The organism is Vibrio crassostreae 9ZC13, assembly GCF_000272045.2.
Taxonomy (GTDB): domain Bacteria; phylum Pseudomonadota; class Gammaproteobacteria; order Enterobacterales; family Vibrionaceae; genus Vibrio; species Vibrio crassostreae_C.
In genome coordinates this window covers 230,687-288,357 of sequence record NZ_AJYZ02000019.1, presented here as the reverse complement: position 1 = coordinate 288,357, position 57,671 = coordinate 230,687, and the positions used below count along the sequence as shown (strand labels likewise).

Genomic DNA, 57,671 nt, shown 5'->3' with positions numbered 1-57,671 from the left:
AAATGATCAAAGGGAATGCAAGAGTGAGTATTTTTTTCATGAGCGCCTCAGGTAATTTCGCCCAAAATACGATCGATGAGGCTAGCGTTCAATTGATAAATTTGCGACTCTAACATTCCATAAACTCATGCGAACGAATTATGACCCCATATCCTAGCTTGCCATCATCACATAATGGCTTAAAAGCCTTTGAAGCTGCCGCAAGGCTGATGAACTTTACTCTGGCTGCCGAAGAGCTGCATGTGACACAAAGTGCGATCAGCCGACAGATCAAACAGCTTGAAGATGAGTTAAACGCATCACTGGTTATTCGTAAGCATCGAGCCATAGAATTAACGGTACAAGGTCATGATTTGTATGTCGCTTTGCGAGAAAGCTACGGTAATATCGAAGCTGTTATCGCCTCTTGGAGTGAGCCCAAGCAGAAGCGTATCGTGATCAAAGCGACTCTGAGTTTCGCGACGCGAGTATTGATCTCCAAAGTTCGGGAATTAAACGAGCGTTATCAAGATCATGAGATAGTCATTGTTCCTGTGATTGAGGAAGACGAATCGATTAATAGTAGTGAGTATGATCTACTGATCTTCCACACGCGTTTCAAAAAACGCTATGACAAGGCACCTGACATTACCTTCTTGCGTGAAGAGTTCATGGCGCCGGTTTGCTCTACTAGTTTAACCACCAAAGACACCGACCTTGATTCAATCTTAACCTTGCCAAGGCTGCATCCAACCTTAGATCATCACGACTGGAAAGTGTGGCTGGCCGATGTTGAATTCCCACCAAAGAAACCTGTCAGAAATACCAGCTTCTTGTCTTTAGATATGGCGCTCAGTGCCTGTCTATCCGGTGAAGGGGTTACGGTCACGGATCTGTTGTTAGTTCAACAAGATCTCCAACGAGGCTTCTTGTACTGCCCTAGAAATGCAAAAATCCAACACAGTGCTTGGACTTACTTCATGCACCAGCGTAGTCACACGCCTATCATCAACGACCTTATTGAATGGCTTAGAGAAGAGACAACAAAAGAGATCGAGTTGCTGAAAGTACTCGCACAGCAATATCAATGGTTTGGTGTTATTAGCGATCAACAGTAACGGTAAGCCTTAAGCTTAGATACAAATAAACCGCAGAACTTGCTACGGCTTATGCTTTTTACCAGTGGTGTTCGCTCTAGAGAATAAGCATTAAAGCTTAAACATACGCGCACTGCGTGGTGGTAAATTGAAGGTATGGTAGCGAGAAGAAATGGTTTCTGTCGCGCTGCTTAATACGTCTTTGTATTGAACATTCCAATTAAATTCATGCTGGTAGGTATCAACCGTCACGCCACGGGTTTCGCCACACTTGTTAATACCAACAACGCCTTCTTTGCCACGCTTAAACAACAAAGTACATTGGTCGCTCGAAATCATCGTCATCGATTTACCTTGCATCGCATTGTGGAAGCTCAGCATATTCTTCATATTCGAACTATTCCAAACATTGCCCCAACGACCGTTATCCTTGTCTTCAGAATCCGGTAGGTCATCGCTGTAGATCAACGGCGTACCGCCATCTTTGCCAAGGATGTAAGCGTAAGCAAGCTGCTCGTCTTGTGGATCCATAATTTGGTAACGGAAACCGTCATTGGTTGGAATATCATGTGTGATCGCAAAAGTAATTGAGCGATTGTCATCCAATGCTTGGCCGTACGCTTTTGGATCATGCAATTGGTTCAAGCCACCGTCCATAGAGAATGCAGTTCGAATCGACGCAAACAGCGGGAAATCGTACGCGGAGTGATTAGTATTATTCAGGTACGGCGCTAAGAACGACTCATAGCCGCTGTTCCCTTCTCCACCGCTGGTAATCACCTCGCCAAACACATGCATGTTCGCAGTAATTTCAGACGTGAATACCTGATCGATTTGGTACTGGCTCATGTGTTTTACCGCATCAATACGGAAACCTTTGATCCCCATATCTTTTAGCGCTTTCAGATATAAACGTTGCTGTGAAACCACCCAGTTGTTTGGATCAAGGTCAGGTAAACCTACATCGCCATCGGCACCACACAAACGCCAGTACTGAACGTGACCAGGATCGTTCCAATCTGAAATACAACCTGCGGCATGGAAATCGTTAGCCGAGACAAAACCTTGCGCTAAGCTGCCAAACAGAGTCTGATCAGCATAGTAACTTGAACGGCTCGCATAATCGTTTAGCACTTCAGTGCCTGGGTAATCCAAGTCACTTCGCTTCCAGCTTTCATTCGCCATATGGTTCAACACCACATCGGCATACACATCAACACCCACACCTTTGAGTGCGGCAATCATTGCAGCTAAATCTTGTTTGTTGCCGAGAGGTGAATCAATGGTACGAAGGTCTTGAGGTTGGTAACGCGCCCACCATTGGCTGCCGCTAGACTTCATTGCAGGTGCCACAAGCACCTTCTTATAGCCAGCTTGTGCAATTTGATCGGCGTTGGCCGTTACGTCCGAATACTTCCAATTGAAAGCATGCAAAATAGTGTCAGCATAAGTAGCTGAGCTAAAAGAACAAACGGCAAGTGCGGATATGAGTAGGGTATTGATTGGTTTCATAGAACATATCTCTCATTATAAATTCACAAGAATGATATGAATAAGAACGACAATTAAAACGACGGATAAATCAGAGTTGAATTAGCGTCACCTTCTGTTGATGATGATTTTATAAAACTGAGCTGTCGCCGATCTTATGTGAGATAAAAACGAACAGAACTGAAATGAGAATTAATTGAATCAAGTTGACCAGAACAGGACAAAGACTTTGGTCGGCTCTTCTAAACTACGTTATGATTCCTTTTCCCCTCAACCAATTGATATTTTTATGCCTTCTTTCTCTTTTTCACTGATCCCTGTAGGGGTTCGGTTCATGATCCTTTCTGCTTTTGGATTCGCACTGATGTCAGCTTGTGTGAAATACGTTAGCAATTACGGCATACCTGTATTTGAAATTGTTGCAGCAAGGGCTTTGGTGTCGTTGATCATCAGCTACATCGACGTCAAACGAAAAGGCATTTCGATCTGGGGCAATAACAAACCTCTGTTGTTTGTTCGTGGCGCTGTTGGTACCGCAGCCTTGATGTGTGTTTACTACGCTGTAACCACTCTTCCGTTAGCAGAAGCAACCATTCTGCAATACGTGCATCCCGTATTTACTGCGTTACTTGGCGTACTGTTCCTGAAAGAACGCGTCCAAAAATCGACCATGATATGCATTGTATTCTGCCTAGCGGGATTATCGGTAATGGTACAGCCAAGCATGGACAGCAGCGCGAGCAGCGAGTTGCCGCTATTCAGTATTATGCTGGCGTTGTGTGGCGCGTTTGGTAGCTCAATTGCTTATGTGATTGTAAGAAAGCTTAGCCAAACTGAAGACAGCTCAGTGATCATCTTCTACTTCCCACTGGTCGCCCTGCCAATATCGACCGCCCTGATCTGGAACGACTTTGTGTGGCCTAGCCTTTTCTTAACCATGATGCTGGTTCTAGTCGGGATTTTCACTCAGATCGGCCAATATGGTTTGACCAAAGCAATGCAAACTCAAGCGGCTGGTAAAGCTTCAGCTTACTCATACGTTCAGATCGTATTCTCAGCACTATTAGGTGTTTGGGTGTTCAATGAGATTCCATCAGTTTGGACCTACCTAGGTGGTAGCCTTATTGTGACGGGTGCTCTTATCAATGTGTTTGGCAAACAACTGTTGATGCCGTTTAAAGCTAAGTAGACACCAACTAAAAGAACTCAACATCAGTTAGCCAATCAGCGATTAAATAGATCTAAAAAGGGCATTGCGGATTATTCCACAATGCCCTTTTCTATAAATGCTCTAGCGCGTTTTCATTCAGCTAACCAACTTTAATAAAGCGGCGTATTACGGCTAGCTTGTAGCGTTACGTAGTTTTGGATCGTCACTCAAATACTCAACGAACTCGATTTCAAAACCGGCCGGATCCACAAAGTAGACATTTTTTCGATAAGGTTCTTCGGCACCGGGTTTGGCAATTGGGAAGCCCGCATCAACAAGGCGCTTGGTTACGCTTTCGATATTATTGGTCACATAAGCGAAGTGCGCGAGGCCAACAGAATGCCCAGCCAAATCTCTATTTTCACCTTCACCGTGATCGCTCAACGCGATGTATTGGTACTCGTCGCCAAAATGCAGCCAGTTACGTGGCTTGCCTGACCACTCCCCTTTTCCCTCATCACGTACATACCAATGAGGGAACGCCGCTTTATAGAAAACCAGCATTTCTGGGATGTCTTTTACCACTAAATTTACATGTTCAAGTTGGATCATTCTTCTCTCCTTAAAGTATTCTCGTAAGCAACGTTGCATATCCTAATACCTCAAGTTAAGTTGAGGTAAAGCACTAATTTGCATTTATTTCGAGAACGTCTTTAGAGCCCAAACTGTTCTACTTTGACTACATACAAACCTTAAGTTTAGACGACTTAATCTAATGTGGCTTCCTTGCCTGTGTTCTGTTCTTTGTGCCTTGGTGATCTCGTTGTTCAGAACAGATAACTAAATCGCGACACACATTGGTGTATTTGAAACAGGGTCACGAAACACGCTCGCTTTGAGATCAAACACGTTACTGAGCATAGTTTCGGTCATCACCTCATCAGGCGAGCCTTCTGCTATTAAACACCCTTTTTCCAAAACCACTAGATGGTCGCAGTAACGACTGGCTTGGTTAAGATCATGCAACACAACAACCACCGTTTTTCCTTTGGCATTCATCTGTTGCATCAGGTTCATTAATTCCACCTGGTGAGACATATCAAGGTATGTGGTCGGTTCATCCAACATCACTACGTCCGTATCTTGTGCAATTACCATCGCAATCCATGCTCTTTGACGCTGGCCACCAGACAGTGACTCAACAGGCTTATCAGCAAACTCAAGCACACCTGTATCACGCATAGCTTGTTCGACAATCCTTTGATCGTCCTGCCCTAGCCTCCCCCAATGAGACACATAAGGCGAACGGCCATATTCGACCAACTTTCTTACCGTGATCCCCTCAGGGCTTACCAAGATTTGCGGAAGAAGTGACAACGAACGAGCAAGCGCTTTATCGCCATAGCTTGATAGCGGTTTGTCTTCAAACAACACCTCTCCAGCCACTGGTTTGTTAATTCTGACTAACGTCTTTAACAAGGTAGATTTACCGCACCCGTTAGGTCCTATCAATGCGGTGATTTTTCCCTTAGGGATAGAAACCGACAGGTTCGGTATGATCGTTTGTTTGCCGTACGCGACGGAAAGATTCTGCGTTTTAAGCATGGTTACCAACCTCGATAACGATAGAGAAGAAAGATGAAATAAGGCGCGCCAATCACAGACGTGAGAACGCCTGCTGGCAATTCAATAGGTGGTTGTAGACCTCTGGCCAACCCATCAGCGCTGGTAACCAGAATTGCCCCCACCAGTGCAGATGCTGGGATTAACAATTTATGATTATGCCCAAACAACAAGCGTGCTAAGTGAGGTGCCAATAAACCCACAAAACTGATCGTTCCAGCAACAGAAACGCTAACACTGGCAAGCAATACAGCGGCCAATAACGCGAGAGCTTGAATCTGTTTTGGATTAGTGCCCAATGTGGTCGCACTTTCCTCGCCAAGCCCCATCACATCTAATCGCCACGCCAACCATAATGCCATGGGTAACAACAAGAGCAGCACGCTCCAAATAAACGGGACTTGCTGCCAGTTTCGTCCCCAAAGGCTGCCAGTAAGCCACACCATAGCCGTGTTGATCTCGATCGGGTTGGTAACCAGCAAGAAGTCGATACAACTGGCCAGAAACGCACTCACCGCAATACCAATCAGCGCCAATTTGGCGGGTGTTGGCCTTGACCACCATGCCAATACCGCAATCAGCCCTGCAGCCAATACCCCACCGAACATAGCTACAACAGGAAGCACACTGACTGGCGCATTGGGGAACCAAACTAAACTCGCTGTCGCAGCAAGGCCTGCCCCGGCGCTAATACCCATAAGATCAGGCGATGCTAACGGATTACGTATCACGCCTTGCACTAATACCCCTGAAAGCCCTAACCCTGCGCCCACGCTTATCGCGAGCAACATACGTGGTAGCCGATACTGATGGATAACAAAGTCGTCGCTGGAAAACGCGACCAAATGTTCGATGACTTGAGAAACAGAAAGCGAAGCTGCTCCGACAAACAAACCTGCGGATGCCACTAATATGAGAATTCCTGATAACAAAATTATCTTAGTGTGATGGTGCATTAAGATCTCCTCGTCGCAATCAAAATAAAACAAGGTGTTCCGAGCAAAGCAGTAATAACACCAACGGGTGTTTCAGTCGGGAAAGCAATCGCTCGCGACAGTGCATCTGACCAAGACACTAATGCTGCGCCTGCCAATGCTGAAATAGGAATCAGTAAATGATAATTGTGCCCAACAATAGGTCGAACCAAATGAGGCACTAACAATCCAACAAAGCCAATTGGCCCTGCGATAGCGACGCTTGCTCCGGCAAGCAACACGATCGTCAGTCCACTCACGAGGCGAGTAAACCTGATGTTGCTGCCCAACCCCACTGCAACTTCTTCGCCAAGTGCCAGTAAGTTGAGGTTGCGGGCAAGACTCATTGCCAACACCAAACCAATCACTACAGGCGGCCAAAGCTGTTGCCATTGCTCATCATCCACACTAGACAGTGAGCCAGTAAGCCAATGCAAGACGCTATAAGCCATGTCGTCAGCAAGAATCAGCGCCGCTCGTGTCAGTCCGAGCAATAACGCAGTAATGGCGATACCCGCGAGAACCAAACGTAACGGATGAGAACGTTCGGAGAAAAAACCACCGAGGAGCATAACGGCACCGCCGCTTAGCAATGCACCAAGAACCGCATTAAGGATTGGGTTTAAATCACTAACCACAGGTATGCCTATTGCAGCTAACGCCATAAAACAGGCTGCGCCAGCGTTAATGCCAAGAATCGACGGAGACGCGAGTGGATTGCGCGTCAAACCTTGCATCAATAACCCAGCGACGGCCAAACTCGCACCAATCAATAGCCCAGCACAAGTTCTTGGCGCTCTTAGCGTCGCCAATATTTGATGAGTCATGTTGCTTTCATCAAACGCAAACCAGTAGTGAATCAAGTCACTCAATGTTAAAGAGAAATTAGACCACCCAGTCATAGAGGCCGCGTAACCAGACAGTGCCAAACACGACACTAATGCCGTAAATAATATGACTCGCCACGACAGTATTGGCCAGAATCGCTTACTTTTAGAGAACGACATCGTACTCATGATGGGTCCAAGATCTGCTCAAGATTTTTCGCCATTTGTTCTGCCGCTAACATGCCTCGATTCAATGACCAAAGTGCTGGTGACACTTCTACAACTTGCTGATTTTTAGCAGAGGTTAGTACATTGAATAACGGATTTTTCTGCCAATCATCAACAATATTAGGATGAGAGTAAGCGCCAAGGAGCAACCAATCCGGATTGGTTTTCAACAACAACTCAAAACTGGTTGGTAAATATGCCTTCTCTGTTGGTTTCACAATAGGGCTCGCAATACCTAATGCGGTCAGCACGCCCCCTGCGTAAGATGCAGGGCTATGTAACCACATACCTTTATCCGACACGACAGCGAATTGGACGGTTTGTTTGAGCGAGAAATGACTTTTGAATTCAGCCATGGCGTGTTGATGTTGTTGAATTCGTTGTTCCATTGACGATTGCTTGTCGAGAGCGATGCCAATCTTGAGCGCAGACTCCAAATTCTCTTGATACGTCTCGCCGCGGCTTTTGAGCAGCAGAGTTGGTGCGATGCGTTGTAGATCTTGATAGACAGTACGATGACGCTCTGCATCTGCAATGATCAGGTCAGGCTTTAATACCGCAATGGCTTCTAGGCTAGGCTGAGAACGCATGCCAACTGATTCCCATGGTTGAACCAATTCGCGTACCGCCGGAATCACTCGCGAAGCATCATTGTCATCAGCAACACCAACAGGAGAAACCCCCACCGCAGCTAGCGCATCTACAAATGAGAACTCCAACACCACAATACGTTGCGGAGTAGTCGCTATCTCAAACTGACCCTGCTCATCTTGTATGACCCTGGTTTGTGCTGAACTGGAGAATGAAAACAAGCTTAAAACCAACAAAGCTAAGGTTATCGCTATCCTGCTGAATAAAAACTGCTTATTGAGTGACAGCAGTCCGTTCGACAGCATCAATTGATTCGAAAACAAAAGGCGAGAGTTGTTTTCCATATTTAATTTTCCTTAAACGCTAGAACCGTGAAAGTCGCCAAGAGTATTGGCGACTTTTATTCGTTATTACTTTCAATAAATTACGTATTAGAACTGATAATTCAGATCCAAAGTGTAAGAACGTCCTGGTGCTGGATAACGACCAACCGGGCTGGTATCAATACCGCGGAAGTAATAGTCCTCATCAAACAAGTTGTTCACCGCAAGGTTCATTCGCAGCTTACTGTTTTCATCCTTGTACAAATCCGAACCTAGGTTAAAGTTCCAGACCATGTAGGCAGGCACTTTACCTGTCGCGCCCGTTGCATCTTCGGCACTTGTATTCGCATTGTCAGAGTAAGACTCGCTGAAGTAGTAACCAGACAAAGTCGTATCTACCTTGCTAAAGGCGTAAGTCGCATCCCAGCTAAATTGGTGTTTAGACGTATAAGGGAGTTGATTACCTTTGTTTGCACCCTCTTCCTCTAACGTTGCATCTAAGTAGTTATAGCCAGCGCCCAAACTCAAAGCTTGCATCGCTTGAGGAATATAACGACCAGAGAGCTCAACACCTTGGTGAAGGGTTTTACCAATGTTATCGAAAGTTTGGGTAGCACTTTGCCATTGCAGCTGATCTTCAAAATCAATGCGGTAAAGTGCAATGTTAAAGCTGGTTGAATCTTGGTTGTAGCGAGCACCCAACTCGTAGTTCCACGCTAGCTCACTGCCCTCTTCACCCTTGCCTCGAATGTAAGCAATTTGTGGTGCACGCAAAGATTTCTGTGCATTAGTGTAACCAACCCATTGCTCTGTCAGGTGGTATACCAAAGTTAAGCCCGGCAACCACTCCGTCACTTTGTTGTCTGTGCTTTGTGCTGTACCCAGATCATCAAACGTCATATCAATCGATTCGTAACGAATACCCGGCGTGACTTTCAGTACGTCATTGAACAGGCCGATTTCATTGCTGATGTAACCAGCAAAAGCGTCAGTATCTAAGTGCCAATCACGTGGGGTTGTTGTAGCACCACCAGCAATTGGCGTTTGAGTCAGCTTGTAATCGATATCTTCGTTGACGTAGCGTGCCCCAACAATCACATTTTGCGTTACGCTATTTCCGTCAAAGTACATCGCGAGTTTAGGTTCAACACCATAAACAGCAAATTCACGTGGTGACGTACGAATATCGGTTGATGGTAATGCCGGGTCCGCCCAGTGACCGCCAGCGCTGTTAAAGCCCCATTGGAAGAAACGCTCAGAACGGTGGCCAAACGTCAGTATTTCTAATTCGGCGCTATCTGCAATATTCAAGTCATGTAAATACTTCAGGCTCCAACGCGTTGAAGTGCCTTGATATTCATCGTATGGGCGCTTCGACTGAGTACGATCTTTTTCGTAATCATCTGGCGATAAAGCGCCCGGCATTTGGGTGTCGGCATCATAACGTTGAACGAAAGCTTGTAACTCTTGAGTATCGCTCAGTAACCATTGCAATTTCGCTTGGAAGTTTTTTACATCCGTGTCGGAGTGTTCACGGAAGCTCTCACCTTTTAAGAAGTTCCCCTCGACTTGAAGTGCCAGCGTATCGGTTAACCAACCACCCGTTCGCAGGTAAAAGTCGTTGAGCGGCGTATCGCCACCCTCGAATACAGTAAAGCGATTACTGATTTCCGTTTGCCACTCATGTGGAATAGGCTTGGTCACCAAGTTGATCACACCACCGACGTTGTTTGGTCCGTACTGAACCGCCGCACCGCCTCGCACAATATCAATACGATCAAGCATCGACAGCGTTGCAGGGAAAATTGATTGTCCTGTGTGACCATACGGCGCCAGTGTCAGAGGAACACCATCCATGAGGAATTGAGCGTGCCCACTGCGACTCGCTTTCAAACCACGCACTGAGATGTTAGGCAAAACACCGGTGCCCGTTTCGTCTTGAACCTTAATGCCCGGTACACTTTGGAAGGCAGAGTCAATCGAGAGTGCGCCAGTCTTTTTAATTTGTTCATTAGTCAGAACAGTACGAGCTCCCGGATACTCTTTCACATCCTCAAGTTCTGAATTACCGATCAAGCTGCCCGTCACGACAACCGTTTCCATGGTCGTCGTTTGTGGATCTGACGCGGCAAATGCGCCCATGGAAGTCACTGAAGCGATGGCCATTGCAAGGGCACTTAGACGCAACTTTTGATGTGATTGAGTACAGGGTTTACCATCCAAATTCTGGTAAGGCATGAAAATCTCCTAAATAGGCAAGTTAGGATCAAAGGCCATGTTTACGATTCAGCGCTTTGATCCTATGGGCTAAACGGCCTCAAAATGAAGCCAACTGTTCACTCACTCGTAGTGAACAAATCAATCGTTTTTAGAGTCGAACTAGCTCTTAGAAATGAACGAACTCTTAGAACTGAATTAGCTTTTAAAACTGATAGCCGTAGCTGAGCATAAATTCGGCTGGTGCTCCGTAACCAATCTGGTTAGTACCAGACGTGCCGTTGGTTGCGCCCAGAATGTATTTCTCATTAAGCACGTTGTAAGCATTCGCTTGAACTTTGTGACGACCCGTGGTGTACGCTGCCATCAAGTCAACCGTGGTGTAGTCACCCAGAGCTACCGCTTCATCATTACCCGCGTAACGGTCGCCTACGTATTTCACGCCACCACCTAAACGCCAGTTGTCATCTAACTGATAAGTGCTCCAAAGAGAGAACAAATGATCAGACACATCGTTTGGCTTTTTGCCTGTCTCTTTGTTCTCCGCGTCTAAATAGCTGTAGCCTACAGAAATGTCCCACTGCTCGGTAAACTGACCGCGAGCTTCTAATTCAATACCTTGGTGACGAGCTTCGATCTTGTTAACAACGTCTCCGTCTATATTGGTTTCAGGTTGTTCTTGATCGATTTGGAAGACCGCGGCATTCAGCATCAAAGCGTTATCTAATAGGTAAGCTTTTGCGCCAATTTCTTTTAGATCGGTGTGGAAGAATTCTGCTAATTTAGGGTTGATGTAGATACCTGAGTAAGGCAATTGCCATGAACGAGCTAAGCTTGCGTACACTGACATATCGTTGTTGATTCGGTAGACCAAACCACCGCGGTAGCTCACTTTGTCATCGTCTAGATTCTCTTTTGCTGAGCCCGCTTTTTGCTGTTCCAGCTCCATCGAGTCGTAACGCACATTGCCGATCACTGAAAGATCACCAAAGGTGTAAACGTCTTGAATGTATACACCTGTCGTCGTTGTCGTGTTATCACGGAAAGGTTTGAAACCCGGATCAGGTGTTGGGCCTGCTACAGGGTTGTAGATATCTTTTGGAGGTAAGGTTTTATCACTTGCGAGCGTTAAGTCGATATTGATCTGATTATAATCCGCACCGATCATCATTTGGTTCGAATCGGTTTCCCAAACTAGCTCAGATTGAAGAGTCGTCGTGGTACGAGGATCGTAACCGAAGTTATTTACAGTCTGAGATACTTCATTCCCAGTTACCGTCCCTTGGCGTGTACCCTTTTGCTCAAGCTCGATATGGTTGTATGCTGCGCGGTTTGTCCATGCCCATTCACTGTTCAAAAGCCATTCATAATTAACGCCAACACGAATGCTGTCCGACTCTTGATAGTCATTCGTACCACCGTAAAATGTGCTTTCCGAGACATCGACAGGCTTACCGTTTTTAGATGGAACACCACGATATGGCACCAACTCTTGGTGCGCATATTCTACATCGAGATCAATGGTATGCCCCTCAGCAGGCAATACACGAATGGTCGGTGCGATAAAGAAATCATTAGAGTCGACGTGATCTACATAGGAATCAGACTGTCGACTTTCCACGTTGATACGACCACTAACCTTGTCACTAAGCGCCATCGAGCTGTCAACCTGACCAACAAAAAGATTATTGCTGCCAACACTGCCGTTGACGTGTGTGAAATTATCACCGTTAGCACGCTTGGTGACCAAGTTGATGATACCGCCGGCTGAACCTCGGCCGTAAAGTGCGCCTGCAGGGCCCTTTACCACTTCGACACGCTCGATATTCGCAAGGCTTCGGTACGATTGCAGAGTCCCGTCATCACGCATACCATCACGGTACATGTCGTTGAGTGCATCAAAACCACGAATCACAAATTGGTCTCGGCTTCCCTCACCCAAGGTATTGTTAACCCCTGCGACACCATCAAGTGCATCCACCAAACGTACAGCACCGCGGTCTTCCATTTCCGTCTTTGTGACCACCGATACTGCCTGCGGTACATCCAACCATTCGACATCCGTTTTGGTTCCTGACTGAGGCATGTGCTCCGCGTAACCTTCGTACTGATGACCAATAACTTGTAGGGTTTCATCTACCGTTACTTCTGCAGCCATTACATTCGACACGGTAGCCACTGCGGTTAATGCACCTCCAATAGCCAAAGCGAGAGGGGACAAGGCCAATCTAATGTTCATTTTCTAATTCCGTTTTAGTTTATAAAATAACAATATTGCGAATAAGAACAAATATCATTTATATTTGCAATATATATTTTTTGATCTATATTTGCTTTGCAATATGCAACACCACTAATGATATAAGAATAAATAAAAACAATAAGATAGAAAAATTCTCTTTCTTTTAACCCCGAAAGAGAGCACTTGAAAGCGAGTTGTGAGCAGGCGACAACAACGTTTTGGAAATTAGGAAAGCCCCATGAAATCTACGATAATCATCGTGAGTCACGTCGTGAATGATGCGATCACTCACGGCTTCGTGCCGACAGCAAAAGCGATAGGTCTCCACGTCATTTTGATCACAGACCACAAACTCAACCACTTAAAACTGGCAAATGAAGATGACCGCTTTAATCCCGATGAAATTTTGGAATGCGATGTCTTCAACCCTCTTGAACTCATCGAAATCATCACAGAGCAAGAGCTAGAACCTCATGCTGTTTTCAGTAACAGCGACCACCTACAAACTTCCACCGCAATCTGTGCACAGTTCTTTGGTGTGTCTGCTAAAGATTGGAATGTGACTCTTAAGGCGAAAAACAAATACTTAACTCGTCAGGTTCTCAACGAAAAATCGTTACCTAATACTCAAAGTGTTTTGTTAAGTCGAGAGAGCGCTCCTGTATTCGATTTCGATTTTCCTGTCGTTGCGAAGCCCAAGGAAGGCGTGGCTAGTTTAGACGTGCAGCGCTGCGAGTCTGCAGCTGAGCTGGATAACTATTGCGATACGTTTTGGCAAAAGCACCCTACGACTCCCATTTTGGTTGAGGCGTTTTTACAAGGTCCGCTTATCACTGTCGAAACCATTGGCGACGGGGAAAATTTAGTCGCACTTGGTGGGTTCGATGTAGAACTCTCTGCGCCACCTTACTTCATCGAAACAGCGGCGAGTTGGAATGGTATTAACAGCGTGCACTACCGAAAAGAATGTATACGTCAGCTTCAAACATTTGGGGTGGGGTTTGGTGTCTGTCATAGCGAATTCATCATCACAGATTCGGGGCCGGTACTGGTCGAGATCAACTATCGAAGTATTGGTGATGGCCGGGAATTTTTGCTTGATAACCTCAGTGGCGGGAATTGGTTCAATACCATCTTAAATCTTCACTTGGGTCACAAGCTTGACCCTATATTTCGTATTGATGGCAGTGCCCATGTGCACTATGTAGTGGCGCAACAAAGCGGTTTGATTGAAGGGTCATCAACCTCTTTCATTCACCAAGAGGGCGATATTGTCACTCAACAGCAAGTGCTTAAGAAGGTTGGTGAGACGTTCCAACAAAGTTTCTCCAACAAGGATTACCTAGCGAGAATTTCGGTCGTTTCTCCTTCTGGTCGAACACTAGAACCCGCGCTACAACAGGCAATCTCTCGCTTCAATCTAACAGCAACAAACGAGGTAACAGCATGAATGAAAACGCGTTATACCTCACTCAACGCTTAGTCGATACTTGCTTGCGTGAAGATTTATTCGGATTAGTTTCTCAAAGCCGATTTGAATCTCAGCTCCCGAGTACACTCAAGTTATCTTCTTATCCTCGTAATCAAATTTGGGCTGTTTTTGCGGGTTCAGACTTTACACTCTACTTGCCCGTTACTCCGAGCTATTACATGCAGCGTTGGGTATACGGCCAACCAGATGGCTCGAAAGGTGATGGTTGGTTCATCGAGAGAAATGGTGTCGTTGAAACCCAGCAGCACTATCAAGATTGGATCGAATTATTGAAAGCAAGTGCTCACGAAAGCTCGCATTCGTTATTAGATGGTTATTTGCAAGAACTCGAATGCGCAGAAAAACACAAAGGATTGTGTGATAGCGCCTTCAGTCAGCAATCCGAATCACTCATGCAGCCGATTTCTCAACTAGAACGTTGGGAGAAAAAGCTATTACGTGCCGATCAAATCGCATCCTATCTTGACCACCCTTACTACCCGACAGCACGTGCTAAGTTCGGTTTAAGCGATCACGACCTAGAACAATTCGCGCCAGAATTTGCACAAAGCTTTGAACTTCGTTGGCTCGCAATCGAGAAGTCACTCGTTACATTGACCAGTCCACAACCAGAATGTTGGCCAACGATGGAGCAAGTGGGTCTGCCCGCCGATTTTGCTCTTAGCCATGAGTTATTCCCCGCACACCCATTAACACTAAGAAGTCTTGATGGACTTCCTGATGGTGTCATTGAAGCGCCGGTTGCGTGTCTTGAGGTGACTCCTACCCTGTCAGTGCGCACTGTGGTCGTGAATCAAGCACCACAGACTCACATCAAAGTACCGCTGATCATGCGATCTTTAGGTACTAAAAACATTCGCCTAATCAAACCATCGACGCTCTATGATGGGCATTGGTTTGAACGTTTATTGACGCACTTAGAGCAAACAGATCAAGACTTACGTGGCACGCTTTTCCATTGTAATGAGAAACATGGCGGCCATGTTGGAGACGATAAAACCTTTGCTTACATTGTGCGTGAATACCCGCAGAGCTACTTCCAAGACAAAGCACCGGTGCCTGTGGCTGCGCTTGCCAGCCCAATGCCTGATGAACGTTTATTCTTGGAACACCTCGCTGAACAGTATTATCAGCAAGATACGCTGACTTGGTTTAAAGATTACGTTGATCTGCTTTGCAAAGTGCACCTTACATTGTGGATTCGTTACGGTATCGCTTTGGAGTCCAACCAACAAAACGCCATCATTGCATTCGATGAGCAAGGCAAAATGACCTTATCCATGAAAGACAACGATGCAGCACGTATTTGGCCAGAACGTTTCCAAACGTTTGAACAACAATCGCCTGTAAAATGTGAGCAGCTTTTAGATCAACGCATCACTGTAGACAACGAACTTGCTCTTGGTCAGATGTTTACCACGATTACTTTGCAGTTAGACATTGCCGCGATTGTCGAAGCAATGGCGACGAAAGGAATCGCCACGTCAGCTTATCTGTATGAAGTGGTTGCCAATAGCCTTTCCCAACAGCTTAGCCAGTTGGACAAACAAGGACACAACACCAAGCTCGCAAACGAGATGTTGTTTGAGTCACCCAACCTATACGCTAAATATCTATTGAGCTCAGGTAGCTTGTTGTCTAAAGAGTCATCCGGTGCAAGCGATATCAATAAATTTTATGGCTTGTCAGCACCGAACTTTTTATTGCTAACCAGCGAAGAAGCACAACACGCTTACCTTGAAAACATCAAGCAGAGTGTGAGTTAACGCATCATGACCAAACTCATCTATTGTGTACTTTTAAGCCACTTTATCGCCGCGTTTGCAGCCTTAGGAATGCCGCTGTTTTTGCCAATGGTATTGCCAACACTGGATGCAAACATTACTTCGGACTGGGCGGGGGTACTGTTCATTTTGCCGACCTTTTGCACTGCCGTTGCGGCACGCTTTTGGGGGCAGTTTGCTGATAAATATGGCAGACGTCGCTCTCTATTACGTGCTCAACTCGGGCTTGCAGCAGGCTTCGCGCTGTGTGGCTTAGCCGATAATCTCTCAATGTTTGTGTTTGGTCTTATCATTCAAGGAACCTTTGGTGGCACCATGGCCGCCTCAAACAGCTACTTATCCAGCCAAATCAACGATGCGAAATCACTCGGTAAGTCACTCAATAAAACTCAGCTTTCTGCCCGTCTGGCTCTAATTATTGCTCCGATAGGGCTTGGCTGGAGCTTATCAGAAACAAACCCGCTGAACGCGTATCTGTGGTTGTCCGCTTTGCCGCTATTCGCGCTATTGATCACCTTAACATTACCCATCGATGACTTAGCGAAATCTAAGGGAATTGTAAAAGATCAGGTATCGAATAAAGCTCAAAGCAGCCAAACCAACTCGTTAAATACGCTTTATTGGGTGTTTGGCGCGCAGTTCAGCTTTGCTTTCGCCATGGTCGTCACGTTCCCCTATTTCTCGCCTTATGTGCAGCAATATGGCGTGACAAGCCAAGCGTGGATTGGGTTTTTATATGCCCTCCCACATGGTGTTTATCTGCTCTTTGCAGGAAAAGTCCATCTGTTCTCAGAATGGGTTGATCGCCACCAGTTTGAACGTAATCAAGCGCAGCGTACTTTATGGCTAGGCTTTGGTTTGCTTTCACTCAGTACAGCAATGCATCTCACTCCTTATCAAGAAGTGTTGATTATTGCTCGTATTGTTTTCGGACTTGGCATGGTTTGCTGTTATCACGGCTTGCATCAAGCGTTAGCAAACCAAATTGATCGACGACAAAGCGGCAAAGTATTTTCGCGCTTTGACGCTATGTCTAAATGGGGTGGCGTTGCGGCTGGGTTGAGCGCGTCTTTTATATCAAGCTTGGGCTGGCTTGAGTTTCCTTTCATACTTTCTATGTTGGTCAGTGGCATTGCTGCTATCGCGCTGATCATCCATTCAAAATTTGGACATCAACATGTTACAGACTCAATTATCTCCAAGTGAACATTACGCTGAAGACCAAGCTCTTCAAAATCGTAAAAAAGTACTGCTAAACCGAGAAAAAGCCCAACTCAATACCATCATGGGCGTGGTGAACTGTTACTTGCGTGAATACGCGATACCCAATGAACAGGTTAATTGGCGCTACAGTTCTGCCTCTCTGCCTCAAACTTTGAAAAGAAACTACAACGCTCACCAACGCGTGGCTATTCACCTACCTCACCAAGATCAACCTCAGAAAAATGGTCTGATGGTTTTACCCGTTGAGTACATCAGTAAACTGGGGAAAGTGAAGCTCAGTGATACACCTTGGGCTAAAATGCCCGGCGCAGCTTGGTGCAAATTGGACGCAACGCAAACCCTGACGCTTCTACTCAGTTACCTAAAACAAGTGCTGACGATTCCATTCAATTACGAACTGGTCGAGCAAATGGAAAACAGTTTGTTGATCACCGAACAGTTCCTAAACTCAGACAGCTCACCTCAGCATCACAACGCGTTTATCGCATCAGAGCAATCGTTACTTTGGGGACATACTTTTCATCCAACGCCAAAGAGTCGTTCAGGTGTCAGTATCGATGATCTGCTAGCGTGTTCCCCTGAGGTTGGCGCTAAAGTTCCTCTCTATTGGTTTAAGGTCGACACCACGTTGCTTGATGTCTTGAGTTCAGATGACCGAACCTCACCAACGACCATGCTTGAACAACTTGCACGTGATGAAAACAATTCAGCAGGTACCATGCTTTACCCTTGTCACCCTTGGGAAAGTTACACACTTTTGCAAAACCCAGTGGTCAAAACGGCCATTGAACAAGGCAAAATCATCCCGCTTGGATTAGGTGGTGAAAAACTCTTACCCACTTCATCCGTGCGCACTCTGTACCACCCAGATATGGATTGGTTTGCTAAGTTCTCTATCAATGTACGTTTAACTAACTGCGTACGTAAAAACGCATGGTATGAGCTCGATAGTGCCGTTCAATTAACCTCGATTCTGCATCCCATCAAAGAGAGTGAACAGTTACGTAATCCAGTATTCAAAGTAATGACAGAACCTTACGCAACCACATTGAATCTAGAATCTATGGCTGAACAAGAGCATGCTGATGTTATTAAAGCTCGAGAGTCGTTTGGTATTTTGTATCGAGAGAATTTCACTTTAAGCGAAACCGATATTTTGCAACCAACGTTAGCGGGTGCCCTCTTTGCTTACGATACAGACGGGAACAGTTGCATCGCCACTCAACTCAAACAAAAAGCGCAAACAACACAATCCCAATATGAAAATGTCGCCACGCTGTGGTTTGAGCGCTATCTGCATTGTTTGATTCCGGGCGTCTTTAACTACTACTTCAAACATGGGGTTGCGTTTGAACCGCACTTACAAAATACGTTGATTGGATTTGAAAAAGGCATGCCTTGCTGTGTATGGATTCGAGACTTAGAAGGTACCAAGCTACTACGCGAGTTTTGGCCATCAGAAACACTTCAGCAACTTTCAGAGCGTGCTCGTCAATCGGTGTACTACAGCCGTGAGCAAGGTTGGAACCGTATTGGCTATTGCACCTTCATTAACAATATCAGCGAGGCCATTTTCTTTATCGCTGAGGGTAACTCGGCACTTGAGAATACGTTATGGGGAACTTTAAAAGACGCTATCGTCCGCTGGACGTCTATCAATGGCCAGCAACCCGAACTAATGGCATTGCTTAACGATGGTCATTTTCCAAGCAAAAATAACTTCACAACACGTTTGATGCAAAATGCCGATAAAGAGTCCGGTTACACCCAAGTTGCAGCACCGTGGCCAACTCATTCAAAAGGAGTTCACCATGCTTAATTCTCCTCAACTTTCAGCCTCTATCCATCAAGAAATCCAGCAATTGGCCAAGCAACAAACGCAACCATTATGTGCTTATCTTTATGATCTCGATGCATTGGAGCAGCACATTAAGCAGATGCGCCATGTATTGCCAAAAAGCGTAGAGCTATTTTACGCCGCGAAAGCGAATCCTTCAGAGCCGATATTACGCACTTTAGCCCCTTATGTTGATGGTTTTGAAGCAGCATCAGGCGGAGAGCTTACACACCTCCACCAGCAACAACTCAATAAACCACTGATCTTTGGTGGCCCAGGGAAAATGCCCAGTGAGTTAGAGCAAGCGATTATACTCGATGTTGATGCGATTCATGTAGAGAGCCTCACTGAGTTACAACGCATTGGTTCTTTAACACAAAAGTTGAATCGACCTGCTTCGATCTTCCTGCGTATGAACATAGACATTGGTGACATCACACTTAGCAAATTAGCCATGGGAGGAAAGCCCACCCCGTTTGGCCTAGATGAGAGTGAGTTAAGTAATGCCTTGATGTACCTACGCGATTTCCCCTTAATAAAGCTGAAAGGCTTTCACTTCCATTTGATGTCACATCAACTCGACGTTGATCGCCACCTCGCCTTGATGCAACGCTATTTCCAAGTGGTCAAAGAGTGGAAAAAAACGTTCTCACTCGATGAGTTGATCATCAACCTCGGTGGAGGTATGGGGATCAATTACCAAAACCCTAAACAACATTTTCCTTGGATGGAGTTCTGCGACAAATTGGAGTTCCTGATTTCCAAGGAACATTTACAAGATTGGAAGCTGCGTTTTGAATGTGGCCGCTACATATCTGCACCTTGTGGCTATTACGTAATGGAGGTCTTGGATATTAAACAAAATCTTGGCGAGCATTTTGTGATTGCCCGTGGTGGCACGCATCATTTCCGTACTCCGGCAGCGCAAAGCCATGACCACCCTTTTGCAATCGTGAAAAGTAATCAGCAACCCACGATTTCACATCCGATAAACCATGCCACAGCCACGTTGGTTGGACAGCTTTGTACACCAAAAGATGTTCTGGCACGAAATCAACATATCGAGCAAGTCGATATCGGTGACTATGTGGTGTTCACTCTAGCAGGCGCTTATGCTTGGAACATCTCGCATCAAAACTTCTTAATGCATGAACCTCCAGTGTTTCATTATTTCTAAGCGTCCCGCTGTGCTCGATGATTTCTAACTGATAGTTTGAGTTGAAACTCCATAGAGCCAGCTAAAGACACTAGATATAAAAGGCACTAGATATAAAAGGCACTAGATATAAAAGGCACTCAATAAAAAGACACCAAATAAAAAGGCGTTAGTAAACTCAAGTCTACTAACGCCTTTCTTCTGTTTATCTTAGCCCTTTTGCAAAACAGCTGCAGTGATTTAATAACCGACTCCCCACAGTGATCGTAATGCAGAACCAAACCGTATTTAATTCGAATACAAGCACTTAGCATTTTTCATCGACTGCGCAGCGGGAGTGGTACATGGACAACAGAATCACCATTTTAGAGTTTCTCAGAGTGTTCGATAGCATTCGCTCCTCTGGTAAGCAGTTGGATAGTAAATATCAATTGGGCGAGATGATAGCGTGGCATGATTACGATGGTTACACCTGTTGGTTGAGCTACCGAGACGTTACCGTGACCTTGATGTTCCACGGTTCATTGAAGATCGAATACGACAAAGCGTCGAACTATGAAGACTTCATCAAGCGTTGTTTAGCTATGCTTGAAACTGAACCTTCTTCATAAGTTGTCCATCGCTGTCGAGTAAACAATGCATAGCCTACGGGGAAAGAGTGGAGAAATTCATGAACGGAACCAAATGTAAAACGCGGTTACCCCTTAGGTTAACCACACCTTTATTCCTTCTACTCAGCCTACATTCGTTAAGTCTTAAGGCAGATGCAACAGGGACAAACATGATCGACTTTACACAAGCGAGTGAGCATCAAAACTGGACAGTGACCAACGACGATGTAATGGGCGGCATCTCAACAGGCGAGCTCATTTATCTTGATAATATGAGTCGATTTAGGGGCGAGCTATCGTTAGAAAACAATGGTGGTTTCAGTTCCATAAAGCGCTCCATTGAATCACCTGCCCATAAAATAGATAGTGCAGAGCTGGTATTCGTTGGTGATGGACGCACCTACCAACTGAGGTTCACAACATCGAAGGACGGCAATCGAATTCAATACAAACACGATTTCGATACCATTAAGGGAGTGCGGCTTAACAAGGTGTTCCACTTCAATGATTTTCAAGCTGTGTTCAGAGGTCGGCTACTGAGCGATGCGCCGGAACTTAAGGCACGAGACATCAAACAAATCGGTTTTTTGATTGCGGACAAAGAGCCCTCGCCTTTTGAGCTAGACCTAATACAGCTTCACTTCAGAACATCGAAACCTATCACATCACCAGAAGCTGACTAAACTGACTAAACTGAAAACAAACAAAAGCCCCTGAAACCTTTTGACTAGCAATCAGATATCAGGGGCTTCTTCTATTTAAACCGTCAACAATTCAAAACAACGGCGGATTAAAACATCAGCAATTAGTATTTGATAGCTGTTTTACCAATCGAGGCACTGCTTTCAATACGTTGGTGTGCATCTTTAAGTGTTTCCACACTAAAGCCATTTAGGGTCGAGGTTAGCGTCGATTTAATACGGCCCGCATCAATCAGATTCGCGGCTTGGAATAGGATGTCTTGCTGCTTCTGGATATCTTCGGTGTTAAACAGTGAACGTGTAAACATCAGCTCCCAAACAAAGCCTGCTGATTTGCCTTGCAGCGCTGACAAGTCAATGCCACCATCAAATTCAACAATCGAACTGATCATGCCTTGCGGTGCGATCAATTCAACCATCGCATCCCAGTGCCCTTTTGTGTCTGCAACATTGAAAATGTAGTCGACATGTTGAATGCCTTGCTCTCGCACAGACTCAACAAGGTTACGGTGGTTCACCACATAGTCCGCTCCCATATCTCTTACCCACTGCTCCGTTTCAGGTCTTGAAGCTGTTGCGATAACATTTAGGTTGGTCAGTTGCTTAGCCAGTTGAATCGTAATTGAACCAACGCCGCCCGCTCCACCAATGATCAGGATAGACTTTTTCTCTTCAGGACGAACACGCAGGCGGTCAAATAACGCTTCCCAAGCCGTAAGTGTTGCTAGTGGCATAACGGCTGCAGCTTCATCAGAAAGGCTCTTCGGTGCTTTAGCGGTAATACGGTAGTCCACAGCTTGGAATTCTGCGTTAGCACCCATACGTGTTACGTCACCCGCATAGTACACACGGTCACCGACTTCGAAGCCTTCAACGTCAGCACCTTTACCAACAACTTCACCGACTGCGTCATAGCCCAGCACTTTTGGCTGCTCAAGAGTTTTGTCTTTGGCATTACGAATACGAATTTTTGCGTCAGCAGGGTTGATAGAAGTCGCGCTCACTTTTACTAGCAAGTCATTATTTTTTAGTGCTGGCAGACTCGTTTCAAACTCAAATAAACTGTGTTGCTCTGTAATCGCAAGTGATTGAGTAAATCCGATAGCTTTCATTTTTGATGGTACTGACATTGTGCTTTCTCCTTGAATTAGACGAGTTAATCTTAGTCAATTCTCACTCTAGATAAACCGCCTAATATTTGAATAATTCTCAAATAATTTTTGATAATGGTGTTACCGCTATCTGGGTAATGCAGACATCTAACTGCACTACCACGGCTGAAAGGTTAAATCAGGCCTTTCTCAATCAACCAATCATGTGTCACTTGATCTTGTGTTTTACCTTCACGGCAAACTTTGTAATCCAGCTCTGCGATGATGTCGTTCGAGAAACGTAGGGAATCCAACTTCTGAATCTGTTGTTCGCTGAACAGGTGCTTCTTGTCATCTCTTAAAAGAAGTACCGCTCTATCAACAATTCCGAGCAAGCCTTTAGGCTCTTTGAGTTCACGAATATCGTAACGATAGTGTAAAAACTGAGGTTTCCACAGTGGCACTACCACCCACTCTTTGTTTGCGACCGCACTTTCAAAGGCACTGAAACAATCGTCTTCACTGCCAGGAAAGAACTCGTAGCCGGCATCGCTCAGGCCATAGTCTTTCATCATCTGGATAGAGAAGCGTGTGATGCCAGCGCCGGGGTTGATACCTTGGATGGTCGAGTTCATTTTCTTGACCACTTCGGCTTTTAATAAATCAAAGACTTCAGAAACCGCCGCTTCAGGCACATAGTCTGGCACGCCCCACAAAGCATAAGGTTCATAATGAAGCCCAAGCTCGATAAGCGGTTCAACTTCTTCAACGCCAGCTTTGTAGATACCGTGACTTGATGGCAACCACGCAGAAGAAAGCATATCCACTTGGCCTGTTTTCAGCTTTTCAAAGTTCTCCTGATGTGGAGAGAAAATGCGCTCTACCTCAAAGCCCATGGCTTTCAATACATTGGCAACCAATGATGCGGTCGTACGGTGGAACGACAAATCCGTTACACCCATTATGATTTTCTTAGTCATCTTGTCCCCCTAGATCGTAGGCTTCGTTCATACAGTGTGTACTGCGCTACGTTGTCGATAGGGGAAATGATAGTGAGAAAATTACTAATGAAAAACAGCCTCATATTTGAATTATTATCAAATTAGTTTTGACAATTAAGTGTTTGAAGCTAACTTAGAAGCGATAACTAGAGATAACCCATCTGCAGATTGTGATGGGGAAATATTCCAACGCCATGTTTAGAACATAATTCAATACAGGTAGACAACATGCTTCTTGAAGACTTACAGGTCATTTTGAAAGTGGCAGAATTTCGCAGTATTACTGCAGCAGCCACCAACCTTGATATGCGCACTGCCACCGCAAGCGCTGCCGTCAAACGTGTTGAAGCTGCACTGGGGGCGGAATTATTTGTAAGAACCACGCGCCACCTAAGGCTCTCTTCAGCTGGCGAACGCTATTTACCTGAGTGTGAACAAGCCTTAAAAATGTTGGAGCAAGCGAAACTCAACATGAGAGAAGAGCTTGGTATTGTTGACGGTGAAATTCGCATCGCGCTTTCTTCTGATCTAGGGCGAAACCTAATCACACCCTGGCTTGATGAGTTTTTACTGGAATATCCTAACGCCGCACTACGTACTAGCATCAGCGATAGCAATATCGATTTTTACCGTGATTCTGTTGATATGGCGTTGCGTTATGGCTCCCCGACTGATGCCAACATGTATGGCTTTAAAATCTGCGATGTGCCCAGAATATTATGTGCGGCTCCTGAATATTTGGCTGAAATGGGAACACCAAAACACCCGAGTGACTTAACTCAACACAATGGGTTGCTCTACCAACTTCATGACATATTGCAAGACGAGTGGATATTCAACGATGGCACTCAAGATCATAAAGTGAAACTAAAAGGGAACCGCGCCTCGAACGACGCTGATCTTGTAAGACGTTGGTGTATCGCGGGTAAAGGAGTGGCAATAAAATCTTGTCTAGACATGTCTCCTCATCTGCTTTCAGGCGAAGTTGTTAAAGTCATACATGAGTTTAAACCAACACCTACCGAGCTGTGGTTAGTGTGTCCAAGTCGTCAATCCATCACCCCTACTGTGCGTCTACTGAGAGATTTATTCAGAGAGAAAACCGCTGAGATCCTTTCGCAACTGAGCAAACAAGGCATTACAGAAGGCACAACATCTTAAGGTTTAATGTCGCTTATATAAGAAGCAGAGAGACAAAAAAGGCGTTAGCGAACTTCAATTCGCTAACGCCTTTCATCATTAGAACATCATAGCTGCATGATGAACCTTAATAAGAGTACTTAGTTTAATACTCTTAATACAAAAGCTTAGTTTGACTCGTCTTCAACATCGCAGTCTGCGCAGCACTGAAGAGCAATCTCATGTTCGAAGGTGATGGTGTCTTTACCTTCTTCAAGTAGCTCTGCGATTTCGTCTGCCACTTCTTTTTCATCATCCGCTTCGATTCCGCTTTCTAATTCTTCTTCTGAATAACCAAAGAAGTTAAGCAGTAAATACTCACGCGCTTCATCTTTAGTACAAACCACGTCCGCTGAAAGATCAGGAGTAACCTCGCCTTGTGCAAGTGTTGCTGTCACTTGTGCGATAGCATCGTCTTTCATCGCAGGCGTTAACCAACCAAGATCAGTACTTACTGTCGTTTTTTTACAGTCGAAGCAAGGCAGTTGGTGAAAGTAGTATTGAAAGGTAGTCATAGGTAAATTCTTCTTTAAATGTTGTATAGCGAGATTATGCGCGTTTTGTAGCAAAATACTATCTCAATCACAACCTGAAACCGCTTCGTTCTAAGTATTTTTACCAGTGCCGCGCAAGCTGATGTGATCATTCGATAAAAGCACTGTTTTACCTATGCTTACTCAGCTTTACGCTTGTTTACATTTGTACGGGTAATATATGCCTCATCAAATAATAAGCGTGGTACCTCACAATTGCTTTGGCTCTTGCTTAGTTTCGTCGTTCCAGCTATCAGCTTTGAGTTCACTGCTTACTTAACTACTTAGCTACTTAGCTACTTAGCTCGGATTTGTTTGAAATAGCTTTGTTTTCAATTAACTTACTTGCACTTGGCTTATTTTGAACCACGCTTATTTAAATAACCCCTTCTCGGATACCCAATCAATGATCATCACAAAATATCAAGCCCTTGCCCTTTCATCAGTTGCTTTGCTCGTTACAGGCTGCTCACCATCATCAGATACGCCTTCGGTCAGTAACATCAGTGATTACCAAGGCTCAGCAAGTATTACTCAAGGGTTGGCGACCACCGTTGAATCGAATCTCTTTGAGTGTGCAAACGGACGTAGCCGAGTAGCGGGCGTTGGGGAAATTACGGACTCTGAAGGAAAGGTTTGGACGGTTCCAGCCAAGAACAACTTTGCGACAGGGCCAAAAGCCTTTGATCTTTATGAAGAGTGCTCAAACACTACGCCAAAAAGCCTAGCCGAAGTCGATCAAAGCTCTGTACCGGTAGCTGTTGTGGATCAAGACGGTGAGGAAATAACAGGCTATATTTTTGCCGATAACTATTTCGAACTTTATATCAACGGCAAGTTAATCGCGGTAGATACCGTTCCTTTCACACCGTTTAACTCAAACATCGTCAAATTTAAGGTGAAGAAGCCTTACACGATTGCCGTGAAAGTGATTGATTGGGAAGAAAACCTAGGTCTTGGCAGCGAAGATAACCGCGGAAAGGCATACCACGCTGGTGATGGTGGCTTTATCGCGAGCTTTAGTGACGGAACCGTGACAGGACCAGACTGGCAAGCACAAACCTTTTATACCTCACCGATTTATGACCTGACTTGTTTGAGTGAAGTGGACGGGAAGCGTCTTTCTGAAAGCTGCACCACGGAAGGAACAGACCACGGTCAAGATGCCTACGCCGCTCACTGGGAAACACCAACCAACTGGATGAACCAAGAGTTCGATTCAACATCTTGGCCTCAAGCATCAGTATATTCAGAAGACGATATTGGCGTGAACAATAAAAAAGCGTACATGAACTTTATCGAAAAGTTCAGTGGTGCTGGCGCAAGCTTTATCTGGTCGACAAATGTTGTTCTCGATAATGAAGTGATACTGAGATACGAAGTTAAGTAGCTTTATTCCTTTGTAAGTAAGCCCAGTCACAAGTATGACTGGGCTTACTACTCAAACAACTTGCTTGTGTTTCTAATTCACAGCGAACCTGATCATAATCTTAGGGCGTTTGATTACGACGAAGTTTGCGAAGCCTTGCTTGCTCCACGTGACTTAGCTTTGTAATTGTGTAACCAGCAACAAAACAACCCGATGCACAAACCCCAAAATGCACTGCCGATCCCCAGTAAATTGGTGCCAGAAGCAGTGAATAATAAAGTAAGCAGTGCAGGCTCTCGATAGTGGGTGTCTGCCATCGAAACAGCTAAACAATTCATCAAGGTCGGCATCACCGCTAAGCCAGCAACCGCAATGACAATCTCGGAGGGCACAGCGCTAAACAGCGACACAAATGACATCCCCATCACGCCTGCTAACAAGTAAAACCCGCCCATACAGATCCCCGCTATATAACGTGTCTTTGGATTACTATCCGCATTCGGGCCCATGCAAATAGCGCCCGTAATCGCAGCAAGGTTATACGCAAAGCCACCAAACGGCGCGAAAATCAAACCCGTCACCCCAGTGGTGGTAATGATCTTCGATGAATCGACTTGGTATCCGTTCGCTTTTAGAACCGCAAATCCCGGTAAGTTCTGTGAAGCCATCGTCACTATAAACAGTGGGATACCGACACTGAACAACGAAAAGAACTCAAAATCGGGCGTGATGAACACTGGGGTCGTTAATCCCATAGTCACCTGACTGACATCGAGTTTGCCAAAACCCACACACATGACCAGTGCGATAATGAAAATGCTTGGGATCAGTAAATTTCCTAACCGCGCTTTCGCCAGAATAAATACAGCGAGCATGACCGCTACGACTTGTGCCTCTTCCATTAGCGACGTGAACAAACCCAAACCGAATTGCAATAGAATCCCCGCGAGCATCGCAGAGGCAATCGATGTTGGGATCTGTTTTAGGACTTTCTCAAATATCCCCGCCAATCCAACTAACGTGATCAACATCGAACTGAACAAAAACACGGCCACAGCCTGATTCATTGTCAGCCCTTCAAGAGATGTGATTAACAACGCCGCTCCAGGCGTCGACCACGCTGTAACCACAGGCTTCTTGTAATGAAACGAAAGCAGTATTGTGGTTACGCCCATGCCAATTCCCAACGCCCAAAACCATGACGCCACTTGCTCTTCAGTTGCTCCAGCACTCATTGCCGCTTGGAAAATAATCGCCGCGGCGCTCGCATAACCAATGAAAACAGCGATAAAGCCGGTACTGACGTGAGAAAATTTTAGCTTAGTCATGTTAATCTCTTCCTGCGTGCGTTATAACGTCCATAGACCAAACCTAGCACTGTACGCTATAACGCACAACTTATTTGTAAAAACTTGTAGAGAAAATATGCAAACAGAAATTAAAGTTGGCGTTAACTTGAAACGCCTTCGCCAAGAAAAAGGCTGGAGCTTAGACAAAACAGCGAAAGAAACTGGCGTGAGCAAAGCAATGCTAGGACAAATTGAACGTGGAGAATCCAGCCCGACAGTCGCTAAGCTTTGGCAGATAGCTTCTGGGTTCGAGGTGTCACTTTCGAATTTTATCGCGGCTAGCCCAAACAGTGAACTGACGAGTTTATTCAGAGATGCAAACGAACTAAGACATGAGGAATACAACATTGGCTTTTTCGTCAGTTTGTTGTTTCCTTTTGAGGAAGCACTAGGATTTGAAATATTCGAACTCACCCTAGCACCCGATTACCAGCATGAATCCGCCCCACATAACGCAGGCGTCACTGAGCACATCTTATGCATTTCAGGAGAGATGGCCGTGATGTTTGATGATGAGTGGCATACGTTACGCGCAGGACAAGCCGTTCGCTTCAATGCCAACCAGACCCATGCCTACAAAAATATCGGTGAAGGAAACGCCGTATTTCATAATGTGATTCACTACCCTAATAACAAGCAATAGTGCCGGATTTGGTGCTAACGGATGTTTAGCTCTAACCGGATGTTCAGCGCTAACGAAAGAGCTAGCAGACCACTGGCTGTTACTAACTTAAAGCGACTATACGTTGACGACCATACTGCCATCTTCGGCTTGATAACGAGCCCATAGTTGAGAGAGATTTTCTTTATTAAGCTGTATCTCTTTTTCTTTCAGAAACGTTTCGTTGTGCAGCTTCGAATACGAGCGCTCAGCAAGGTCACAGCTAAATGTAACGATGGTTTTCCCTTTCCCCATTCTAGCCGCAGCGTATAGCGCACCTGCTACGTTTAACGACGAACTGCTTCCTAGAAGAATACCGTCATGTTCCGCAACAAGGCGGGATATCGTCACCAAATCCTGATCGGGCAGCGTGATGGCACGATTGATTTTTGCCTGCCTGAAATTTTCAACCGTTCGCATGATCCCTATGCCTTCCGTGAACGAACTTCCCGTTGATTGATAGTGTCCATTACGTAGAAACGAATAAATGCCGGACCCATTTGGGTCAACTAACCAAGTTTCGAGATTGGGTTGCTGCTCAGATAGATAGTGTGAGTTTCCGGCAATGGTTCCACCCGTCCCCACCACTGAAACTAGAGCATCAATATTCCCCAGTGTTTGCTGCCAGATCTCAGGTCCAGTATTTAAATAGTGCGCTCGATAATTACTGAGATTTTCAAACTGATCTGCCCACCAATAACTCTCATTTTCGACACCAATCCGCTTAGCCGTGTGGTAAAAATGTTCAGGGTTTGCAAAAGGACAAGGGTCGACCAATAACAGTTCAGCATTATAAAGCGAGATCATGCGCTCTTTCTCTTGTGCCTGCCCTTTTGGCATCACCACCAACATTTTGTAACCAAGGGATTTAGCGACCAGAGCAAGTCCTATTCCCGTATTACCAGCAGTACCTTCAACGATTGTCATTCCCGGCTTAAGCTTACCGGCTTCTATTGCATCCATAACCAACTGAAGTGCCGCTCTATCTTTAATCGAACCACCCGGGTTCTGGTGTTCGCACTTAATAAGAATCTCACAACCTGATATCTCTGAAAGACTGTTGATTCTAACAAGATCGGTATCGCCAATCAGTTCACTGAGATTGTTTGCAATATGGGCAGATGACATCGCGACTCCATTTATTTGTTGAGGATAAGTTTGTTCATCGATTGGGTTGTCGATGATCATAAGCGTAGCTCTGGGGTCTGCTTAGTCAAGAAGTGCCGGAATTGAAAAGACTCTCATTTTCCAAATAGCAATTATAATTAGGGGTGACCGATTAGATTGAGGGCAAAAAAATGTTTCTAAAAGAGAAAAACCGGTGACCTCGTTGATGTAACTGAAATGACCAAATTAACCAACTTATTTCAAGACAGTATCGAAGGTCGGTTTCAAGCAGGCGAAGAACAGCAAGACCCTGAGATGTTTAAAAAGTCCGAACTGATGTTTATGTCAGGGGAAGAGTTACCTCGATGCTGGACAGATCCAAACTACCGCTCAGGGACTAAATAACCTTAGCGCTTCCAGAGCACCCGATGAGTCGCAATTTAAGCTCTGTTCTAAAACTGTTTCACGATCGCCTTGTAGGCTATCCCCCTGTTAAAACATTCAGACGCATCTTTACTAGACACAAAAAGCGAGCCACTTGGGCTCGCTTTTGATTGTCTTTTTCTTGCTTAGACTTCAGTTCAGATTACAGAAGTTCTACCGACTGTTGAGCAATCACGAATTCTTCGTTGGTTGGCAAGCTATTATAATCGCACCTATTAACACGGGTTTGGACAGAAGTGTGTCAGCAACTTTACTATCGAGGTGTTGATAAGTGTGTTGATTTCATTGATTATTGCCTCAGTCCATATAGTGATGAAGCGGTTGCTAAAACCTTATTGTATTGATTTTTCCTTGCGTTTAATAATCAATAGTGCCAAAAAAGATACAGCTAATGCCATTATAGAAACGATTGTTCCGATGTTCCCACTTGGTGCAAAGTCCCAATCATTAAAGAAAAATGCGGGTACGATAAAAACTTCCACTGTATATATCCACAAATTATAAATCGTATGAAAGATTATAGCGCTATATATACTCATGTATTTCAGTAGAACTATTGATGCAGTGATACCTAGAGAAAAAGCAACGACAGGGTCTTCATGGCCGTAGGCGAATAAGAGTGACGATAAAATTACGCCTACAAACTTGTTTCTCAAAAGTAAGCATATGCTACTTAGCAAGATAAACCTGAAGAAAAACTCCTCTGATAACGGAGCTAATATAACGGTTTCGAAAAGATAATTTAGTTTCTCGCTTACTTCCAGTTCACCACTAACGAGAAATCCTACGATATAGTCGACTTCTTGTCCCGTGACATATTGCCGGATAAATTCCATATAGAACAACGTGATACAAGCCACGCCAATCGCTAGCACAGTAATTGGGAATACATGATGAGTAAAAGAGGAAACTTGTGGAGTTACTGAAAAGAGGCTATTTTCACTCTTCTTTAAAGTAAGCATCATCACAAACGCCACCACCCAAAAAAGGCCTCGAAGATCATTAAAACCCATGTCGCCCCATAAGTAATATAAGGCAAGTGCCAATATGCTTATGGGTAACGAGGTTTTAAGTCCTACGGTGGGAAAGTTATCCATTTGTACCATATCTAAATTTATTAATTCTTGCATTTAAAGATTACATTTATATCATCCGCCTCACATTAATTTCAATCGTATCGAGATCTTCACGACTAAATAATCTGGTGAAAAACTGGAACAGGATATGTATGGGTTTAACTCTGCCGGATTTTGAGGCACACGCGTTTTAGAGTCATAGCACTGAGGCGTTCTTGTCCCAAAGCATGGCGGCATAACACGTCTCTGGACAGAAATCATTTAGACTATTTACTTAAATCGGGAGTCACCGGATTAGTTCAGGTATCTAAAACTCCAAGGTCTCACCATCAGCAGGAATAAGGACTTTATCTGACAAACCGTTTTTATCAATTGCTTCTTTAAGAATTGGTCGAGTCACTGCACAGTGATTGAGTGCCTCCATATGGTTCGCAACCACCTTATTAGGGGAAAGGCGAATAAACTCCATGACCTCATCAATAGACATCAATAACGGTTGACCAACGTCCATACGAGCACGACCTGCCGCGACTACTGTGATATCAGGTTTCAACTCAGTCAACGCTCGTCTTACATCATCGGTTAGAACTGTATCACCGCTAATGTAAATAGAAGGCTCATTGGGGAGCTCCAAGAAAAATCCAACACCATTAGCCATTACCTTGTGAATCCAACCATGACCGTGTAAAGCAGGAACCGCAGTTAGTTTTCCGCCTAAAAAGTCGATAGTTTGCCAGTCTTCAATTCCCCAATTTACCGTCAAGTCGTATTTTTCTAGGTAAGCCTTATCTTTGGCTGGTGTCGCAACTGGGATATTACGACTTGTTAAAAACGTCTCACCTGCCGGATCTAGGTGATCTCCATGTTGTAATGCCTTGATACCAAGTGTTTGACTGTGAGTAATTAAGGTATGAGTAACCTTGTTTAGTAGCTCATCGGCATTACTTGGCATCTCAACCGTTGGATTTTTCGCGGCCTTAGCCTTAATGACTGAAAACGGAGGCATAGAGCCTTTTTTCCCCAACATAGGATCAATAAGGATAAATTTTTCGCCAGATTCAATGATAAAAGTTGCGCTACGTAGGTGATGGATCTTCATAATACCTCTCTAAATTCACTCATGAGTCATATTCTCTATGTGATTTAGTATGCTATTTTCGGTAATCTTGCCATACTGTCTCGAAAGTCAATATTCGCGCAAATCGAGACAAATATGGAGAAATCAACCGAGTTAGTCAAAATCACTTTGATTGCCTTTGAAGGGATCAGTGCTTTTCATCTCTCTGTACCCTGTATGGTGTTTCAAGATATCTTTTTCGATCAGCCGCCTCGGTTTGACTTGAAAATCTGTAGCGAAAAAAGCTCGCCATTGGAAACAAGCTCAGGATTTGGTGTGGTGATCGATAGAGATTTGAGCGCTATTAAAGAGGCGGATATTGTGATTGTTCCAAGCTGGCCAAATGACCTGCCAGAGCCAAGTGAGCGACTTATAGAGGCGCTAATAGAGCATCATGGGAAAGGTAAGCTACTAGTAGGACTCTGCCTCGGGTCTTATGTACTTGCATGTGCTGGCGTTCTCGATGGAAAACGTGCCACAAGCCATTGGGCGTTTTCCGAACAATTTCAGCAGCAATTTCCTAAGGTGAATTTTGATCCAAACCCTCTATTTATTGAACATGAGACTATCATTACCTCAGCAGGGGTAGCAGCTTCGCTAGATTGCTGTCTCCACATAGTGCGCCGCCTGTGTGGCAGTGTACTTGCGAATGATCTCGCACGTAAGATGGTGACAGCGCCATTTCGAACTGGTGGACAGCAACAGTACATACCTGCACCGATTAGCGTAAAGCCACTCGCAGAAACAAGCATCAGCCTTGTGATTGAGCATGTCGAACAAAACGTCCATCTGCCTCACTCACTAGATGCAGTCGCTGAGCGCTGTGCGATGAGCAAAAGAACCTTCACACGCCAGTTTAAAGCTACCTATGGCTGTACATTTGGTGAATGGTTGCAAAATAAACGCTTGGTGCTTAGCCAACGTCTATTAGAAACCACGAAACTATCGATACCTCAAGTTGCAGAGCAAGCGGGTTTTGGCTCTGACAGTGTATTCAGAAAGCACTTTAAATCGGCTTTTCATGTATCGCCGATTCAGTGGCGCACTACATTCAAGCAATAGTCTTAATTTCATTGAGGGCGATGGGGCTAGATCGTCGCATCTATTACTTTTTGTATCTGAAACCTTGCAAGTTCAATTCTAGGCGTTTTTGGGGCATCACAAGCCAGCCCTAACATCACTAGTTTGAAGCTACAAAATGATTTGCCGAAATCAATAGAATGAGTTTTGACTATCTCGCTATAAGGCCACTTAGCGATGGTCTATCCAACATATAAGATCAAAAAAGCGAGCACTAAGCTCGCTTTTAACTATCTGTTTTTGAAAAAATTACAGCAGTTCAACCGACTGTTGAGCAATCACGAATTCTTCATTGGTTGGGATAACCATTGCTACTGCGTCTAACATTTCAGACTTAGCGATGATCCCTTCAGCACCAAAGCGAGCAGATTCGTTACCTGCTACATCTTCAACGAAACCTAGAATCTTAAGGTTGTTTAAGATCTCACGACGAATTGGTAGAGAGTTCTCACCGATACCACCAGTGAAGATGATACCGTCTAAAGAATCTAGCGTTGCTAGGTAAGAAGCAACGTATTTCGCTACGCGGTAAGTAAACACCTCAAACGCAAGCTTAGCGCCTTCGTGGCCCTCTTCCATTGCTTCTAAGATGCCACGAGCATCGCTCGTAAGACCAGACACGCCAAGGAAGCCAGACTCCTTGTTTAGAGAGTTAAATACTTGCTCTTGTGACCAGCCTTTCTTAAGTAGGTATTCGATGATGCCTGGGTCTAGGTCACCACAACGTGTGCCCATCATTAGGCCTGAAAGTGGTGTGAAGCCCATAGAAGTATCAACACTGTTACCATCTTTAATAGCACATACAGATGCGCCGTTACCTAGGTGAACAGAGATGAAGCTCGATTTTTCGATTGGCTTGTTAACCATCTTCGCAGCTTCACGGCTAACGAAGTAGTGGCTAGTGCCGTGGAAACCGTAGCGACGTACGCCGAAGTCTGTGTATAGCTCTTTTGCGATTGCACCAGTGAATGCACGTTGAGGCATTGTTTGGTGGAAAGCAGTATCAAATACAGCGAACTGAGGTAGAGAAGGGAAAGCTTCAATTGCAGCACGGATACCGATAGCACCTGCTGGGTTATGAAGTGGAGCTAGGTCAGATAGGCTTTCAATTTCGTTCGTTACTTCTTCAGTAATGCGAACCGTTTGAGTGAACTTCTCACCGCCGTGAACGATACGGTGACCGATAGCCACGATATCAGCCGTGAAGCCTAGGTCTTCCATCAGGCCAACCAATTTGCCAATGGCAATTTTGTGGTGGTTATCTTCACCTTGAATGGCAATTTCAGTTTTCTCGCCTTGGAATTTCCAGCTCATACGAGCATCTTCAAGACCAAAACACTCCCCTAGGCCACTTAATACTGCTTCACCAGAAACAGAATCGATTACAGCAAATTTTAGGGATGAACTACCCGAGTTAATAACCAGAACAAACGAATTAGACATTGGATATGGATCCTGTTTCAGTACGAATTGGATGAAGTGTTTACTTCAATTTTAGTTAAGTCCATTATTCAATAATTTTTGAATCTTTCAACTTTTGTTTTGAAAAAATCACTAAATGAACACAATTAAGTTGATCTTGGTCATTAAATTATTTATTTCGAGAGCGGAATTAAAAAATAGTTGAATAAGAAAATTAATGAACAGGTGACGCAAACGAGTGCTCACGTTATTTTTAACTTGATTCAGTTAATTAAAGCGACTCGAACAAATGCAGGTGATCCGCTTGAAAAACAACCACCCTTCCCTTTCGTCTGCTTATCATTACCGATAACTTTTTGCTCGATTTCTCAATTGCTCAGTGTTTGCATCAAAAAGCTCACTGAAGTTGAGAATAGTGATCTGATCTTATTTTGATTGCCTTCGAGCACAACTACGAATAGATGCACTGTAACGACGCTTAGATAGCCTTCACTCTTTGTTTCAGCATCTTGTAGCACGTTCTTTTGGTATAGGCTTAGAACGCGATACAGCTAAGTTTTGGCACTAACATTCGTTCTAGGCGCGATGCTTAGTTTCATGGACGAAGCATAGTTACAGGAACGAAGCTTGATTAAAGTAAGTTATCTACGAATATCGAGCCAACCAAAGCTTAAGTTCAAATAGCAGGCACAAAAAAGCCGAGCATTACGCTCGGCTTTTAAATTCAGTGTCTAGACCTAAAGCGTCTAAGCGACAGGTTGATTAACCTTCGTTGCGCTCTGGACGACGACCACGGTTACCACCGCCATTGCCGTTACCATGGCCACGTTCGCCACGGAAGTTACCACGGTGATCGCCACCACGGTTACGGTCGAAACGACGTTCGCCATCACGTCCGCCAGCAGAGTTACCATCGCGAGCACCATCTCGGTTGCCACGGTATCCACCACGACCGCCTTCACGGTTACCACCTTCGCGGTTGCCGCCTTCACGGTTACCACGGTAGCCGCCACCATCACGACCGCCACGGTTGCCACCACGGTTGCCATCACGACCGCCGCCGCCACGACGAGGCTCACGGAAGTCATTGAAATCAACAACTACAGCGCCAGCTTCTTTTTGACGAATGCGAAGTTTGCTTAGCTTACCAGCAGTTTCAGAGTTCATTGCTTTTGGCAGTTGAACGTAAGTAGAACCTTGGTCTAGCTTGATAGCACCGATAGAACCTTTAGTTAGGCCAAGTTCGTTTGCTAGTGCGCCAACGATGTCTTTAACCTGAACGCCTTGCTCACGGCCAACTTGTAGTTGGTAAGTATCCCAATCTTGAGTATTGAAGTTGCGACCACCACCGTCACGGCCGTTGTCACGATCTTCACGACGCTCTTTGCGACGGTTCTTATCACGCTCAATAGCAGCGATCATCGGGTCTTCGCCAACGTAGAATAGTGGGCTCTTACCTTGCTGACGCTTAAGAAGCATTGCAGCTAGAGTAGCAGCATCAACTTCTAGAGACTCTTGAAGAGTAGAGATAAGACCTGCAAAGTTTTCTAGTGCTTTGCTTTCTTTCTCAGTTTCAAGTTCAGCGCCAAGCTTAGCAACACGTGCAGCAGCAACTTGGTCACGTAGAGGAAGTTGGATTTCTTCCATTTGAGACTTAGTTACACGCTCGATTGTGCGAAGCATGCGAATTTGGTTAGTGCGAACTAGTAGGATCGCTTTACCTTTACGTCCAGCACGGCCAGTACGACCAATACGGTGGATGTAAGATTCAACATCGAATGGGATGTCGTAGTTGAATACGTGAGTGATACGTGGAACATCAAGACCACGAGCTACAACGTCAGTTGCAACTAGGATGTCGATAACACCTTGTTTGATGTGATCAACAGTACGCTCACGTAGAGACTGAGGAATATCACCGTGCAGTGCAGCAGCTTTGAAGCCACGTGCAGATAGCCAATCAGCTAGACGCTCAGTGTCTTGACGAGTACGTACGAATACGATTGACGCGTCAGTTTCTTCGGTTTCTAGAAGACGAGACATTGCTTCGTCTTTTTCTACGCCTTTAACAACCCAGAAGTTCTGCGCTACTTTATCAACTGTGTGGTTAGTACCAGCAACGTCAACTCTAGCCGGGTTACGTAGGTAACGGTCAACAATAGTCTTAACCATTGGAGGCATAGTTGCAGAGAAAAGTACACGTTGTGCAGATTCTGGAGCTTGCTCTAGGATCCAAGTAACGTCATCTACGAAGCCCATTTTCAGCATTTCATCTGCTTCATCAAGAACAAATGTGTGTGCTTCATCTAGGTGTAGACGGTCACGAGTTAGTAAGTCTTTAACACGACCTGGAGTACCAACAACAATGTGAGCACCGCGGCTTAGAGCACGCATTTGGTCAACAATTGAAGCACCACCGTAGATTTCAATAACTTTAAGACCTTTGATATCACGGCCAAGGTTTTTGATTTCCGCAGCAACTTGAATCGCTAGCTCACGAGTAGGAGCCATGATGATTGCTTGTGGTTTGTGTTGGTTCAGGTTGATTTTGTTAAGTAAAGGCAGAGAGAATGCTGCTGTTTTACCAGTACCAGTCTGTGCTTTACCTAGTGCGTCACGGCCTTCAAGAAGAAGAGGAATAGCTGCTGCTTGGATTGGAGTCGGAGAAACGAAACCCATGCTATCAAGAGCTGAAAGAATGTTATCGTTTAGGGCTAATTCATTAAATTGAATTACAGATTCGGACATTGGGATCCCACTATATATAAGTAAACAAAAGGTCCCGGGAGCTCTATCAATTCCAATACTGATCCAATCAGATACTGATTCCATTCAGAGTTACGAAGCAGTAATAAAACACTTCAAGCCATTAGGGACGTCTAAGGGAGGCGGATTATTCCCTAAATGCATAAAAAAATCCAGAAAAAATTGAAATACATCACATATTTTTCGCTTTTACATCAATACTGGTTATCATATCGTCAAAACTTGATGAATATCTCGTCACAGCACCCATCTCCTAGCAAATTGACCTAGTTAAATAAGAGGGCAATTAATTAACGCTCACTTCGCCTTTAAGTAGTAATCAAGCCTCGCAATGATTATAGTGTGCTCAATTGTCCTCGATAGATAAAAGTCAAAATGTTTCAAGATAATCCTCTACTCGCTCAGCTCAAGCAGCAAATCCAAGAAACCCTCCCTAAAAAGGAAGGTACCATCAAAGCCACTGAAAAAGGTTTTGGTTTTCTCGAAGTTGATAGCAAAACAAGCTTCTTTATCCCGCCTCCGTACATGAAGAAATGTGTGCACGGTGACAAGGTGATTGCCATCATTCGCACAGAGAAAGAGCGCGAAGTAGCAGAGCCTGAGGAATTGGTTGAACAAGGTCTTACTCGCTTTATTGCACGAGTTAAGCTTTTCAAAGGCCGATTGAACGTTGTTCCTGATCACCCGCAGCTCAAAAAACTGCAACTTAAAGCGAAAGCAATGAAGGGTCTAAACCCTGAAACGCTTAAAGAAGGTGACTGGGTTGTTGCTCATATCATTCAACACCCGTTAAAAGGTGACAACGGATTCTTGGCTCAAATCTCTGAAAAAATCACAGACGCTGACGACAAGATCGCACCTTGGTGGGTAACGCTGGCACAAAACGATCTACCAAACAGCGAGCCTGAAGGCATCGACAACTGGCTAATCAACGATGACGCCGATCTTGAACGTGTAGACATGACGCACGTCCCTTTTGTGACTATCGATGGCGAAAGCACAAAAGATATGGATGACGCGCTTTACGCGAAGAAAAAAGAGAACGGTGATTTTGAACTGACTATCGCAATTGCTGATCCAACGGCTTACATCTCTCCAGATGATGCGATGGATAAAGTGGCACGCGAGCGCGGTTTCACTATCTACCTTCCTGGTCGCAACATCCCAATGTTGCCTCGTGATCTTGCTGACAACCTATGTTCACTGATCGAGAACGAAGTTCGTCCTGCACTTTGCTGCACAGTAACGGTATCTAAAGATGGCGTTATCGGTGATGACATTAACTTCTTCGCTGCAAACATCAAATCTCATGCTCGTCTTGCTTACGACAACGTATCAGACTGGCTAGAAACAGGTGCATCAGAGAAATGGCAACCATCAGAAGAGATTGCTGCAATTGTTTCTGATCTTCACCAATTTGCTCAAGCACGTTCAGCATGGCGCTCAGCAAACGCTGTTGTGTTCCCAGATCGCCCTGACTACCGCTTTGAACTGAGCGAAGATAACGATGTTGTCGCTATCCACGCTGACATGCGTCGTAGCGCAAACAAGCTGGTTGAAGAATCAATGATCAGCGCGAACATCTGTGCGGGCCGAGTACTAAAAGAGAGCTTCAACCAAGGTGTGTTTAACTGCCATTCTGGTTTCAAGGCTGAGAAAATCTCCGACGTTCTTGAACTGGTAAACCCGCAAGCGGAAACGCCGTTCACTGAAGAGCAAATCATTTCTCTAGAAGGTTTTGCTACTCTACGTCGTTGGTTAGGTTCTTTAGATAACAGCTACTACGACAACCGTATTCGTAAATTCCAAGCGTATAGCGAGATCAGCAATGAGCCTGCACCGCACTACGCGATGGGATTAGATATTTACGCAACTTGGACTTCTCCAATTCGTAAATATGGCGACATGATTAACCACCGTATGCTTAAAGCACACATCTTAGGTAAAGCGCCAATTCAAACACCAGATGAAACTATCGGTGATGAACTTGCCCTGCACCGCCGTCACCACGGCATGGCTGAGCGTAATGTTGGCGATTGGTTGTATGCTCGCACTCTAGCCAATGCTCCAGCAGAAGAAACTCGTTTCCAAGCTGAGATTTTCGATATTAACCGTGCAGGTATGCGTGTACGTTTACTTGAAAATGGTGCTGCTGCATTTATCCCTGGATCTCTCATTCTTAATAATAAAGAAAGAATAGAGTGCAACGGTGATATGGGTACTGTATCTATCGATAAAGAAATGGTATACAAACTGGGAGACGTTTTAGAAGTAGTTCTCTCTGAAGTTAATCAGGAAAACCGTAACTTAGTAGCAAAACCTACTCAAGTATTTGCGGACTTGCCTAGCGAGCCTGAAACGACAAACGAAACCGAAGCTTAAAGGCTTTAACAGCTACAGCTTTCAAGGTTACGGCTTTCAAGGTCAAAAGCTTCAAAGGTTCACTTCTAAAGGCGCTAATTATTAGCGCCTTTTTTGTAAATGTCTCATGCTTAAACAATACTTAAAAAAACAATCAATAAGCAATCAATTTACAACGTCAAAGAAGCTCACTATGTCATCAATCACAGTTACTCAGTTCAGAAACTTCATTCCCAGGAGACGAGAACGTTATCCTGCCTCTAAAAACGGTATCTTTATAGTGTCGAAAGGCAGCATTTCTTTTGTGTTGCCCAATGGTACTCAAGCCTCGTTGCAAGCGGGAGATTTCACCCTTTACAATTCTGGTCAGATTAAAGACATCACGGTTAACACTGAAAATGGCGAATTCAGCGCAACCTGCTTAGATTTTGATTTGGCTATCTTTCAAAAGTTCATTAATCAGTTCAGCGATTTAGAGTCCGCTCGAATCCCAGACAAGTACATTAAGTTCAATCAAACGGATACTGAGCTCTGTCAGTTGAAAGATCTCATCATGTCACTGGCCAACTCTTCTTCTCAGAATGACTACGCACTCACTCAATTAGGCTTAAGTTTGCTGTCTTTGATGGTGGAACAGTACCCAGCTCTATTGGCTATTATTGCTCGAGCTTCAAGGTTAACCGTGACCCAAAGAGTCATTCATTACATCGAGCAAAACATTGAAAACAATATCTCTTTGGATACGCTCGCCAGTTACATGGGAATGTCACCGGCTACGCTTAAACGTCGCTTATCGGCTGAAGATCTGTCGTTCTCAAACTTATTAAAGATAAAACGTATTGCTCATGCAGCCACTCAGCTAAGAACATCGGATAAGTCGATCACTCAAATCGCGTATGAGTCAGGCTTTAAAAGTGCCGCTCACTTCAGCACGGCCTTTAAAACGTATCACGGAAAAACACCAAAAGACTTCCGATCGCTAGTGGCACAAGCACAACTGCAGAGCGTAAAGCCGCAAGTTTAAAGAAACAAAGCGATAGATTGATGTGGACGTCTTAGTTGGGAACTGGTGTAAACCAAGTGGCTTCAATATTAAGCCACTTGGGTGTGGGATGAGATGATTTGGCTTTGGGATTCAGTGGTTGAGTTTTGATACTCATTGATTCAGCTTTGCGAGCAGGCCACCAGCAAACGTGAAAACAGAGTGACTATGACCAGAAGTACGATTTAGGGTCTTTTTCTATTTCCGCCAAAATAGCATCAAGATCCTTCGATTTAGGAAGGTACGGATACGGCCCCCAATTCACAGAGTCGGTTTCGACATCCCCTTCAAGCGGCACCATCACTAACCAACAAGACAGCGACTCATCAAAAGTCACGCAGACGATCTCGTTTGTATAATCACTGTGAGATGAGTCGAGTAGATAATGCGCCTGAGAAAACAGCACACCACCCTCACACTCTTCATATAGGGATTTGCCTAGCTCGACAGGTAAACTTCGATTTCGAGATGTACAGAGCCTCTCGGCCCCAATTAAAAGACGATTCAGCTCGATATGAATGACGGACATAACACCCCTTGTAACTTCATAGAAACTTCTAAGTAGTGAATTCCTCTACTTAGCTTAGGACTCAACAAACATTTTAGCGAACAAGCGTAATCAAAATACCGGCCCTGCTCCCAGAAACGAATCTTGCTTTCGGAAACCCAGAAAGCTACGACTCATCAAGCGAACAGCTATACATCGAGAGTATGGAATTTCACAAAAGTGTCATATAACCGACCTATCATATGCGACAAATGTTATTAACTAGGAGTTGTTTATGTTACGAGTCGCGCTTGCCTCTCTTTTATCCTTAGCCCTGTCTTCTCATGCTGCTTTAGCACAAGAAACCACTATTTCGGGCTCCACTTCAGTATCACGAGTGATGGATGTATTAGCTGAGGAGTACAACAAGACTCACCCTGATAACTATATTGCGGTTCAGGGCATTGGTTCTACAGCAGGTATTACCATGGTTAATAAAGGTGTCTCTGACATCGGTATGAGCTCGCGTTATTTAACCGACCGCGAACAAGACGAGAAGTTGAAGGTATTTCCAATTGCCTTTGACGGCCTAGCTGTAGTAACTAACCGCTCAAACGCTGTAAGCAACGTTACACGTGAGCAGCTGTTCGATATCTACAAAGGCAAAATCACGAACTGGAAAGCTGTGGGTGGCGCAGATCAGCCTATCGCAGTTGTCACTCGCGAAGCGTCTTCTGGCTCACGCTATAGCTTCGAAAGCTTGCTTGGTTTAACGAAGATCATTAATGACCGTCTAGTGTCTGACATCAACCCAAATAACTTGGTTGTAAACAGCAACAGCATGGTTAAAACGATTGTTAACCATAACCCACACGCGATTGGTTTTATCTCTGTTGGTTCAATCGACCGTTCGATTAAAGCAATTACATTTGAAGGCGTAGAGCCAACATCTAAGAACATTGCTAACCACAGCTATGAATTGGCTCGCCCATTCTTGTTGCTGCACAAGACAGACTCAGTTTCTGACGAGAGCAAAGACTTCATCAAGTTCGTGAAGTCAAAGCAAGGGCAAGACCTTATCGAAGAGTACGGCTACACTCGCATTAAATAAGTGAGTGAGTTTTATCTTATGAAAAAAAAGAGAGAGCATTAAGCTCTCTCTTTTTTTTGGAATCTATATGGTTCGTTTAGAAGTGAAGTTGAATCACTGAAACGATCACAGCGCCAGGACGACGAATACCTTCGATTTCGACGCGAATTTCGCGTTCAATCTCTAGGCCTTTCTTAATTGGCGTTACTTTTGTTAGCGTACTTTTAGCACGAACATTACTACCCGATTTAACAGGGTATGGGAAACGTACTTGGTTAAGACCAATGTTTACGACCATCTTCGCTGTTGGGAATTGAGACTTGTCAGGGTCAACACTGTCAGTCAATCGAGGAAGCAGAGATAAAGTTAAAAAACCATGTGCGATGGTTGTTTTGAACGGAGAGTCTGTTTCCGCTTTTTCAGGCTCAGTGTGAATCCACTGCATATCTTCAGTAACAAGGCCGAACTGGTTAATACGGTCTTGACTTACATTGATCCAGTCGCCAGTATGGATGACTTCACCGATCTGTTGATTAAGCTCATCAAACACAAGTTGTGCTTCTGGCTTAAGTACGATCGGCTGTTCCACCGGCATCTCTGGTGCATCTTCATTGACAGCAGGTTTGTGGTGATCACGAACCCACGCAAAGAAATGGCTATTTTGCGTACGATTAAGAAAGTCGCCCCAGTAATCTCTAAGAGCTGGAGACATCCATTGCATAAACTCTGAGTGTTGCGAAGACATGCTATCGCCTCGGTGTTTAAATAAATCAATGACTTTCATAAGAACCTCAATGCACAAAAAATTTCAATATGACTTCGTAATTTTGAAACACTTCACACTATTGTGCAAATGTTTTCGAGCATACAACCGTTAGCTGAACCTTGTTAAAATCATATTAAACATATACTTACCAATAAAACATCATTTTATTACAAAACCCAAATTAGAGTGTTAGCTCTATCACATGACAAACATTTGTTTATATAAAAGGCGTTTTTATTCTTAAGTGGAATAAAAAAAGGCTTAGCGCAATGCTAAACCTTAGTTTTTACAAGGAATTAGTTTTCCGAGGGTTGGTCTTGTAAGAGACGAATCTTACAAGACACTCAATCCTCTATTCGTCATCAAGCGGAACCAGCTTGGTATTACCACCGTGTGCTTTCTCACGCTTACGTTGCACGAATGCGTAGAAGCCAGGGATTAGGAACGTACCCGCCAGTAATACACATAACAGGCCGCCGATCAGTGAAATACCCAGAGAGTTCTGACTCACGTGACCTGCACCCGCAGCAAAGATAAGCGGGAAGATACCTAAGATGAACGACCAAGACGTCATGTTCACAGCACGGAAACGCAGTGTACCGCCCTTCACCGCTGCATCTTCAATCGGTGCGTCTTTCTCTTCACGCTCTACCTTTGCGAATTCCACAATCAAGATTGCGTTCTTCGCGGCCAAGGCTATCAAGAGAACCAAACCTATTTGTGCATAAAGGTTCAGCGGAGTGCCCGTTAGATTCAATGCCAAGAAGGAGCCTAAGGTTGCGACAGGTACCACGAGGATAATCGCAATCGGAATTGTCCAACTCTCGTATTGAGCCACCATAAACAGGTAGATGAAGATCAGAGCCAGTGCGAAAGCAAAGATCGCTTGGTTACCTGCTAGTACTTCTTGGTAAGCCATGCCTGTCCATTCGTACTGATACCCCTGAGGCAATACTTCTGCAGCTACGCGTTCCATTGCCGCAATCGCATCACCACTTGAGTAACCTTCTGCAGGTTGACCTTGAATCACGGCACTGCGGTACATGTTGTAACGCCATGCTACATCTGGTTCGAAGATCTGATCGTAAGTCACCAATGTGCTTAACGGGATCATCTCGCCATTAGACGAACGAACGTGGAATCGTTGTAGGTCGTCCATGCTGCTACGGTGTTCACTGTCAGCTTGCATGGTTACGCGGAAGTTCTTACCAAACATGGTGAAGTCGTTCACGTACAACGAACCAAGGTTACCTTGTAGTGTTTGGAAAATTTCCGACAACGGAATACCTAATTGCTGCGCTTTCTCACGGTCAATATCGACATAGTAGTGAGGTACGTTCGCACGGAAAGTACTGAATGTGTGTGAAATCTCAGGCTGTTTGCTCGCCTCAGCTATCACGTCATTCATCACCATAGCAAGATCAGTACGGCTTCGGCCTAGCGTATCTTCAAGTACAAACTCGAAACCAGACGCGGCCCCCATGCCCGGAACTGCAGGAGGCCCCATCGCAAACACGACAGCTTGAGGAAGTTCAGTCGCAGCACGACCATTAATACGCTGTGAGATAGCCTGAGCAGAGTGTTGACCATCCAGTGCATTACGCATGTCCCAATCGTGAAGCTTGATGAACATTGACGCACCATTCGACGCAGAAGCGCCCGTCATAAATGCGTAGCCGTTAACCAGTGTTACACCATCAACACCCGGCTCTTGTTCAACCATTTCAAGCAGCTGCTTAGTCACTTCTTCGGTTCGAGACAAGGATGCCGCGTCAGGAAGCTGAACGTTAACCAGCAAAATGCCTTTATCTTCTTGAGGTACAAACGCCGTAGACGTTGTCTTCGCAAAATAAGTCACAGCCGCCAAAGCCACAAAGAAGAAAGTGAACAGCAGAACGCCTTTCTTAACTAAGAAGCCAGCCACTTGACCGTATTTGTTAGTAACAGACTCTAGACCACGGTTAAATGCTTGGTACCAACGCGCCGTGTTACCACCACCCTGCTTAAGAACCAGTGAACACAATGCAGGTGATAGCGTTAATGCGTTAATTGAAGAGATAACAACCGCGATACAGATAGTCAGAGCGAACTGACGGTACATGATGCCAGTAATACCAGGAAGCATTGCAACAGGGATGAATACCGCAAGTAGAACCAAGGTCGACGTAATGATCGGCCCCGTTACTTCTTTCATCGCAATAAGCGTGGCTTTACGCGGTGAAATGGTTGGGTCTTTAGCCATTGTGGTATCAACGTTCTCGATAACCAAGATCGCATCATCTACTACGATACCAATCGCTAGTATCAAACCAAACAGGGTTACCGTGTTGATGGTGAAACCCGTCATCTGCATGATGGCAAACGTACCAATCAAAGATACCGGAATCGCAACTACAGGAATCAAGGTTGCACGCGCACTACCCAAGAACAGGTACGTTACCGCAATAACCAGCAAGATGGCTTCGATTAAGGTCTTTACTACCCCTTTGATCGACTCAGCAACAAACAGTGTAGTGTCGTAACTTGCTTCATACGCCACGCCTTCTGGGAAGTTCTTGCTTAAGTTTTCCAGCATCGCCATCACAGCTTTGCCACTTTCCAGCGCGTTAGCGTCTGATTGAAGTGACAGCGTTACGATCGACGCATCTTGACCACGGTATTTACCATTACCGTCGTAGAACTTTTTACCAAGCTCAACACGTGCAATGTCTTTTAAGTAAACCGTTGAACCGTCTTGAGTTGCACGAAGAACAACATTTTCAAACTCATCAGCTGTTTCTAATCGGCCTTTTGTTACCAAGTTGAACTGCACTTCTTGTGCGTTGTTATAAGGTGCAGCACCAATACGGCCTGCAGCAACTTGAACGTTCTGCTCTGCCAACGCGCGATTCACGTCTGAAGTGGTGATATTGAGGTTAGCCATTTTCTCAGGATCTAACCAAACACGCATCGCGTATTCACCACCACCCAACACGTTAACTTCACTGATGCCCTTCACACGAGCCAGTTGGTCTTTAATGTTTAGGTTAACGTAGTTGATCAAGAATTGATCGTCGTACTCACCGTTTGGCGAATAGAAGTTCAATACCATCAAAAGGTCTGGTGAACGCTTTTTAACGGTGACACCCACCATTCGAACTTCTTGCGGAAGCTTCGATTCGATTTGAGCAACTCGGTTCTGAACGTTGACCTGAGCCATATCTGGGTCAGTACCAACATCAAAGGTCACATTAAGGTTGTATGAACCATCGTTAGCGCTTTTAGAAGACATGTAGATCATATCTTCAACGCCGTTAACCGACGTTTCTATGGGGTCGGCTATCGCCTGTTCCACCACTTCAGCACTTGCGCCCGTGTAGAATGCCGACACACTGACCGACGGTGGACTAATTTTTGGATATTCAGCCACTGGCAAGATAGCGAGAGAAATCGCACCCGCCAGCGTTAAGATTATGGATATAACAAGGGCGAACTTAGGCCTTTGAATAAAGAAACGACTCAACATAACTACGCCCCTTACTCAGCTTGTTCAGCAGAAGCTTGAATACGAACAGACATACCATTACGTACACGCTGTAGGCCTTGAGTGATGACTGCGTCGTTTTTCTCTAATCCAGAATGAACAATCACACCACCTTCAACCTGACGACCCATTTCGATGTTTCTACGCTCAGCCACAGGAGCAGCTTCGCCTTCAACTAACACCATAACAAAGTCGCCTTCAAGGTCGGTTTGAACCGCGCGGCGAGGAATGGTTACGACATCAATAGATTGCTTCTCACGCAGATCAACGCGAACGTGTTGGCCTGGAAGTAGTTGCTGATTCGGGTTATCAGCAATCGCACGCATCGCGATCGTACCAGTATTAAGGTTGATACGGTTGCCCAAGAAGTCAAGCTGACCTAGATGTTCGAACGCTTCACCGTTCTCAAGCATGATCTGAACTTCAACACCTGCAGAGTCGCTGCTGCCATCGCCTTCGATGCGGTCCATACCCAGCTCAATACGCTCTCGCTCACTGATGCTGAACGATGCGTGGATTGGGTCTAGGCTAACCAAAGTTGTCAGAACACCTGAAGACGGTGAAACTAGGTCACCTTTACTTACTTTAGTGTCACTGATTCTTCCAGAGAAAGGCGCGATAATTTTGGTGTGAGAAAGTTGGACATTCGCGGCGTTTAACTGAGCTTGGCTTGCTTCTAACTGTGCTTGAGAACCTAATAGGTTTGCCGTTAATGCATCAAATTCAGATTGAGAAATACTGCCCTTAGGAAGTAGGTTCTTACCACGATTGAAATCAAGTTCGGCTTTTTTAAGGTTGGCATTCGCTTGAGCAACAGCCGCTTTCGCGCTTGCTACTTCTGCTTCAAATGATGAAGGCTCAATTGAGTAAAGCAATTGCCCCTTCTCGACCATTTGGCCTTCTTTGAAATGGCGGCTTTGCAGGTAGCCAGAAACTTGTGCAGTAATTGCCGTGTCTTCAACGGCTTCAATACGACCGATGTACGACTTACTTTGTTGGTGAGAAACGACGCTAACATCCTGCACAGCTACGAGAGGTAAAGGCGCTTGCTTGGCATTCTGAGCATCTTGCCCACATCCAGCAAGAATAAGAGAGCTTGCAAGAGCCGTAAGGATTAACTTTTTACGCATGGTTATACCGTCACTTATGAGAAATTGAACAGCATAAAAGTTACGTAACACAATTGCTTCAAATGTCCGAGGAATATCAATTATAACTGGCCAAAGTGTATCAATATGTTAATTGAAACCAAGTGCTTATAAAGTGATTACAAACACGCTACAATTCCTAAGTAAATCAATCTCTCAGCTTTTGTTCTCTATGGATATTGTCTAACATAATGTATTGTCAGACAGATAAGCATTCACATTTAATTGTTAAGGAATTCTCATGATTTCAAAATGGGCTAAACGTTTCTATCAAATGGCGGAATTGGTCGGTTCTTGGAGTAAAGATCCTTCAACTCAAGTCGGCGCCGTAATCACTAAGCACAACCGCATTGTTTCTGTTGGTTTTAATGGCTACCCACATGGCGTGTCTGATAGTGCGGATACTGATGACAGAGAGATGAAGTACCTCAAGACACTTCACGCTGAAGAAAATGCGATCTTATTCGCCAAGCGTGATTTGGACAGTTGTGAGATCTGGGTGACGCATTTCCCTTGCCCAAACTGCGCAGCGAAAATCATCCAAACCGGTATTTCTGCGGTTCACTGCCCAGAGCAAAGTGAAGACTTTCTTTCTCGCTGGGGAGACAAAATCAAAGTGAGCCAAGATATGTTTGAACAAGCAGGCGTAAAAGTCGATTGGTTGCCACTGGCTGACCTAGATTAAACGAACAGATAGTTAGAACAAAAAAGCCGAGAGTCGATATTATCGCTCTCGGCTTTCTTTTGTTTGGGGCTCAGCGGACTGCAGGATTAAGCACTGACAGGAAATGCTTCAGCGTATGCTTCCATGAAATCTTTACGAATCTCTTGCTCTAGATGAACCGCCTTCTCGGTTGGACAGAAAATCATAAAATGGACTTCTTGCTCACCTGTCGAACTGCTTGTGATATGGATGTGAGGCTCAGAACCCGGAAGGTCAACACCAGCGTGCTTTTCGATCACACCGTTGTAACGGCGAGCAACATCGATAAACTCTTCGCAATGCTCTTCAATTTTCACAATAAGACCCGACAGCATAGGGTATAGGTTTACAAAGTCTTTCACCGTCACAAAAAAGTTATGATAAACATAACGCTTCATGAAGTTGAGGTTCTTAACCGGATAAGTGAAGAACATGCTATTAGGCAGCGTGGCTGTCTTGCCAGTGAAGTGATATTGCCCATGATACAAATCGATTTCTTGAATCACGGTCGCCATCAGATTGTGCTCAATCACTTCACCGCTGATTTTACCCACTTCGATCCAGTCGCCGATTCTAAATGAACGAGAACTCGCACGCTGAATAGAACCGGTGAAACACAAAATGATCTCTTTTGAAGCCACTACTATCGCAACAGCAATGGCCGTGACAGATAGCGCAAACTCGCTGATTTCGGATTTCCACAGCACAAATAACGTCACAACAATAATCGCGAATGTGCCGTTTTTGGTTCGTGACATCCAGTTACGTTGGTCTTCACTAAGGAAAGCAACATCACCTCTTATTTGAGATAAGGTGATTCGGCGAATGATTAAAATAATAGTGATAATCAACGCACTAAAAATAAACTTATGAGCGAGTAGAAAATCAATTACTTGCCACACTTTTTCCATTACTTATTCCTTAGCATTACAACGACGAGCTTTACAACGATTAGCGGAGACTTCGCTATGAAAAAGCGCTCAAAAATAGAGCGCTTTTTTACGTGCCTAAATCAGCTATTGGTAAGGCTATCATTTTATCTTGGCAGAAGTAATAAATTGGCCAAAAGTTTCACACCAAATCACAACCGTATTAAATCGATTAAGATCAGTACCTTCGGGAAGCTCAACCATAAAGCGGTCGAATGTTTTCACATCTCCGACTCTCAATAACTCGTTCTTGCTGTCATTGAAAGCGTGCTCGGTTTCAATGAACTTAGGCGAGAGATAAACCTTGTAATCAGGTCCCGGCGCCAATTCACCTTCAAAAGCGATCGCACTTTCGGATACTGAGACGATGCCTTCTCCCCAGTGCAAGAAGTCACTGTCTTGTCGATCTTTAGTGAACTCGCCCGTGTAGATAGCCTGCTCACTGATCGCTTCAACAGAACTTGAGGAAGGAGAATCAGGCTCAATCAAGATAGGCAATGCGTAAACACCTAGCCCAAAACCAACAGCACCCACGGCTAAGTGGGTGCAAAGTAAAACTAACTTTTTCATCGCGTACTCCCTTATGCTTAAAGAGAGTATTATTGAATACTCTCAAAAATACAAAGAGATATAACGCTCTGATGTTCTATTTTTGGTAATGCGTTGCTGTACGTTGTGACAGTTCAACAATCACTTTTACCGCTTGCTCCATGCCTTGAATGGTAATGAACTCATGAATACCGTGGAAGTTGTAACCGCCAGTAAAGATATTCGGACATGGTAGCCCCATGAAAGATAAGCGAGCACCGTCTGTACCACCTCGGATTGGTTTAACCATTGGCTCGACATTGCACTCAATCATCGCCTGCTTGGCCAATTCAATAATATGTTGATGCGGTTCAACCATCTCTTTCATGTTGAAGTAGCTATCGGTTAGCACCAGCTCAACACGGCCTTTCTCAAGGCGCTCATTCAGCTCATCGACTTTCTGCTGCATGAATGCTTTACGCGCTTCTACACCCTCACGTTCAAAATCACGGATGATGTATCCCAGTTCAGAGCGAGCCACACCCATTTCCGCCGATTTCAGGTGGTAGAAGCCTTCATAACCTTCTGTGCACTCTGGTGTTTCTTGCGCAGGCATCATCAATTGGAATTGCGCTGCAATGTTCATCGAGTTCACCATTTTATCTTTTGCGGTGCCCGGGTGAACGTTCACGCCATGACAGATAACATCGGCGCTCGTGGCATTGAAGTTCTCAAATTCCAACTCCCCTACTGGGCCACCATCGATGGTGTACGCCCACTCGGCGCCAAATTTTTCAACGTCAAACAGGTTCGCACCGCGACCAATCTCTTCATCCGGCGTGAAACCAATGCAGATGTCGCCGTGTTTGATGTCTGGATTCGCTTTCAGGTAAGCAATTGCACTGATGATTTCAGCGATGCCCGCTTTGTTGTCGGCACCAAGCAGAGTTGTGCCGTCAGTCGTAATCAGGTCGTGACCATGTAAAGAATCAAGATCTGGATACTGGCTTGGGTTCAAACTCTCGCCACTTTCCCCTAATTCAATCGTTCCACCTCGGTAATCTTTAATCACTTGTGGTTTCACGTTGGCGCCTGATGCGTCAGGAGCGGTATCCATGTGCGCCACAAAGCCAATCGCAGGCACATCGTAATCGACATTCGACGGCAGTTTCGCCATCAAGTATCCATTGTCATCTAAAGACACATCAACTAAGTCTAATGCCACCAATTCTAACTTTAAGGCTTCAGCAAAGGTAATTTGACCCGGTGAACTTGGGCATTGCTGATTAGAAGGATCGGATTTGGTATCAAAAGTAACGTAATTCAGAAAACGTTCTACAAGCTTTTCCATAATTCATCTCACCATGGATTAAGTAATTGATTTACTGACTTAATTATTATGTCGATAAGTGATACTTCGTTAAATAAATACGAGCACAGAGTCAGTAGCGAGGGTTTTCATCTTACGCCCCTGACCATGTATGTAATTGCTCTAAATCATTATTGTGCGAAATTAGATGCGCTTCCTATACTTGAAAACAGAGGGTTTCGTCAGTTCAACATTGCATACGGATGATAAGAGATCGCTTTGTACGCATTCTACGCCCTCCGCTCTCAGCCTAACAAAAGTACAAAGTGGATGATGATCACAATTTATCCTTGATGCAGAATCTGTCATACGTTACACGGAGACACAGTTATGACGATTAATAAATATTTCATTTTCTCTCCTCAAGCCTCTGAGGAAACGCTTCGACCAGTATTAACTGAGAAAGAAGTTCAAAGGCAGGAAGCTCTAAGACAGGCGCAGATCCAGGGTGGATTAGACACAAACGCGACCTCGTAACTCAATGAATACCTAGCACTATTAAGACCCCTATAAAAAAGCTCTACGCTCTATCCGGTAGAGCTTTTTTTTATTTTTGATCTGTTCTCCTCTCCCCCACTCCCAAACAAGCTGAACATTAAACCTTCGCTCATTGCTTGTTGTTCTTCACTTCTCGATCACCAATTGGCTCATAGTTTCTCGCGAATGTATTTTCACGCATTGCACACACTAGCTTGCAGCGCTGAGAAATGACTCACTAAACTCCCCGATGCCATACCTTGTCGTGTCATTTTGTGCTAATAATTCATATTCGTTTTCATTCCTCACTCGCCCTCTTTTCAAAACTATAATGCGAGTACCAGAGAACCTAACCACAGGAACCCCGAATTCAATGGAATATTCAAAGCTAGGAAGTAGTCAAATTCCCGTTTCCCGTATCTGTCTTGGCAGCATGACTTGGGGGCTACAAAATACGCAACAGCAAGCCGACCAACAGATCGAATACGCATTAAGCCAAGGTATTAACTTTATCGATACTGCAGAGATGTACGCGGTTCCACCTTCTCCAGATACCTACGGAAAAACAGAAGCGATCATTGGTAACTGGTTATCGCGTAACCCACAGCGTCGACAAGAGTTGATCATTGCGAGCAAAATTGCCGGGCCAGGGCTTCCTTGGGTTCGAGATGGCGGCCCGATAACGGGTGAAGCGGTGATCGCAGCCGTTGACGCATCATTAAAACGCCTACAAACAGACTATATCGACCTTTACCAACTTCATTGGCCAAATCGTACAACGCCTCACTTTGGTAAGCATTTCCCGAATCACATTCGATTCAGTGATATTGACCGAAAGCAGCATGAAGCTGAGATGTTGGAAATCCTACAAGCACTGGCAAGCTGCATTAAGGCGGGGAAAATTCGCCATGTCGGGCTTTCAGATGATTCTACTTGGGGCATTAACACTTACCTCAAGCTGAGTGAAAAACACGATTTGCCACGTATGGTTTCGATTCAGAATGAATTTAGCCTACTGCACGCAAAAGACTGGCCATATCTGATTGAGAACTGTGTGCATGAAGATGTAGCTTACCTGCCATGGTCACCTTTAGCTGCAGGCATGTTGAGTGGAAAGTACATTGATGGCGCAAGACCGGAAGGCAGCCGTTGGACTTACATGCAACGTAAAGGCATTTTCCGTGACACTGAATCTGCCAACGAAGCGGTTAAAGGCTATGTTGAAGTAGCAAACGCTCATGGATTTACTCCGAGCCAACTGGCATTGGCATGGTGTAATCAAGTTGATGGGGTGACGTCCACCATCATCGGTGCAACGACCATGGAGCAATTAAAAGAGAACGTAGCCGCTTTTAGTAAACCGCTATCAGAAGAAATCCTGACTGATATCAACACAGTATTTAAACGCTATCCTGCTCCGTATTAGGCTGTCAGTTCAGCTTAACTTAGGTGAGTAAATCCCATAAGAGCGCGCTATTTAGTGCGCTTTTCTTTTTTAAGTGGATCGCTTTTGCTTTTTATATGGATCGCATTGAGCTATCACGCTTTTGGTTCGCTAACCTTTGCTCTATAATGCGCGGGCTTATATCTAGGATAAAAACATGATTTCAAAAAACCAATTAAAACTCCTTCGTGCTTTGGGTCAAAAGAAACAACGTAAAGCCCACGGCCTGTTTCTAGTTCAAGGTGAAAAGAACGTTCTTGAGCTGTTCAATAGTGACTTAGTGGTGAAGAATGTCTTTGCTACCGCTGATTTCTTATCTGAAAATCATGCTTCACTGATTGAGTTTGATTGTGTTGAAGCCTCGCTGGATGATCTAACCAAAGCGAGCACTTTGGTCAGTAACAACGCAGCGATTGCGGTTGTTGAGATCCCAACGTTTGAACTACCAGAAGCAACAGGACTGATGATTGCGCTTGATGGCGTTTCAGACCCTGGCAACCTAGGTACGATTATTCGCGTAGCAGACTGGTACGGCATCAAGCATATCGTTGCGAGCAGCGATTGCGCAGACCCATACAACCCTAAAACGATCAGCGCGACTATGGGCAGCTTTGGCCGCGTACACGTAAGCCAAACAGACTTACCAGCTTACTTAGAGCAAGCGAACCTACCGGTTTACGGTGCTTTCTTAGAAGGCGAAAGTGTTCATAAGACTGAGTTTACTGCTAACGGCATTTTATTGATGGGCAGTGAGTCTCACGGCATCCGTGAACACGCGGCTAAATACGCGACTGATAAGATTACGATTCCAGCATTCGGCGGCGCAGAGTCTTTGAACGTTGCAATGGCGACAGGCATTATTCTCGACAACATGCGTCGTCAGCATAGCTAGACCTCTAAGCTAACTAGCCAATCGACAGTGTTCAGATATTAAAAAAGGCGTATTGATTAAATCAGTACGCCTTTTTATTTGAGTTCTTTTCAACAATTACTTTTCTAGCATTGCCAACTTATCACACACACCATTCCACTTTTCAGCGTCATCCATTGGTGCTTTTACTTCCGTTTGCACAGGCCAAATCTCAGCGAGCTCTGCGTTCACTTCGATGAAGATCTTTTGATCTTCTGGCAGTTCGTCTTCTTGGAAGATTGCTTGAGCATCACATTCAGGTACACACAAGCCACAATCAATACATTCGACTGGGTTGATTACCATGAAATTTGGGCCTTCATGGAACGCATCTGCGGGGCACACTGCCACACAGTCTGTGTATTTACATTGAATACAATTATCGCCTACGACAAATGCCATGATGCTCTGCTCTATAAGTTAGTCAAAATTGAAGAATGGGGATAATACTCATCCCAAAGCAAAATTCAACATCATACGGCTCTAATATCGTGTCTATTTGCTCCATGTTTCCAAATTAGTATGACAGATAAATCAATTTCTCGTAAAATGCGCGCCATTGTGAGCTTATCGCTTCTTTGAACATCAGCGTTTCCATCAAACTCTGTATTAAGAAACGATCTAGCTAAGACACCTATAAAAACGAGACATCGAAATGATACGTTTAACCGAAATTAAACTCCCACTAGACCATGAAGAGTCTGCTATTCAAGACGCTATTGAAGCGAAACTTGGTATTAACTCTGATCAGGTACTCTCTTTTAATATCTTTAAACGTGGCTACGATGCTCGTAAGAAATCAAAGATCTTACTTATCTACACGCTTGACGTTCTCGTTGAAAACGAAGCTGAGTTGTTAGAACAATTCATTAGCGACCCGCACGTAAAAGTGACTCCTGATATGGAGTACAAGTTTGTTGCTAAAGCGGTTGAGAACCAAACTGAGCGCCCTGTGGTTATCGGTTTTGGCCCATGTGGTCTATTCGCTGGCCTAGTGCTTGCTCAAATGGGTTTCAACCCAATCATCGTTGAGCGTGGTAAAGAAGTTCGTGAGCGTACGAAAGATACCTTTGGTTTCTGGCGTAAGCGTACGCTGAACACAGAATCAAACGTACAGTTTGGTGAAGGCGGCGCAGGTACTTTCTCTGACGGTAAGCTGTACAGCCAAGTTAAAGATCCAAAGCACTACGGCCGTAAAGTAATTGAAGAGTTCGTTGCTGCGGGTGCACCAGAAGAAATTCTATACGTAAGTAAGCCGCACATCGGTACCTTTAAACTGGTTACCATGATCGAAAAGATGCGCGCTTCTATCATTGAACTTGGTGGCGAAATCCGTTTCAGCACTCGTGTTGACGACGTTCATATGGAAAATGGTCAAATCACTGGCCTAACGCTTTCTAACGGTGAAGAGATCAAATCTCGTCACGTGGTATTGGCTGTTGGCCACAGTGCTCGTGACACGTTTGAAATGCTGTACGATCGTGGCGTTTACATGGAAGCGAAGCCTTTCTCTGTTGGTTTCCGTATCGAACACAAGCAATCGATGATCGATGAAGCTCGTTTCGGTAAGAACGCAGGCAACCCAATCCTAGGTGCTGCGGACTACAAACTCGTTCACCACTGTAAGAATGGCCGCACTGTATACAGCTTCTGTATGTGCCCAGGTGGTACTGTGGTTGCTGCAACGTCTGAAGAAGGCCGCGTAGTAACGAACGGCATGAGCCAATACTCTCGTGCAGAACGTAACGCAAACAGCGCGATCGTTGTAGGTATCGACCCAGAGCGTGATTACCCAGGTGACGCACTGGCTGGTATCCGTTTACAACGTGAACTTGAAAGTGGCGCTTATGTTCTTGGTGGTGAAAACTACGATGCACCAGCTCAGAAAATCGGTGACTTCTTGAAAGGTCGCGATCCGAGTGCAATCGGTGAAGTACAACCGTCATTCACGCCGGGTATCCACCTAACAGACATTTCAAAAGCGCTGCCTGATTTTGCTATCGAAGCGATTCGTGAAGCAATCCCAGCGTTCGAGAAGAAAATCAAAGGTTTCTCTACACCAGACGGCCTACTAACAGGTGTTGAGACTCGTACGTCTTCTCCTGTATGTATCAAGCGTGGTAAAGACTACCAAAGCATCAACCTTAAGGGCTTCTTCCCTGCAGGTGAAGGCGCAGGCTACGCAGGCGGCATCCTGTCTGCTGGTATCGATGGTATTAAGGTTGCGGAAGCACTTGCACTGTCAATGGTAGAACAGAACCAAGCTGAGAAGATTGAGATCGCTTAAGCGCTTTCGATAAAGCAAAGCTAGATCGCGATCAACCAAAACTAAAAATCCAGTGCCTTGTCGACACTGGATTTTTTTATTGCATAAAGGTATCTAAAATTATTTAGTCACGACTTCGGCAGCGTTACTTACAAGTCTCTTTTGACCAATTCACACCATCATTTGAACACTCAAATAAACTTGTCCCATTCTGGTAATAATAACCTTTAGTCCAGTTCCCTTGAGAATATTTAGACGTTATCGTCTGAGTATAATCAAACGGTGTATTTTCAATGAACGCATACTTATGTCGGTTCCAGCTGTCAGAACCATATGAACTGTTGTCATTAAAATCTACCGATAGGTAGTTGAGTGCATCAAAGTCGCTGCGCGACACTCTATCCAATGAATCACCGAGATTAACCCACTCGGGATGTGGTGCGTTATTCTCAAAATTAAATTTCGCTTGTACTTGGGTAAACTGATCTTTGTAGTCACCGACAAGATCTGCCGACAAGGTTTGCATGAATCCAGCACCGACATTTTGACGTGAACAACTGTCCCAATCAGGTTGTTTAGACCAACCACGGTTCAACACACCAAAGGTCGCGAGTGAGTTAGGTAAAATCTGTTGCTTGATGGTCTCTTTCACCGAACATGAATATTCCGTTCCATCACTATCCAATGAGAACCAAGCTTCTTTGTCATATTCCAAACCATTTTTCTTTTGGCTATTACGCTCAATATGCTTATTTAACGCCAGTTCTGTCTGCAAGTCAGCTGAAACTTCATGTTCAATGACAATCAGCTTATCCGCAGTCATCACTGTTTTAACTTTATACCACTTATTAATTTCGTTCTTCTTGGAGTAATCCCAATGCTGCCA

At 44.8% G+C, this 57,671-nt stretch carries 49 protein-coding genes (2 of these 49 running past the window's edge); 22 read left to right on the top strand and 27 right to left on the bottom strand.

The features are described from left to right. On the bottom strand, positions 1-40 hold the 5' portion of the coding sequence (locus A136_RS02720; RefSeq protein WP_017064394.1) for an MATE family efflux transporter. Its footprint begins 1,313 nt before the window's first position; only the first 40 of its 1,353 coding nucleotides appear in the window; it begins with the start codon at positions 38-40; its stop codon lies beyond the left edge, outside the window. Between the two features lie 100 nt (positions 41-140). Here A136_RS02720 and A136_RS02715 point away from each other — a divergent pair, with 100 nt between their 5' ends. Beyond that, the gene (locus tag A136_RS02715) at positions 141-1,097 is read left to right on the top strand and encodes a LysR family transcriptional regulator (RefSeq protein WP_017064393.1); all 957 of its coding nucleotides are present in this window, start codon (positions 141-143) and stop codon (positions 1,095-1,097) included. A gap of 90 nt (positions 1,098-1,187) precedes the next feature. Here the strand turns inward: A136_RS02715 and A136_RS02710 are convergent, their stop codons facing one another. Next, positions 1,188-2,588 carry an alpha-amylase family protein gene (locus A136_RS02710; protein WP_017064392.1) on the bottom strand — a complete coding sequence of 467 codons (1,401 nt, stop codon included), beginning with the start codon at positions 2,586-2,588 and terminating at the stop codon, positions 1,188-1,190. Positions 2,589-2,856: 268 nt separating this feature from the next. On the opposite strand from A136_RS02710, the gene A136_RS02705 reads away from it, so the two are divergent. Beyond that, positions 2,857-3,756 (top strand): DMT family transporter, encoded by a 900-nt coding sequence (locus A136_RS02705; RefSeq protein ID WP_029235211.1) that lies wholly within the window; start codon positions 2,857-2,859, stop codon positions 3,754-3,756. Between the two features lie 153 nt (positions 3,757-3,909). Here the strand turns inward: A136_RS02705 and A136_RS02700 are convergent, their stop codons facing one another. From A136_RS02700 to A136_RS02670, 7 genes are all read right to left on the bottom strand, one after another. Next, on the bottom strand, positions 3,910-4,329 hold the full coding sequence (locus A136_RS02700; protein WP_004731682.1) for a VOC family protein: 420 nt from the start codon (positions 4,327-4,329) through the stop codon (positions 3,910-3,912). Between the two features lie 228 nt (positions 4,330-4,557). After that, entirely contained in the window at positions 4,558-5,322 is a 765-nt protein-coding gene (fecE, locus tag A136_RS02695) for a Fe(3+) dicitrate ABC transporter ATP-binding protein FecE (RefSeq protein ID WP_029235210.1), read from the bottom strand. Positions 5,323-5,324: 2 nt separating this feature from the next. Beyond that, positions 5,325-6,296, bottom strand: coding sequence for a FecCD family ABC transporter permease (locus A136_RS02690; protein WP_017064389.1), 972 nt, complete (start codon positions 6,294-6,296; stop codon positions 5,325-5,327). Beyond that, entirely contained in the window at positions 6,296-7,330 is a 1,035-nt protein-coding gene (locus A136_RS02685) for a FecCD family ABC transporter permease (RefSeq protein ID WP_029235209.1), read from the bottom strand. The genes A136_RS02690 and A136_RS02685 overlap by 1 nt, the downstream gene beginning before the upstream one ends. Further along, positions 7,327-8,304 (bottom strand): Fe(3+) dicitrate ABC transporter substrate-binding protein, encoded by a 978-nt coding sequence (locus A136_RS02680; protein WP_017064387.1) that lies wholly within the window; start codon positions 8,302-8,304, stop codon positions 7,327-7,329. The genes A136_RS02685 and A136_RS02680 overlap by 4 nt, the downstream gene beginning before the upstream one ends. An 87-nt stretch (positions 8,305-8,391) precedes the next feature. Beyond that, complete coding sequence (locus A136_RS02675; RefSeq protein ID WP_017064386.1) at positions 8,392-10,521, bottom strand: TonB-dependent receptor family protein; 2,130 nt, start codon at positions 10,519-10,521, stop codon at positions 8,392-8,394. 184 nt (positions 10,522-10,705) lie between these two features. Continuing rightward, on the bottom strand, positions 10,706-12,739 hold the full coding sequence (locus A136_RS02670) for a TonB-dependent receptor (protein ID WP_017064385.1): 2,034 nt from the start codon (positions 12,737-12,739) through the stop codon (positions 10,706-10,708). Between the two features lie 241 nt (positions 12,740-12,980). Here A136_RS02670 and A136_RS02665 point away from each other — a divergent pair, with 241 nt between their 5' ends. From A136_RS02665 to A136_RS02635, 7 genes are all read left to right on the top strand, one after another. Next, positions 12,981-14,192 carry an ATP-grasp domain-containing protein gene (locus tag A136_RS02665; RefSeq protein ID WP_017064384.1) on the top strand — a complete coding sequence of 404 codons (1,212 nt, stop codon included), beginning with the start codon at positions 12,981-12,983 and terminating at the stop codon, positions 14,190-14,192. Continuing rightward, positions 14,189-16,000 carry a siderophore biosynthesis protein PsvB gene (locus A136_RS02660; protein WP_017064383.1) on the top strand — a complete coding sequence of 604 codons (1,812 nt, stop codon included), beginning with the start codon at positions 14,189-14,191 and terminating at the stop codon, positions 15,998-16,000. The genes A136_RS02665 and A136_RS02660 overlap by 4 nt, the downstream gene beginning before the upstream one ends. Before the next feature lie 6 nt (positions 16,001-16,006). Beyond that, positions 16,007-17,224: an MFS transporter gene (locus A136_RS02655; RefSeq protein WP_017064382.1), complete on the top strand. Its 1,218-nt coding sequence runs from the start codon at positions 16,007-16,009 to the stop codon at positions 17,222-17,224. Next, positions 17,196-19,061 (top strand): siderophore biosynthesis protein PvsD, encoded by a 1,866-nt coding sequence (locus tag A136_RS02650; protein ID WP_017064381.1) that lies wholly within the window; start codon positions 17,196-17,198, stop codon positions 19,059-19,061. Before A136_RS02655 ends, A136_RS02650 begins: the two co-directional genes overlap by 29 nt. Further along, a complete protein-coding gene (locus tag A136_RS02645) occupies positions 19,054-20,256 on the top strand; it encodes a type III PLP-dependent enzyme (protein WP_017064380.1) in 1,203 nt (400 codons plus the stop codon). Before A136_RS02650 ends, A136_RS02645 begins: the two co-directional genes overlap by 8 nt. 323 nt (positions 20,257-20,579) lie before the next feature. Then, positions 20,580-20,846 (top strand): DUF3081 domain-containing protein, encoded by a 267-nt coding sequence (locus A136_RS02640; RefSeq protein ID WP_017064379.1) that lies wholly within the window; start codon positions 20,580-20,582, stop codon positions 20,844-20,846. Between the two features lie 47 nt (positions 20,847-20,893). Further along, positions 20,894-21,529, top strand: coding sequence for a CIA30 family protein (locus tag A136_RS02635; protein ID WP_029235208.1), 636 nt, complete (start codon positions 20,894-20,896; stop codon positions 21,527-21,529). A gap of 122 nt (positions 21,530-21,651) precedes the next feature. Here A136_RS02635 and A136_RS02630 read toward each other — a convergent pair whose 3' ends face one another. Beyond that, complete coding sequence (locus A136_RS02630) at positions 21,652-22,677, bottom strand: zinc-binding alcohol dehydrogenase family protein (RefSeq protein ID WP_017064377.1); 1,026 nt, start codon at positions 22,675-22,677, stop codon at positions 21,652-21,654. Between the two features lie 155 nt (positions 22,678-22,832). After that, positions 22,833-23,600, bottom strand: coding sequence for a glycine betaine ABC transporter substrate-binding protein (locus A136_RS02625; RefSeq protein ID WP_017064376.1), 768 nt, complete (start codon positions 23,598-23,600; stop codon positions 22,833-22,835). Positions 23,601-23,867: 267 nt separating this feature from the next. Here A136_RS02625 and A136_RS02620 point away from each other — a divergent pair, with 267 nt between their 5' ends. Then, positions 23,868-24,800, top strand: a complete 933-nt coding sequence (locus A136_RS02620) for a LysR family transcriptional regulator (protein ID WP_017064375.1) — start codon at positions 23,868-23,870, stop codon at positions 24,798-24,800. A 146-nt stretch (positions 24,801-24,946) separates the two neighbouring features. Here the strand turns inward: A136_RS02620 and A136_RS02615 are convergent, their stop codons facing one another. Beyond that, positions 24,947-25,333: a hypothetical protein gene (locus tag A136_RS02615; protein ID WP_017064374.1), complete on the bottom strand. Its 387-nt coding sequence runs from the start codon at positions 25,331-25,333 to the stop codon at positions 24,947-24,949. Between the two features lie 424 nt (positions 25,334-25,757). Here A136_RS02615 and A136_RS02610 point away from each other — a divergent pair, with 424 nt between their 5' ends. Beyond that, on the top strand, positions 25,758-26,741 hold the full coding sequence (locus A136_RS02610) for a hypothetical protein (RefSeq protein WP_017064373.1): 984 nt from the start codon (positions 25,758-25,760) through the stop codon (positions 26,739-26,741). 113 nt (positions 26,742-26,854) lie between these two features. Here A136_RS02610 and A136_RS02605 read toward each other — a convergent pair whose 3' ends face one another. Next, the gene (locus A136_RS02605) at positions 26,855-28,048 is read right to left on the bottom strand and encodes a benzoate/H(+) symporter BenE family transporter (RefSeq protein ID WP_017064372.1); all 1,194 of its coding nucleotides are present in this window, start codon (positions 28,046-28,048) and stop codon (positions 26,855-26,857) included. A 97-nt stretch (positions 28,049-28,145) separates the two neighbouring features. On the opposite strand from A136_RS02605, the gene A136_RS02600 reads away from it, so the two are divergent. Continuing rightward, positions 28,146-28,712: a helix-turn-helix domain-containing protein gene (locus A136_RS02600; RefSeq protein ID WP_017064371.1), complete on the top strand. Its 567-nt coding sequence runs from the start codon at positions 28,146-28,148 to the stop codon at positions 28,710-28,712. A 96-nt stretch (positions 28,713-28,808) separates the two neighbouring features. Here the strand turns inward: A136_RS02600 and A136_RS02595 are convergent, their stop codons facing one another. After that, positions 28,809-29,858 carry a cysteine synthase A gene (locus A136_RS02595; RefSeq protein ID WP_017064370.1) on the bottom strand — a complete coding sequence of 350 codons (1,050 nt, stop codon included), beginning with the start codon at positions 29,856-29,858 and terminating at the stop codon, positions 28,809-28,811. Between the two features lie 216 nt (positions 29,859-30,074). On the opposite strand from A136_RS02595, the gene A136_RS02590 reads away from it, so the two are divergent. After that, positions 30,075-30,242: a hypothetical protein gene (locus A136_RS02590; protein WP_017062447.1), complete on the top strand. Its 168-nt coding sequence runs from the start codon at positions 30,075-30,077 to the stop codon at positions 30,240-30,242. Between the two features lie 371 nt (positions 30,243-30,613). Here the strand turns inward: A136_RS02590 and A136_RS02585 are convergent, their stop codons facing one another. Together A136_RS02585 and A136_RS02580 are read right to left on the bottom strand one after the other, a co-directional pair. Then, the gene (locus A136_RS02585) at positions 30,614-31,411 is read right to left on the bottom strand and encodes a CPBP family intramembrane glutamic endopeptidase (RefSeq protein ID WP_017064369.1); all 798 of its coding nucleotides are present in this window, start codon (positions 31,409-31,411) and stop codon (positions 30,614-30,616) included. A 253-nt stretch (positions 31,412-31,664) separates the two neighbouring features. Next, complete coding sequence (locus A136_RS02580; protein ID WP_017064368.1) at positions 31,665-32,456, bottom strand: MBL fold metallo-hydrolase; 792 nt, start codon at positions 32,454-32,456, stop codon at positions 31,665-31,667. A 114-nt stretch (positions 32,457-32,570) separates the two neighbouring features. Between A136_RS02580 and A136_RS02575 the strand changes: the two genes are divergently transcribed. Beyond that, complete coding sequence (locus A136_RS02575) at positions 32,571-33,536, top strand: GlxA family transcriptional regulator (RefSeq protein WP_017064367.1); 966 nt, start codon at positions 32,571-32,573, stop codon at positions 33,534-33,536. 267 nt (positions 33,537-33,803) lie between these two features. On the opposite strand, the gene A136_RS02570 is transcribed toward A136_RS02575, so the two are convergent. Beyond that, positions 33,804-34,997, bottom strand: a complete 1,194-nt coding sequence (locus A136_RS02570) for an acetate/propionate family kinase (protein ID WP_017064366.1) — start codon at positions 34,995-34,997, stop codon at positions 33,804-33,806. A 741-nt stretch (positions 34,998-35,738) separates the two neighbouring features. Next, positions 35,739-37,808 (bottom strand): DEAD/DEAH box helicase, encoded by a 2,070-nt coding sequence (locus A136_RS02565; RefSeq protein WP_081325397.1) that lies wholly within the window; start codon positions 37,806-37,808, stop codon positions 35,739-35,741. A 309-nt stretch (positions 37,809-38,117) separates the two neighbouring features. Here A136_RS02565 and rnb point away from each other — a divergent pair, with 309 nt between their 5' ends. Together rnb and A136_RS02555 are read left to right on the top strand one after the other, a co-directional pair. After that, positions 38,118-40,124: an exoribonuclease II gene (gene rnb, locus A136_RS02560; RefSeq protein WP_017064363.1), complete on the top strand. Its 2,007-nt coding sequence runs from the start codon at positions 38,118-38,120 to the stop codon at positions 40,122-40,124. Between the two features lie 172 nt (positions 40,125-40,296). Then, the gene (locus A136_RS02555) at positions 40,297-41,127 is read left to right on the top strand and encodes a helix-turn-helix domain-containing protein (RefSeq protein WP_017064362.1); all 831 of its coding nucleotides are present in this window, start codon (positions 40,297-40,299) and stop codon (positions 41,125-41,127) included. 184 nt (positions 41,128-41,311) lie between these two features. Here A136_RS02555 and A136_RS02550 read toward each other — a convergent pair whose 3' ends face one another. After that, positions 41,312-41,674 (bottom strand): DUF3024 domain-containing protein, encoded by a 363-nt coding sequence (locus A136_RS02550; RefSeq protein WP_017059495.1) that lies wholly within the window; start codon positions 41,672-41,674, stop codon positions 41,312-41,314. Positions 41,675-41,927: 253 nt separating this feature from the next. Here A136_RS02550 and A136_RS02545 point away from each other — a divergent pair, with 253 nt between their 5' ends. Further along, a complete protein-coding gene (locus A136_RS02545) occupies positions 41,928-42,743 on the top strand; it encodes a phosphate ABC transporter substrate-binding protein (protein WP_017064361.1) in 816 nt (271 codons plus the stop codon). Positions 42,744-42,819: 76 nt separating this feature from the next. Here A136_RS02545 and A136_RS02540 read toward each other — a convergent pair whose 3' ends face one another. From A136_RS02540 to A136_RS02530, 3 genes are all read right to left on the bottom strand, one after another. Further along, positions 42,820-43,506, bottom strand: a complete 687-nt coding sequence (locus tag A136_RS02540; RefSeq protein ID WP_017059493.1) for a MaoC family dehydratase — start codon at positions 43,504-43,506, stop codon at positions 42,820-42,822. 334 nt (positions 43,507-43,840) lie between these two features. After that, entirely contained in the window at positions 43,841-46,993 is a 3,153-nt protein-coding gene (locus A136_RS02535; RefSeq protein WP_017064360.1) for an efflux RND transporter permease subunit, read from the bottom strand. Positions 46,994-47,004: 11 nt separating this feature from the next. Next, complete coding sequence (locus A136_RS02530) at positions 47,005-48,141, bottom strand: efflux RND transporter periplasmic adaptor subunit (RefSeq protein WP_017064359.1); 1,137 nt, start codon at positions 48,139-48,141, stop codon at positions 47,005-47,007. A gap of 259 nt (positions 48,142-48,400) precedes the next feature. On the opposite strand from A136_RS02530, the gene A136_RS02525 reads away from it, so the two are divergent. Then, positions 48,401-48,844 (top strand): dCMP deaminase family protein, encoded by a 444-nt coding sequence (locus A136_RS02525; protein WP_017059490.1) that lies wholly within the window; start codon positions 48,401-48,403, stop codon positions 48,842-48,844. Between the two features lie 86 nt (positions 48,845-48,930). Here the strand turns inward: A136_RS02525 and A136_RS02520 are convergent, their stop codons facing one another. The 3 genes from A136_RS02520 to pepT all read right to left on the bottom strand — a co-directional run bounded on the left by A136_RS02520 (position 48,931) and on the right by pepT (position 51,670). Further along, positions 48,931-49,773: a mechanosensitive ion channel family protein gene (locus tag A136_RS02520; RefSeq protein WP_017064358.1), complete on the bottom strand. Its 843-nt coding sequence runs from the start codon at positions 49,771-49,773 to the stop codon at positions 48,931-48,933. Positions 49,774-49,893: 120 nt separating this feature from the next. Next, entirely contained in the window at positions 49,894-50,361 is a 468-nt protein-coding gene (locus A136_RS02515) for a DM13 domain-containing protein (protein WP_017064357.1), read from the bottom strand. A 76-nt stretch (positions 50,362-50,437) separates the two neighbouring features. Then, on the bottom strand, positions 50,438-51,670 hold the full coding sequence (pepT, locus tag A136_RS02510; RefSeq protein WP_017059487.1) for a peptidase T: 1,233 nt from the start codon (positions 51,668-51,670) through the stop codon (positions 50,438-50,440). Between the two features lie 348 nt (positions 51,671-52,018). Between pepT and A136_RS22775 the strand changes: the two genes are divergently transcribed. The 3 genes from A136_RS22775 (at position 52,019) to A136_RS02500 (ending at position 54,501) form a co-directional block, all read left to right on the top strand. Continuing rightward, positions 52,019-52,165, top strand: a complete 147-nt coding sequence (locus A136_RS22775) for a hypothetical protein (RefSeq protein ID WP_017059486.1) — start codon at positions 52,019-52,021, stop codon at positions 52,163-52,165. 373 nt (positions 52,166-52,538) lie between these two features. Continuing rightward, a complete protein-coding gene (locus A136_RS02505; protein ID WP_032545660.1) occupies positions 52,539-53,591 on the top strand; it encodes an aldo/keto reductase in 1,053 nt (350 codons plus the stop codon). Positions 53,592-53,766: 175 nt separating this feature from the next. Then, positions 53,767-54,501, top strand: a complete 735-nt coding sequence (locus tag A136_RS02500; protein WP_017059484.1) for an RNA methyltransferase — start codon at positions 53,767-53,769, stop codon at positions 54,499-54,501. A 96-nt stretch (positions 54,502-54,597) separates the two neighbouring features. Here the strand turns inward: A136_RS02500 and fdxA are convergent, their stop codons facing one another. Continuing rightward, complete coding sequence (gene fdxA, locus A136_RS02495) at positions 54,598-54,921, bottom strand: ferredoxin FdxA (RefSeq protein WP_017064356.1); 324 nt, start codon at positions 54,919-54,921, stop codon at positions 54,598-54,600. Positions 54,922-55,174: 253 nt separating this feature from the next. Here fdxA and A136_RS02490 point away from each other — a divergent pair, with 253 nt between their 5' ends. Further along, the gene (locus A136_RS02490) at positions 55,175-56,806 is read left to right on the top strand and encodes an NAD(P)/FAD-dependent oxidoreductase (RefSeq protein WP_017064355.1); all 1,632 of its coding nucleotides are present in this window, start codon (positions 55,175-55,177) and stop codon (positions 56,804-56,806) included. Positions 56,807-56,930: 124 nt separating this feature from the next. Here the strand turns inward: A136_RS02490 and A136_RS02485 are convergent, their stop codons facing one another. Continuing rightward, a protein-coding gene (locus A136_RS02485) for a hypothetical protein (RefSeq protein ID WP_017064354.1) crosses the window boundary here: on the bottom strand, positions 56,931-57,671 show its 3' portion. It continues 720 nt past the right edge of the window; 741 of the gene's 1,461 nt are visible here — the last part of the coding sequence; its start codon lies off the right edge, out of view; the stop codon is at positions 56,931-56,933.

Excerpts from the sequence above, each read along its gene's own strand:
- A136_RS02715 (WP_017064393.1), top strand. The coding sequence starts at position 141 with ATGACCCCATATCCTAGCTTGCCATCATCACATAATGGCTTAAAAGCC.
- A136_RS02710 (WP_017064392.1), bottom strand. The coding sequence starts at position 2,588 with ATGAAACCAATCAATACCCTACTCATATCCGCACTTGCCGTTTGTTCT.
- A136_RS02705 (WP_029235211.1), top strand. The coding sequence starts at position 2,857 with ATGCCTTCTTTCTCTTTTTCACTGATCCCTGTAGGGGTTCGGTTCATG.
- A136_RS02700 (WP_004731682.1), bottom strand. The coding sequence starts at position 4,329 with ATGATCCAACTTGAACATGTAAATTTAGTGGTAAAAGACATCCCAGAA.
- fecE (WP_029235210.1), bottom strand. The coding sequence starts at position 5,322 with ATGCTTAAAACGCAGAATCTTTCCGTCGCGTACGGCAAACAAACGATC.
- A136_RS02690 (WP_017064389.1), bottom strand. The coding sequence starts at position 6,296 with ATGCACCATCACACTAAGATAATTTTGTTATCAGGAATTCTCATATTA.
- A136_RS02685 (WP_029235209.1), bottom strand. The coding sequence starts at position 7,330 with ATGAGTACGATGTCGTTCTCTAAAAGTAAGCGATTCTGGCCAATACTG.
- A136_RS02680 (WP_017064387.1), bottom strand. The coding sequence starts at position 8,304 with ATGGAAAACAACTCTCGCCTTTTGTTTTCGAATCAATTGATGCTGTCG.
- A136_RS02675 (WP_017064386.1), bottom strand. The coding sequence starts at position 10,521 with ATGCCTTACCAGAATTTGGATGGTAAACCCTGTACTCAATCACATCAA.
- A136_RS02670 (WP_017064385.1), bottom strand. The coding sequence starts at position 12,739 with ATGAACATTAGATTGGCCTTGTCCCCTCTCGCTTTGGCTATTGGAGGT.
- A136_RS02665 (WP_017064384.1), top strand. The coding sequence starts at position 12,981 with ATGAAATCTACGATAATCATCGTGAGTCACGTCGTGAATGATGCGATC.
- A136_RS02660 (WP_017064383.1), top strand. The coding sequence starts at position 14,189 with ATGAATGAAAACGCGTTATACCTCACTCAACGCTTAGTCGATACTTGC.
- A136_RS02655 (WP_017064382.1), top strand. The coding sequence starts at position 16,007 with ATGACCAAACTCATCTATTGTGTACTTTTAAGCCACTTTATCGCCGCG.
- A136_RS02650 (WP_017064381.1), top strand. The coding sequence starts at position 17,196 with ATGTTACAGACTCAATTATCTCCAAGTGAACATTACGCTGAAGACCAA.
- A136_RS02645 (WP_017064380.1), top strand. The coding sequence starts at position 19,054 with ATGCTTAATTCTCCTCAACTTTCAGCCTCTATCCATCAAGAAATCCAG.
- A136_RS02640 (WP_017064379.1), top strand. The coding sequence starts at position 20,580 with ATGGACAACAGAATCACCATTTTAGAGTTTCTCAGAGTGTTCGATAGC.
- A136_RS02630 (WP_017064377.1), bottom strand. The coding sequence starts at position 22,677 with ATGTCAGTACCATCAAAAATGAAAGCTATCGGATTTACTCAATCACTT.
- A136_RS02625 (WP_017064376.1), bottom strand. The coding sequence starts at position 23,600 with ATGGGTGTAACGGATTTGTCGTTCCACCGTACGACCGCATCATTGGTT.
- A136_RS02620 (WP_017064375.1), top strand. The coding sequence starts at position 23,868 with ATGCTTCTTGAAGACTTACAGGTCATTTTGAAAGTGGCAGAATTTCGC.
- A136_RS02615 (WP_017064374.1), bottom strand. The coding sequence starts at position 25,333 with ATGACTACCTTTCAATACTACTTTCACCAACTGCCTTGCTTCGACTGT.
- A136_RS02610 (WP_017064373.1), top strand. The coding sequence starts at position 25,758 with ATGATCATCACAAAATATCAAGCCCTTGCCCTTTCATCAGTTGCTTTG.
- A136_RS02605 (WP_017064372.1), bottom strand. The coding sequence starts at position 28,048 with ATGACTAAGCTAAAATTTTCTCACGTCAGTACCGGCTTTATCGCTGTT.
- A136_RS02600 (WP_017064371.1), top strand. The coding sequence starts at position 28,146 with ATGCAAACAGAAATTAAAGTTGGCGTTAACTTGAAACGCCTTCGCCAA.
- A136_RS02595 (WP_017064370.1), bottom strand. The coding sequence starts at position 29,858 with ATGTCATCTGCCCATATTGCAAACAATCTCAGTGAACTGATTGGCGAT.
- A136_RS02590 (WP_017062447.1), top strand. The coding sequence starts at position 30,075 with ATGACCAAATTAACCAACTTATTTCAAGACAGTATCGAAGGTCGGTTT.
- A136_RS02585 (WP_017064369.1), bottom strand. The coding sequence starts at position 31,411 with ATGCAAGAATTAATAAATTTAGATATGGTACAAATGGATAACTTTCCC.
- A136_RS02580 (WP_017064368.1), bottom strand. The coding sequence starts at position 32,456 with ATGAAGATCCATCACCTACGTAGCGCAACTTTTATCATTGAATCTGGC.
- A136_RS02575 (WP_017064367.1), top strand. The coding sequence starts at position 32,571 with ATGGAGAAATCAACCGAGTTAGTCAAAATCACTTTGATTGCCTTTGAA.
- A136_RS02570 (WP_017064366.1), bottom strand. The coding sequence starts at position 34,997 with ATGTCTAATTCGTTTGTTCTGGTTATTAACTCGGGTAGTTCATCCCTA.
- A136_RS02565 (WP_081325397.1), bottom strand. The coding sequence starts at position 37,808 with ATGGAATCAGTATCTGATTGGATCAGTATTGGAATTGATAGAGCTCCC.
- rnb (WP_017064363.1), top strand. The coding sequence starts at position 38,118 with ATGTTTCAAGATAATCCTCTACTCGCTCAGCTCAAGCAGCAAATCCAA.
- A136_RS02555 (WP_017064362.1), top strand. The coding sequence starts at position 40,297 with ATGTCATCAATCACAGTTACTCAGTTCAGAAACTTCATTCCCAGGAGA.
- A136_RS02550 (WP_017059495.1), bottom strand. The coding sequence starts at position 41,674 with ATGTCCGTCATTCATATCGAGCTGAATCGTCTTTTAATTGGGGCCGAG.
- A136_RS02545 (WP_017064361.1), top strand. The coding sequence starts at position 41,928 with ATGTTACGAGTCGCGCTTGCCTCTCTTTTATCCTTAGCCCTGTCTTCT.
- A136_RS02540 (WP_017059493.1), bottom strand. The coding sequence starts at position 43,506 with ATGAAAGTCATTGATTTATTTAAACACCGAGGCGATAGCATGTCTTCG.
- A136_RS02535 (WP_017064360.1), bottom strand. The coding sequence starts at position 46,993 with ATGTTGAGTCGTTTCTTTATTCAAAGGCCTAAGTTCGCCCTTGTTATA.
- A136_RS02530 (WP_017064359.1), bottom strand. The coding sequence starts at position 48,141 with ATGCGTAAAAAGTTAATCCTTACGGCTCTTGCAAGCTCTCTTATTCTT.
- A136_RS02525 (WP_017059490.1), top strand. The coding sequence starts at position 48,401 with ATGATTTCAAAATGGGCTAAACGTTTCTATCAAATGGCGGAATTGGTC.
- A136_RS02520 (WP_017064358.1), bottom strand. The coding sequence starts at position 49,773 with ATGGAAAAAGTGTGGCAAGTAATTGATTTTCTACTCGCTCATAAGTTT.
- A136_RS02515 (WP_017064357.1), bottom strand. The coding sequence starts at position 50,361 with ATGAAAAAGTTAGTTTTACTTTGCACCCACTTAGCCGTGGGTGCTGTT.
- pepT (WP_017059487.1), bottom strand. The coding sequence starts at position 51,670 with ATGGAAAAGCTTGTAGAACGTTTTCTGAATTACGTTACTTTTGATACC.
- A136_RS22775 (WP_017059486.1), top strand. The coding sequence starts at position 52,019 with ATGACGATTAATAAATATTTCATTTTCTCTCCTCAAGCCTCTGAGGAA.
- A136_RS02505 (WP_032545660.1), top strand. The coding sequence starts at position 52,539 with ATGGAATATTCAAAGCTAGGAAGTAGTCAAATTCCCGTTTCCCGTATC.
- A136_RS02500 (WP_017059484.1), top strand. The coding sequence starts at position 53,767 with ATGATTTCAAAAAACCAATTAAAACTCCTTCGTGCTTTGGGTCAAAAG.
- fdxA (WP_017064356.1), bottom strand. The coding sequence starts at position 54,921 with ATGGCATTTGTCGTAGGCGATAATTGTATTCAATGTAAATACACAGAC.
- A136_RS02490 (WP_017064355.1), top strand. The coding sequence starts at position 55,175 with ATGATACGTTTAACCGAAATTAAACTCCCACTAGACCATGAAGAGTCT.